Raw genomic sequence first — 53529 nt, forward strand, 5'->3', positions numbered from 1 at the left:
GGGGGGGGGGGGCGTGCCGGGGGGGGGGGGGGGGGGCGGGGGCGGGGGGGGCGGGGGGGGGGGGCCCCCCCCCCCCCCCACCACCCGGTTGACCGGTCAGGCGATGGAGAAGGTCACGACCGACTGGTAGGTGTCCGCGAACATGAACGGCGGGAGCTGGATCATCCCGGCGCCGCCGACGGCGAACTCACCACCGGTCAGCTCGTCCCCGCCGGCCGCCTGGGAGGCGACCTTCATCGGGGTGTCCGTGATCGCGCCGGGGGTTCCGGCGGAGCAGGTGCTCGGGCTGTCCGCGTTGGTCACGGTGCAGGTCGGCTGGATGCCGATCTGGGCCTTGGCCATGGAGTGACCGGTGGTCTGGTTCAGGAACGGCGTACGGGTCGCCGTCACGTCCCAGCCCAGGGTGCCGCCGCGGAAGTCCTGGACGGTCGCGGCGTTGAACATGCCGACCACCGACTGGGCCTTGCCGTTGATGGTGACGGAGCCGAAGCTGACGGCGGGCTGGCCGTCCTTCGGGCCCAGCGCCAGCGGGCCGGGGAGCACCTCGACGTCGACCGGGTTCTTCACGCCCGCCTGGTCCTCCAGGAACACGAACGCCTTGGCCGGGGCGATCGAGCCGTCGATCTTGATCGCGTCGGCCTTCTTGGTGACCGTGATGTTGCAGGTGGCGACGCCCGACGCGTCGGCCGTGCCTGTGCCGGTGTCACCGGTGGCCGCGCCGCCGAGGAGGGCGGAGCAGGTCACGGCGCCCGCGGGGAAGTTGGCGCCGGTGGCGACGACGGCGGTGCCCGCCTTGCCGCTGTTGGGCGTCACCTTCGTGGTGATCGGGTCCTTGGGCAGGGCTTCCACGGCGACCGAGCCGACCGAACCGCTGGGGCGCGGGCCGGGCGTGCAGGTCGTGGTGTACACCGTGCCGCCGAGGTCGGCGTCCGTGATCACCTGGTCGATGGTGATCTGGACGGTGGTGCCCTCGGTGCCGTCCGGGATGGTGATGTTCCCGCTGAACGCCGGCGGGTCGGCCTTCTTGTTGGCCTCCTGGTGGCTGGGCACGGCCGGGCTCGTGACGGTCTGGGCGACCCCGCCCACGAACAGCTTGGCCTTGATGGTGTTGACCGTGTCGATCGTGAACATCGGGATGACCGGGGTCTCGCCCGGGTCGATGGTGATCGGCACGGACTGCCCGGCCTTGGCGCCGTCCGGGAGCGTGATCGTGAAGTCCTGGTTGCCGTTGGCACCCGGCTGCGGCGCGGGGGCGACGCAGTTCATGGCGACCGGCGTGGTCTTGGTCGCTGCCTGAGCCGAACCCGCCAGGCCCACCACGCCACCCGTCAGGGCCAGGGAAAGGGCGCCCGCCCCGGCCAGAACTCTTCGTCGGAACGTTGTCGTACTCACTGGGTCGCGACTCCTTCGTCAAACGAACCCTCCCCCCACCCGCTGTGGGGGAGAGGCCGAGCCGGTGCGGTGGCCGATATTGACGCGTCGCGGTCATGAGAAGTCAATGACTTGCTTTCGCCCGAAGCACTCAGAAATTGATGTCCCATCAGAACGGGGCGGGGAGTGGTCGGGGTACCGACTGGTCGGTGGGGTCGCGGGTGGGGCGGGTGGGGTGTCCCGCGGGTGTTCCGGGTGCGTCCGCACCTAGTCCGACCTGCGGATTCCGTCCCGCGAGGCCGTGACGCCGTACGGCCCTACGGAGCGGGCTGCACGGGCGGGGCGGAGGGCGTCACGGGGGCGGGTGCGGGGGCCGTCACCGGGGCGGTTACCGGGGCGGGCGCGGGCGCCGTTACCGGGGCGGGTGCGGGGGCGGGAGCCGGTACCGGCGCGGGCACGGGCGCGGGTACGGGCGCGGGGGCCGGGGCCGTCACGGGTGTGCGCGGGGTCTGCAGGAGCAGGTTCGGGGTGCGCACCGGCAGGTTCGTGATCTTGTTGACGGCCGCGCTCCCGGTGATCACCGCGGCCACCTGTGCCGGGGTCCCGGCCGTTCCGGCGGCCAGGATCAGCGCGGCGGTACCGGCCACGTGCGGGGCGGACATGGAGGTGCCCGACAGGGTCCGGACGGCGTCGGGAGCGCCCTTCCAGGCCGAGGTGATGCCCAGACCCGGGGCGAGGACGTCCACGCAGCGGCCGTAGTTGGAGAAGGAGGCCCGCCGGTCGGTGGCGTCGGTCGCGCCGACCGTCAGGGCGCTCGAGGTGCTGGCGGGGGAGGAGTAGCAGGCGTTGGCGTTGTCGTTGCCCGCCGCGACGGTGAAGGTGATGCCGGAGGCGACGGCCTTGGCGACGGCCCGGTTCATGCCGAAGCTGTAGCTGCCGCCCATGCTCATGTTGGCGACGGCCGGGCCCCCGCCCGCCCTCCTCGCCTTGAGCGCGTGGCCGATCATCCAGTCGATGCCCCCGATGATGTCGGAGACGCTGCCGCTGCCCTGCTGGTCGGCCACCTTGACCGCGATCAGGCTCACCCCCTTGGCGACCCCGTAGGTGGCGCCGCCCAGGCTCGCCGCCACGTGGCTGCCGTGCCCGTTGAGGTCCTGCGCGGCCTCCGTGGTCTCGTTGGCCCCGAAGACGGCGCGGCCGCCGAACTCCGTGTGGGCGGTGTTGATCCCGGTGTCGAGGACGTACGCCGTCACGCCCGCGCCGGTCCCCGGGTACGCGTACGCCCCGTCGAGCGGGAGCGCGCTCTGGTCGAGGCGGTCCAACTGCCAGGGCGCCCGCGCCTGGGACCCGGGCCCGCCGGTGGTGTCGGAGCCGGTCGTGGTGCCGGTGGTGTGGACGAGGGCGTCGGGCTCGACGGAGGCCACGCGCGGATCGGCGGCGAGTTCGGCCGCGCGGGCCGCCGTGGTCCGTACGGCGAAGCCGCTCAGGGCGGTGTCGTACACCCGGTCGACGGTGTCGCCCGCCCGCGCGGCCTCGGCGGCCAGGGCCCGGGCCGGGGCGCGCGTGGAGGTGTCCTTGAGGACGACGACGTAGGGGGCGGTGTCGTGGCCGCCGCTCGCGCCGGAGTGCGCTTGCAGGGGCAGCGCGGTCGCCGCCAGCAGGGCGGCGGCGGGGAGCAGCGCGGTGATTGCGGTCATGCGGCCGATGCTCGGCGAGGCGGGGAGGGTGCGCGCGGAGGGTGCGCCGAGTGGGCGCACGACACGCCGCCCAAGGGGGGTTCGGTGTGACGGATGTGACGGGTGGGACATGCCCCGGGCGCACCCCGTCGCGTCAGGCCTCCGGAGCCGCGTCCTCGGCGGCGCCGAGGGCCCAGCCGCGCATCGTGAAGACGCCCTCGTCCACGGCGCCGGCCGAGCGGTACGTCGCGAGCGCCGCCTCGTTGTCGGTGTCCACGCCCACCCACATGCCGTAACAGCCGCGCGCCCGGGCCTCGTCCGCGAGCGCGCGGGTCAGGGCGCGGCCGATCCCGCGGCGCCGGTGGCCCTCGTCCACGCTCAGCTCGTACAGGCACATCTCGGTGCCCTTGTCGGGGTGGCTCATCTCGACGCCGGAGACCATGCCCGCCGGTACGCCGTCCACGTAGGCGATGAGCATCAGGTGCCCGGCGGCGGCGAGGAACCGGGCGGCCCGGTCCTCGCGGGCGGGGCCGTCGAAGAGCCCCTCGGCGGCGACGAGTTCGGCAACGCTGCGGGCCCGGCGGATGTCCATGCCGCCAGGCTAGGGCCCGGCGGGCGCGTTCAGGCCGTGGGGCCCGCCTGTACGGCCAGCGCGGCCGCGTAACCGCGGGGGGCCGGGAGGTCGGTCAGGGTCCAGCCCGCGACCGCGGCGGGGGCGGGGGCGGAGCCGACGTACGGGTCGACGAGGCCCAGGGCGAGGCCGGTGCCGGTGGCCTTGAGGTAGGCCTCCTTGCGGCACCAGATCCGGGACAGGGCCGACGGCCGTCCCGACGCGGGCAGCGCCTTCAGCTCGGCGGTCTCGTCGGGGTGCAGGGTGTGCAGTACGTCGCTCACGGCTTCGGGGCTCGGTATCGCCTCCACGTCGACCCCGAGCGGAACCCGGGAGAAGGCGAAGTAGGCCAGGTCACCGCTGTGCGAGAGCGAGAAGTGGATCGCGCCGCCGGCGACGGCGGGGCGGCCGTGCGGGCCACCGCAGCAGGGGCAGACCTCGCGGACGAGCGAGACCCGCTCGGGGGCCAGGCCCAGATATCCGCCGAGCAGGACCCGCAGCCCGACGTGCGAGGCCAGGTAGCGGTGCCGGTCGGCCTGCTGGCGGCGGCGGCCGGCCTGGTCGCGCTCGGCCGGGTCGAGCAGGGACAGCGCCTCGGCGACGCGGTGTCCGCCGACCACGTCCAGCGTGGTGTCCAGGGCCCACAGGGACACGGCGCTGCCCTGGGGCAGCGCGCCGATCCGCGGGGCGCCGCCGCCGAGTTGGTTCACGTACTCGATCACCTGAACGAGGGTAGTCGAGGCCGGGGGCGCGCAACCAGGGCGGTCCGGTCCCGTGCTCCGGCGCACGTCAGCGCGTCGCCGTGGCGCCGGCCATCGTCGCCGTGGGCGGGACCGCGCCCGGGGTCACCGAACCGTTGGTCCAGGCGTAGACCTTCTGTCCGCGCACCACGACGTGGTAGCGGCCCCGGCACTCCGGGCTCGCCCCGCTCCCCGTGTCCTTCGGCCACCACTTCGCCGCGAGCTTGGGGCTGCCGGGCTGCGCCGGGGCGTCCGCGCAGGGGGATCCGCCCATCGGGGTCCGGCCGAGGGTGAAGCGGATCAGCTTCGCGTCGCCCGTCGTGTGGGCCTTGACCCGGACCCGCTTGGCGTCCTGCGGGATCCAGTCGGGCAGGGCGAAGGCGGGGTCGCCCTGCTTCGGCGCGTCCGCCGCGGTGGCGAACGTCTTCTCCTCGTTGTCGAAGAGACGGGCGTTGACCATGTCGGTCACCGGGTTCGGCGGGAGGTTCGGCAGCGCGACGGCGGCGACGGCGAGGACTCCCACGGTGGCGAGGGCGATGACGAAGGGACGCTTCATGTCTTCCAGTGTTGCCGCCGCGATCCCCCGGCGGGTCCGCCCTGCGGACGAACCTCTATTCACCGCAAGTCTGATACGGATATCCGCCCCCGCCCGCCTCTCCCTTTGGACAGAGGAGCCGATCCACCGTGAGGTGCACGCGGGAGACCCCTGCGACCTCGGATAATCCGGGATATGTCTTTTATGGGGCGCACGATGGCCCGCGCCGCGGCCGAAGCGGTCGGCGGCGGACTCCTCATTCTTGCGGCGTACGAGGTGCTCAACCGGATCGGTGGCGCCCTGGGGCTGAACGCGAAGCTCGCGCTGACCCTCGTCGCGCTCGCGGTCTTCGTCGTGCGCCGCCGCTTCCCCGAGGTCGCGCTGGTCCTCATGGGCGCCCTGCTCGGCGCGATGACCGCCCTCGCCCCGCTGGCGGCGGTGACCGCGTACACGGTGACCCGGCGGTTGGCGGGGACCGGGCGGCGGGCCGCGGTGTTGCTCGCGGCCAGCGCGGTGACCGTCCCGACGGCGGGCCTGGCCGTCTACCGGCAGACCGGCGGCACCTGGGACTACGGGCTGACGGTCGGCGCGATCCTGGCCGCCGTCGCCGTCCTCGTGCCGGGCCTGGTCGGCGCCTCCGCCGGCCAACAGCAGCGGCTGCTCGTCGCGCTGCGGGAGCGGACCGCCGCCGCCGAGGAGGCCCGGCGGCTCGCGGACAGCGAATCGCGCATCCACGAACGCTCGCGCATCGCCGCCGAGATGCACGACCTGGTCGGTCACCGGCTCAGCCTGATCTCCCTGCACACCGGCGGCCTGGAGATGGCGCTGCGCGGCCAGCCCCGGGAGCTGCGCGACAGCGCCGCGTTGATCCGGCAGGCGACGCGGGACGCCATGCGGGAACTGCGCGAGGTGCTCGGGGTGCTCGGGCCGCTGGGCCGGGACACCGGTACGGACGCGCTGACCGACGCCACCGGCACCCGGGCCGACATCGAGGCGCTGGTCGCGGAGTCCCGGGCGGGCGGGGTCGCCGTGGACTTCTCCTGGACCGGTCCGGACACCGACCGGCTGGAGGCGCGGGTCCGCCGGGCCGTGCACCGGGTGGTGCGCGAGGCCCTGACGAACGTCCACCGGTACGCGGTGGGGGCCGCCGTGGAGGTGGCCGTCGCGCACACGGCGGCGCTCGTCGAGGTGAGCGTGGTCAACGGCGCCCGCGCCGCGGCCCCCGATCCGCGGGCGGCGCCCGTCGGGTCCGGGCGCGGGCTGTCGGGGCTGCGCGAACGGGTCTCCCTGCTCGGCGGCATGCTCTCCGCCGGCCCCTGGGGCGTCGGCTTCGCCGTCGTCGCCCGGATCCCGGTGGGCCCCGGCCGTGGCGCCGCGGCCGCCGACGCCCGGGACCGTACGCGGGAGGCGGGGAGCGCGGCCGAGGAGGACGAGGGGCGTGCGCACGAGGGGAGCGCGGCCGCGGGGGCGCGGGCCGGGGCCGGGAGCGCGGCCGACCCGGACGCCGGTGACGGCTTCGCCGTGCGGATCGCGGCGGAGGCCGGGCGGCTGCGCCGGGCCCCCCTCCTGGTGCCCCTCGCCCAGGCCGCGTCCGCGCTGCTGGGTCTCGCCGGGATCGTGGCCGTCCTCGCGGCCGGCTTCCAACTGGCGGCGCACGCGCAGCCCTCCCGCTACGTGGCGCCCAAGCCGCCGCGGATCGGCATGGACCGGGACGAGGCGCGGTACGCGGGCGTCGTGGACTTCGGCCTCGCCCGCGCCGCGGCGGCGGGGCACGAACCGCCCCGGCCCGCGGGCGCCTCCGAGTGCGTCTTCCCGTACGTCGGCGACCGCGACGCGGAGGACGCCGACGTCCTGCGGCTCGTCCGCTACTGCTTCCGCGGCGGCATCCTGACCACGATCGACCGATTCGAGGTGCCGATGGCGCCGAGGAGTTCACGATGAACCGGATGAACCAGCAGCCCGGCCCCGACCACGCCCCCGACGGTGCTCCCGACCACGCCCCCGGCCCGGCCTCCGGCGCCGTCGTACGGGTGCTGCTCGCCGACGACGAGCAGATGATCCGGGCCGGGGTGCGGATGATCCTGCGGCACGCGGGAGGCATCGAGGTCGTCGCCGAGGCGGCCGACGGCGCCGCCGCCGTCGAACTCGCCGCCCTGCACCACCCGGACGTGGTGCTCATCGACATCCGGATGCCCGTCCTCGACGGCCTCGCGGCGATCGGCCCGCTGACCGCCCTGGAGCCCCGGCCCCAGGTGGTCATGCTCACCACCTTCGGCGACGACGACAACGTCCTGCGCGCGCTGGCCGCCGGAGCCACCGGCTTCCTGCTCAAGGACGAGGGCCCCGACGAGCTGATCAGCGCCGTACGGTCGGCGGCCGCCGGTGACGCCGTGCTCTCGCCCGGGGTCACCGCGACCGTCATCCGGCGCATGCTGGAGGGCGGCGGCGCCGTGCGACCCGTGCGCGGCCCGGCACCGGGAGCCTCCGACGCCCGGATCGCGGCGCTGACCGAGCGCGAGCGCGAGGTGCTGGGCCTGCTCGGTGCCGGGCTGGCCAACGCGGCCGTCGCGGGGCGGCTCGGGATCGGCATCGGCACGGTCAAGACGCACGTCGGCTCGATCCTGGAGAAGACGGGCTGCACGAGCCGGGTGCAAGCCGCGCTGCTGGCCCACGAGGTGGGCCTCGGCGGCCCGGCGGCCCCGGCGCCCGGAGCCTGACGCCCGAACCGGCCGGGCTACGTCAGGCAGAGCACGGCCAGCGCGGGCAGCCGCCGGGTGATCTCCTCCTCGTCGTCGAAGTCGAAGTCCCACTCCGGGTCGAGGTCGGGGTAGCTGATCGTGAGCGAGCCGTCCGGCAACTCCGTCCCGGTCGCCGCGCGGTAGGCCTGCCAGACGATGTCCAGGGTGTCCTCGCACTCCAGGCCCTCCGCCACGGCCGCGGCGACCGCGGGCAGGCCCGCGAGCGAGTCGGGATCGGCCAGCGCCCGCTCGAACGCTGCCCGGCCCCGGGTGATCAGCCAGCCGCGGAAGTAGTCGAAACCGTCGTCCGAACAACCGCCGTTGATCAGGTAGGCGGCGGCCCACAAGGGGCTCCGGTACGACTGCGCGAGCAGGTCCCACAGGACCTGCTGCGCCCGCGCGATGTCCGCGGGGGGCAGCCGCGCGAGCAGCGCGGACGCCTGGCCCGCGATGTCCTGTGCGGCCGGGTCGGCGCCGGTGCGCGCATCGGCGCCCGCTCGGGTCCGGGCCTCTTCGATCAACTGCCAGAAGCGCTCTTCGTCCATGGGGCGATGGTGGCACCGGGGTCTGACAACGGCGGCCGGTCGACGGGCGCGCGTCGGCGTGCGGGGTGGTTCAGCGGCATGGGGAGATCAGGTCGGGGTCCGGGTCCGGGTCGAGGCCCGGCGCGGATGCGGATGCGGACGCGGATGCGGGCACCGGGTCGGGGGAGGACCGCAGGTGCGGGAACCGTTCGACGTTGGCGATGCGGCGCGCCCAGACCAACGCCGCCGCGTCACCGACGGGGTTCGGTTGCCGGGCCAGCCCGGCCGGTCCGCCGGCCGCGACGGTTTCGCCCCACCGGGCGAAGTGCTCGGCCTCGTCCTCGTCGAGCAGCTCGAACAGCGGCCGGCCGAAGTCCGGCGCCGTTCCGGCAGCCGGCCCGGTGGTCGAGGAGCGCCGGAACGCCTCGACCAGGGAGGTCAGTTCGTGGTCCTCGTCGTCGAGCCACTCCGGCAGCCGCCGGACGTCCAGCCGCCGCAGGTCCGGGCGGCGTACGTCCGGACCCACCGATCCCGGGCTCCGTGAGGCCGTGTCGCGCGAGCCGGGGCTCCATAACTCGGGGCGCCGCGAGTCCGGGCCCCGTAACTCAGACCCCCGTAACTCCGACCTTCGTAACTCCGATCCGCGTAACTCCGGGCCCGGTAACTCCGATCCCCGTAACTCCGGGCCCGGTAAGCAGGGGGCGTGCCGCAGCAGGATCCGGGCGACCCGCGCGTCGGGGGCCAGCCCGGCGTGCCAGTCGGCCAGTTCGCCGAGCAGCGCGGCGTGTTCGCGCTCCAGCCGCAGCACCAGCGCGACGGCGGCGGTCAGACGCCGCCGGTCCCGCTCGCCGTCCGGCGCGTGCTCGGTGAGGGCGAGGTAGTCGACCAGGACCGTACGGGCCCGCGGCTCGTCCCCGGGGTCGTCCGTGCCCAGCAGCAGCGCGTCGGCGCCGAGGGCGCTCATCGCGTAATGCGCGCCCACCACCTCGGGCAGGAACGGCCCGGGCAACCGGGCGAGCGCCAGGTGGAAGGCCGCGTGCAGCAGGGTCAGGGGGCGCGCCTGGGAGCGCCGGAGGAACTCCGGGGCGCCGGGGGCGGGCAGCCGTACGCCGAGTCCGACGAGCGCCGGGCCGCGGCGTCGGGCGCAGCCGGGCAGGAGGAGGGGCGCCCGCTGGCGCAGGACGAGGCGCCGGGTGGCACGGCCCCGCCCGATCAGGTCCCTGAGGAGCGGTTCCAAGGCGCCCCGCTCCGCGCGGACACGGTCGGCGATCGCCTCCCCGTCCGCGTCCGCGTCCGCATTCGCCTCCCCGGTGCCCGGGCCGGGGACCCCGGTGGGCGCGGACAGGAACGCGTCCAGGATCCGGCGCGCGACGAGCGCCGTCGTCGCGCGCCGAGCCCCGCGGGGGTCGGCCGGGCCCTCCTCGACGGGGCCCTGCTCGACGGGGCCCTGCTCGTCCGGGGGCCGCGCACCGCCGCGGTCCTCGTCGTCGAGCAACCACCGGAACACGGCGGCGGGTCCGGCGGCGAGCACCGCGGAGGCCCCCTCCCCGGCGTCCGTATGAGCGTCCATCGGGCCTCAGTCCTCCGTGGTGGTCGGTGCGTCCGCCGTCATCAGTGCGTTGACCTCGGGGTAGGGGAGGGCCTGGGCGCCGAAGCCGAAGGTGCCCCGCGTACGGATCTCCTCGGCGGCGCGGACCACCGCGCCGAGCGCGGCCCGCGACAGCGCGGAGCCGACGCTGATCCGGCGCACGCCGAGCTCCCCGAGCTCCGCCACCGACAGCGCGAGCGCGGGCGAGCCCATCAGGACGTTGACCGGGCGGTCGACGGCGGCGCACACCGCGCGCACGGACCCGGCGTCCGGGAGCCCGGGCGCGTACAGCACGTCGGCGCCGGCGGCCTCGTACGCCCGCAGCCGTCGGATGGTGTCGGGGAGGTCCGGTCGGCCCTGGAAGAAGTTCTCGGCGCGGGCGGTCACGGTGAAGGGGAAATCGAGCGCGCGGGCGGCGGCGACGGCCGCGGCGACCCGCTCCACCGCCTCGTCCAGCGGCCGCACGGGGTCCTCGGCGCGGCCGGTCGAGTCCTCGATCGAGCCGCCGACCAGCCCGGCCGCGGCGGCGAGCCGAATGGTCTCGGCGACCTCGTCCGGCGTCTCGCCGAACCCGCTCTCCAGGTCCGCGGAGACGGGCAGGTGCGTCGCGGAGACGATGACCGCGGCGTTCGCCAGGACGTCGTCCCGGGAGACCCGGTTGGTGCCGTCGGGCAGGCCGAGCCCGTAGGCCAGTCCCGCGCCGGTGGTGGCGAGCGCGGCGAAGCCGAGTCCGCCGAGCAGGCGGGCGGTGCCCGCGTCCCAGGGGTTGGGGACGACGAAGGGGCGCGGCTCCTCGTGGAGCCGGCGGAAGGCGAGGGCGCGGGCGAGCTGGTCCGCGGGGTCGAGCTGGTTCACGGCGGGGCTTCCTTCGGGGTGGAGGGCGTACCGATCGCGTGCGTAGGCGCATTTCGGCCAGCATCGGCCGGAATGCGATGGTCGTCCGTGGGGCCCTCGGCCGCGTGCCGGACGTCAGCCCTTCGGCACCACCGGGCGGGCGGGGCGCCGCCGGGACACGGCGACGCCGCTCAGGCAGACGGCGCCGCCGAGCAGGGTCAGCCAGCCCGGCACCTCGTCCAGGGCGAGCCAGGAGATGAGGATCACCACGGCCGGCACCGCGTAGGTCGTCGCGCCCATCTTTCCGGCGGTGGTCCGCGACAGCGCGTACGCCCAGGTGGTGAAGGCGAGCGCGGTCGGGAAGAGGCCCAGGTAGACGACGTTGAGGGTGGCCGAGGCGGGGGCCCGCGAGAGGTCGGAGACCAACTGCCCGCCGAACGGCAGGCACAGGACCGTGCCGATGACACAGCCGAAGGTCGTCACCTGGAGCGGGGTCGCGTGGTTCAGCGCGGGCTTCTGCAGCACCACCCCCGATGCGTAGGCCACGGCGGCCAGCAGGCACAGCAGCAGGCCCCCGACCGACGAGGAACCGTTTCCGGAGGTCGAGAAGCCGACGATGACCGCGCCCACGAAGGACACGGTCATACCGGCCAGCAGCAGCGGCGGGAACCCCTCCTTGAGGAACCAGCCGCCCAGCAGCGCGATCAGCACCGGGCCGATGTTGACGACCATGGCCGCGGTCCCGGCGTCCACCAACTGCTCGCCCCAGTTCAGGACGACCATGTAGACGCCGAACCAGAGCAGCCCGGATCCCAGGATCCCGGGCCACGCCTGCCGCGGCGGCACCCCGCCGCGCTGCATCACCAGGAGGAGCGCCAGGACCACGGACCCCGTCAGGAGTCGCCCGAGCGCGAGGGCGCCGGGGGTGAAGTGCTCGGCGGACGCGCGGATGGACACGAACGCGGAGGCCCAGAGCAGCACGGTGACGGCCGCGGCGAGCAGCGCGCGCCGGTCCGTCCCGGAGCGTTCGGAGGTGGACGAGGTGGTCATCCCCGCAATCTAGGTACTCCACGGATGCCCGAACAAGATCGGCACACGCGACGTGTCACAACGGCCCGGACGCATCGTGCGATACCGCACCATCGCCCGCGCCCGCGCCTGGATCCGTGCCCGGATCGCCCCCCGGATCGCCCCCCGGACCGACCGCCGGATCGGTGGCGGGGTCCGTGCCCGCCGGGGCCCACCGCCGCCGGACGATCCGGCGGCACCGGCGGGCGCGCTCGGCCACCGCGCCGTCCAGCGAGGACAGTTCGTCCAGGTAGCGGAGCAGGTCGACGACGGGCTCGTGGTACCCCGACCCGTCGAGGAAGACGGCGGTCGCCTCCGCGAGGTCGTCGGGCACGCGATCCCCGTCCGCGCCGGGCTCGTGCGGCGCCGGGAGCAGGACCCGCAGCAGCGCGAACAGCCGGCCGACCTCCGCCGCGAAGGGGCCGGACAGCGGAGCGCGGAGCACGTCGGTCCACTCCTGCGCACAGGCCGCGAACCCCGACTCCCGGGTGTCCAGCAGCACCATCTCCAACCGGTACCCCGGGTCGTCGGGTTCCAGGGCGAGGGCCCGCTCCAGGTCCTCGCGCGCCCCCGTCAGGTCGCCGGCCTGCCGCCGCGTGACGCCCCGCAGGACCATCGCCCAGACGGCGGTGGGGTCGAGGGCCAGCACGCCGGTGAGGTCGGCGAGGGCCGGACCGTGACGGCCGCACTGGCGGTGCAGGTCGCCGCGGGCGGCCAGCACCCAGGTGTTGGTGGCATCGAGCGCGAGGGAGGCGGTGAGGTCGGCCAAGGCCTCCTCGTAGCGGCCGAGTTGGCCGTACGTCTCCCCGCGCGAGCCCAGCACCCAGCAATCGCGGGGATCGAGCGCGAGCACGCCGTCGAAGTCGGCGAGGGCCCGTTCGTGGCGGCCGGCCTGGCGGTGGGCCTCGCCGCGCTGGCCGAACGCCCAGAGGAGGGTGGGATCCTGCGCGAGCGCGGTGTCGAAGTCGGCGACGGCCCGGTCGTAGCGGCCGGCCATGCGGTGGGCCAGGCCGCGCTGGGCGGCGGCCCAGGTGTAGGCGGGGTCGATGTCGAGCGCGCGGGTGAAGTCGGCGACGGCCTCGTCGTAGCGGCCGGCCATGCGGTGGGCTTCGCCGCGGGAGTCGAGCGCCCAGGTGTAGTCCGGGTTGAGCGCGAGCGCGCGGGTGAAGTCGGCGACGGCCTCGTCGTAGCGGCCGGCCATGCGGTGGGCCTCGCCGCGGGAGTCGAGCGCCCAGGTGTAGTCCGGGGTGATCGTGAGCGCCCGGGTGTAGTCCGCGACGGCCTCGTCGTAACGGCCGCTCTCGCGGTGGGTCCGGCCGCGTTGCGTGCGGGCCCAGACGTAGTCGGGGTCGATGTCGAGCGCCCGGGTGAAGTCCGCGAGGGCCGCGTCGAGCCGCCCGCTCTCGCGGTGGGCCTCGCCGCGGGAGGCGAAGGCCCAGTCGCTGTCGGGGTCGGCCTCGATCGCGCGGTCGAGGTCGGCGATGGCCTGCTCGTGGTGTCCGGCCATGCGGTGGGCCTCGCCACGGCGGGAGAGGGACCAGGAGTCGCCGGGGTCCATGCCGAGGGCGATCGTCAGGTCGGCGACGGCCCGTTCGTAGTCGCCCAGACAGCGGTGGGCGTCACCGCGCAGGGCCCAGGGGCGGCCGTTCAGGGGATCGGCCTCGATCGCGCGGTCGAACTCGACGACCGCCTCCGCCTCGCGGTCGTCGACGTAGAGCTGCCGGCCGCGCAGGGTGTGGGCCAGGGCCCGTACGGACTGCGGCAGGTGACCGTGGTTGAGCAGCCGGGTGAGGCAGTCCAGCACGGGCTGGTCGCCCGCCACCGCCTCCTGGAGGCGCTCCGCCCAGCGCGCGAGGTCGGGATCGGAGGTGTCCCGGGCGGCCTGCGCCAGGGCGTCCGTGTACTGCCACAGGGCCGCGGGATCCTCCCCGGCCGCGTGGACCGCCAGCTCCAGCGTCTGCGGCAACGCGGCCGTGGGGTGCGCGCAGAGCCGGTGGTACGCCTCGTCCAGCAGGTGCCCGCGCCACAGGACGTCGCCCCACCGCTTCGCCTCGGGGAGTCCCGCCTCCACGGCGGCCCGCCAGTCGGCGTGCGCATCGGCGAGCCGCAGGTGCGCGTCGGTCCAACGGCGCGGCGAACGGGTGCGCTGCTGGCGCACCATGCTCGCCCGCACCACCGCGTGGTACTGCTTGTGGCCGCCGTGGCCGGTCACGAAGGGCTGCCCGCACCACCACGTCCACAGCTCCAGCGCCCCGGGCGGCACGGCCGCGGCGAAGACGTCCTCGTTGAGCCGCGGGGCCAGCGCGCAGGCCAGGACGGCCTCGCGCTGGAGCAGGTCCGTGCACCACTGCACGAACCGGTCGACCGCCGCGTCCACCACGTCGCCGCCCGAGTCCACGTCCTCCGCGGAGCCGGGCTGGGCCAGCGCGAGGAGTTCCACCAGCAGCGGCAGCCCCATGGACAACTGCCACACCGCCTCCACCACCCCCGGGTCCGTCACCCCCCGCGCGGCCAGCAGCGCCCGCGTCTCGACCTCGGTGAACTCCTCCAGCGGTACGTCGGCCACCTGCGCCCGCAGCGCGGCCCACTCGCGCTCGGCGAGCTCGTCCCGACCGGCCAGCACCACCATGACGTTGACCGCCACCGGCCCGAAGGCGTCGTCGAGCAGGTCCCGCAGCCATTCGTCCAGGGCGCGGCCGGTCTGCTCCCAGGTGTCGAAGAACAGCACCACCCACGGGTACCGGTCGCAGAGCCGCCCCAGTTCGGTGACGAACACCCGGCTCACCCCGGCCGCGTCACCCCCGCGGGCCCGGCGGCCGCGCCCGCGGACACCGGCCCGGAGCCGGTCCAGGCCCTGGGCGGCCGCGTCCGGATTCGTCATCGCCGTCACCACCGAGGCGCCCGGCAGCAGCGAGGCCGTGCCCAGCGCCGCCTGCGTCACGAGCCGACTCGACAGCGAGGCCTGCTCCTGCTGCGCGTCCTCCGCGGGCATCGGCTCGGCCGACGCCTCCAGCTCCCGGCGGTACTGCTCGGCGGCCCGGTCGAACTCCTTGAGCGGACCGGCCTGCTGCGCCAACTGCCGGGCCAGCTCGACCAGGGTCCGCTGGACGCCCTGGACGTCGCCCTCGTCCACCACCGCCGTCACCGCGCCCGCGCGCCGGGCCGCCTCCTGCCACTGCCGCAGCAGCGTGGACTTGCCCACCCCGCCGACCCCGCGCACGTGGAAGAGGAACTCCGCCGGGTCCACGTCGGACTCCGGATCCTTGGCCAGGTTGTCCGCGAACAGCGACAGCTGAGCCCGCCGCCCCACGAACTGCCCCCGCGCCCGCTGCCGGATCAACTCCCCGCGCGAGCGCCCCCGCTGCCCCGCCATCGCCACCCCGTCCCTCGCCGGCGTCCCCGCCCCGACACCCCGCCCGCCGCCCCGGCCGAGCGGCGGCGACCGTCCGTACGGACACTCTCACGCGGTCCCCCCTCCCGTCCCCGGAAAACCCCCGCGGAGCACGGCGGTGATCCGGCCCTTACCGGGGCGCTACGAGTGGCTCGGTAGGGTCCGGGGACCCATGCGAAAGCCCTCCGCGGGGGAGGGCTTCGAGGTGGTGGAGAAAGAGTGCCCCCGGCAGGACTCGAACCTGCGGCCAAGTGCTTAGAAGAGGCTTGCTCAGTGGCCCATTCCGTCGGCTTTGACCTGCGCGGTTGTCGACCGGGGGTGCTTCCGCTGTCGCGCGCTCACCACCTATGCGCCGGATGGAGCGCTTCCGGTGGCGGCCTCGGCGGCGATGCTCAGGGGTGCCGCAGTGGCAAGGCTTTCCCCGCACCGGGGGCTGTGTCTCAAGGCCGAGGCGCGTGAAGCCCTGGTTATCCAACTGCGCACGAGCAGGCGCCCGCCGTAACCTCGTCTAGTTCCAGTCGCGTTGTCGTGAACGACGCGGGCGCGGGAGTCTAGGGGGCGATGTGAATCCGGATGGGTCTATTAGTGTCAAGTGGTGGCTGCCGGACAGCTTGCCAAAAGAGCTGTTGAAAGCACTCAGGTCAAAATTGAATGCTTTCGAAGGGCTGGATTTGACTTGCGGAGCTTGCGAAGTCGCGATCGAGATTCACCACGGGGTTGTTATTTCGGTTCAGTTGATGCGAAGAGATAATGGCCTCGGAATATTTTTGACACACGCTCTCTGCGCTGCGCCCCGCCTGCACGTCGATCCGATGGACATCTCACTTAGCCAAGGTGGGAATACTCGGCAAGTTCACTACCGCGCGGCAATGAAACCTTCAGGAGAGCCGGTACTCCTTCTTGATATTTCATCCGTCGTCCATGGAATGCCAGAGAGGAATCGTAGCGTTCTGTCGGCGACTCGCGCATACGCAGAGGCGCATGGATTTGCGTTGGCTCTGGATGTGAGCTTGGACCCCCTGCCCAAGACTGGCTCTAGCGACACGAAGATAGTGATAGCTGGGAAGCGTGCCTTTATCACCAGCAAGGGGGTGGGCATCACGGATGAGCTAGATATGTCAGCCGCCAGCGAACGCTGGCACGCCGCAGTTGCTCAGGTTGGGCAAGTGGAGGTTTTTGCTGGTGTTGGGCTGCTTAGGGTTGGGTTTCCGGATGTCAGATACAAATTCTCGGCAGTTGCGCATGGACGTGTGCGCGCTACCATAGTGGATGGTCGCGACTATGTGGCGCCCGCAGAAAATCCAGACGACGGAATGTATAAAGTCCTTAACATAGCGCCCGGCGCCCAGCCGACGGTATTCATGTTGGATTCAGACATCGTCGTGTGTGTCGACCGCTGGTTCCATGGTTCGGGCAAGCCGTTCACGCCCACCATGCGCCGTCAACTCGTTGGCCTGCTGACTGCTCGAACCCTCATCGGGCCTATGCACGTCGACTTCACGCTAGGGGTGGCAGAGAATTGCTGGGGCCGATTCTCTGACCAGGTGGATAAACATAGAGCGCGAAAGATTCTGCGGGCCCTGCATACCGTGATGAACCTAGATTCAGAAGCGCTCATGTATCTAATAAATCAGGGCGGGCGGCCGTCAGATTTGGTTCAGTCGGTGGACGGCTTTTCTGTGGGCATGCCCAAGAAGGAGTCGGAACTGCAGACGATGTCTTACGCTTTGGTGTTGAAGCTCCAAGGGGTTTATCGCAAGTCTCGTGGTGCAAACGTCCAGCGAAAATTGCGATTGCTCGAGGAGTATGTCGGAGCTCTTGATAGCGACTTCGGGTTCGTCGGGATGTATGAATTTCAAGTCGCGTGTGATTTCTTGTTTCCTGGTTGCGAATCGAGTGGGTATGCAGAATTGCTCTTGAAGCCAGGCAAAGAGCGTCGACTGCTCGAAAATAGCTGGGGTGCCGCGTGGGATCTCACGCACATGAGGCGAGCGGACCTTGCCCTGAAGGGAATTCATTGGGATGTTCCTGGTGTCGCTGCGCTTGTTTCGGGAGACAAAGCGTTGCAGTTGCTTCGCAATAGACTGACGGTTCATAGGTCTGTTGAAGTTCAAGGGGTTTCGGCTCTTCAAATGAATCTCAGTGCTCCAGAATTCAAGGATGATCGCGATGCTGAGCGGTTTGCGAGGGTCCTAGCCCAGGTTCAGGACATAATCAGTCGAAACCTGCATGTATCGCGAGAGCAGAACGTTGAGAGGGCGCGTGCGTTGATTTCGCAGTTGGAGGCGGAGGTGACCGTGTAGGAATCACCTGTCGAGCTTGGTCGGGTGTATGGCTTGCCGCCATGTGAAGGAGCGGAATGACCTTGAGATCGCGACGGCGTGCCGGCGGTTCTGATCAGCCGCTGCGGCAGGGCGGGTGAGGTCACGTGTGAAGCTGGACGCAGCGAGCCTCGTCACGATGAGGGCATCGAGGTCAGGGGGCAAATGCCGTAGGTCAGCCCACGGGGTGCCTACTTGCAGATCTCGGAGTCTCTGCGCCAGAAGATTGAGAACGGCAAGATCAGTGAGGGGCTTCCATCCGAAGCCGAGCTGATGCGCACCTACGGCGTGGGCCGGACCACCATCGGCCGGGCTCTTAAGGCACTCAGCTGAAGCCCGGCGATCTGCTCTTTCCGGGTGAGAAGGGAGAGATGCTCGCAGGGTCGGTCATCCGGCGGGCATGGCGGTCCGCGCGCCAGGAGGTTCTCACGCCCGAGGAGATCGCGTCACCCCTCGGCAAGCGCGTCTACGACCTGCGGAACACCTGCCTCACGAACTGGCTGAACGACGGCGTTCCCCCTGCACAGGTGGCGGAGTGGGCCGGTAACAGCGTCCCGGTGCTTCTGGCGGTCTACGCCCGCTGCATCGTCGGACACCTGAGCGATCTGAAGAAGCGGATCGAGGCCGGGGGAGACCTGCCCGAGGGCTGAGGGCTGCTCGGAAACGCCACCGTGTATCCACCGTGGGCACCCGTAGAAAGGGGCCTTCAGCCGGTGAGAGCTGGACTGCCGCCGGGGGCTTCCGGGTGGTGGTCCGGCCCTTACCGCGGCGCTACCGCTGTCTCGGTAGGGTGCGCTGACCTGCACGAAAGCCCTCCCTGGAGGGAGGGCTCGCGGTGGTGGAGAAATGGTGCCCCCGGCAGGACTCGAACCTGCGGCCAAGTGCTTAGAAGGCACCTGCTCTATCCACTGAGCTACGGGGGCCGGAAGGTGGCCTTGTGGGGCCTGGAGCCCCGGGGTGGGGGTGGGACTGCGGTCCGTGCCGGGTCAAGGATAGGGCTCCGGCCGCCTTGTCCCGGTTGCTTCCCCCGCGTGCCACGATGTGGAGGTTCGGTGAAGCGGTCCCGATAATCGCAGGCAGGTGCGATTCTCGCATCGCTTTTGCGCCGCGGCGCCCCGGGTGTTGTGCACTCGTTATGCCTGTGCCCCACTCGTCCCGTCTGTCTGTGATGTCTCGGCAGGGGCGCGCCCGCCGTGGGGCGCCGGACCGGCGGCCGTCCGCCGCCCGCCCCCACGGGGGCCGCCCGGAGCCCGTCGGAAGTGGCCGGGATGCCCCACCCGAGTCGCGTTCGCCGCGCAGGAGGCGTATAAGCTTCAAAAAAGGTCACAAATTGGGCATTCTTCACATGTGGTGACCTTGGATGTTCGGCCTCAGCTGCTCGATGCCCTCTCCGCCGTGCGCGACCGGGTAGCCTCCGTGCGTCTACCGCTGCCCCTGCCCGGTGCCCCGCGCGCCCGTCAGACCAGGTCAGAGTTGCTCGCACAGCTCGACGACTACCTCGTGCCCCGGCTCAAAGCCCCCGAAGCCCCGCTCCTCGCCGTCGTCGGCGGGTCCACCGGAGCCGGGAAGTCCACCCTCGTCAACTCTCTGGTGGGCCGCCAGGTGAGTGAAGCCGGAGTGCTCCGGCCCACCACCCGTACGCCCGTCCTCGTCTGCCATCCGGATGACCACCACTGGTTCGCCGGCATGCGCGTGCTCCCCGACCTGATGCGCGTCTGGCTCCCGCAGGGCGAGGAGGAGGCCGTTCCGGTCGGCCCGAAGGGGCTCGGTCGCCGCTCGGCCGCCACGGGCGGCGGGCAGCCGCGCGAGGTGCGCATCGAGACCGTCAGCACCCTGCCGCGCGGTCTGGCCGTCCTCGACGCCCCCGACATCGACTCCCTCGTCGTCGACAACCGGACCCTGGCCGCCGAACTGATCTGCGCCGCCGACGTCTGGGTCATGGTCACCACCGCCTCCCGCTACGCCGATGCCGTCCCCTGGCACCTGCTGCGCACCGCCAAGGAGTACAAGGCGACCCTGGTCACCGTCCTGGACCGGGTGCCGCACCAGGTCCTGGGCGAGGTCTCGCGGCAGTACGCCGCGCTGCTCACCCGGGCCGGGTTGGGCGACGTACCGCGCTTCACCGTCCCGGAGCTGCCCGAGTCGGCCGGTGACGGCGGGCTGCTTCCGGCCAGCGCGGTGGCGCCGCTCTTCGCCTGGCTCAGCCACCACGCGCAGGACCCCGCCGCGCGGCAGCAGGCCGTCGGGCGGACCGCGCTCGGCGTGCTGGACTCGCTCTCGCGCCGGATGCCCGAGCTGGCCTCCGCCGTCGCCGCCCAGCACGCGGCCGCCGTACGCCTGACCTCGGCCGTCGAGGACGCCTACAAGCGGGAGGGCAAGCGGGTCCGCACCCGGCTCGACGGCGGCGCGGTACTCGCCGGGGACGCCCTCACCCGCTGGCGCGGCTACCCCCTCGACACCACCCCCGACGAACTCCTCGACTCCCTCGCCGAGTCGCTCGGCGCGCTGTTGCAGTGCGCCGTGGCCGCCGCGGACGAGCGGATTGCGCAGGCGTGGCGCCGGGAACCGGCCGCGGCCGCCGTCGCGATGCCGGCCCCCGACCAGGAGGCGGCCGAGCGGATCGGGATGGCCGTACGCCGCTGGCGGCGCGTCCTGGAGGAGCTGGCCGAGGAGGAGGTGGCCCAGCTGGAGAAGCAGCCCGGGCCGGATCCGGACGGCGTGGCCGCGCTGCTCGTCGCGGTGCTGCTCGGCGGCAAGCGGGCCCGCGTGGCGGGCGAGAAGCTGGCCGAGCGGGTCGGCGTCCAGGTCGCCCTGCGGCTGCGCGACCGCGGCGGCGAGCTGGTCGGCGCCCACCTCGACCAGGTGCTGCGCGGCGAACGCGACCGCCGCCTCGCGCCCCTCGAAGCACTCGAAGTGACCCCGGAACCCCAGGCGGAACTGATCGCCGCGCTGTCCGTGCTGCAGAAGGAGAGGTGACGCGGTGACCGCCCTGACCGACCGAACCGACGACCGTGATCACGACCACGACGACCGCGACGACCGTGACGACCGTGGCACCCGTGACACCCGCGACGCCCTCGGCGCCCGGGACCCCCGTGACCTGGCCCACGAGCGCGAGCACGAGCACGGGGGCGAGCACGGGCGCGAGCGGGGCGAGGAGGGGCGGCCGCGCTGGGACGACGGGTTCATCGCGCGGTCGCGCCGGACGGACCTGGGCCCGGGCGACGACGACCCCGACGGCGACGGCGGCGCCGACGAGGCCCTCGTACGGGCCGTCTCCGGCGCGGAGAACGACGGCGGCAAGGCCCCCGCCGCGCCGCCGCTCAGCCCCGAGGGCCAGGCGCTGCGCACCCGGCTCGAAGCGCTGCGCCAGCTGGTCGGACTGTCCCGGACCCGGCTCGACGGCAAGACGCTGGCCGAGGCGGGTCGGGTGCTCGACGAGTACGCCGCCCGGCGCGGGCTGTCCGCGCAGCACACGGTCGTCGCGATCGCCGGAGCCACCGGAAGCGGCAAGTCCACGCTCTTCAATTCACTCGCCGGGGTACAGATTTCCGAGACCGGCCTGCGCCGCCCGACCACCGCCGCGCCGATCGCGTGCAGCTGGTCCGACGGGGCGGCCGGGCTCCTGGACCGGCTGGAGATCCCCGGACGGCTGCGCCGGCGCCCGCGCGAGACCTCCGGGGCGGGGGAGCTGCGCGGGATGGTCCTGGTCGACCTGCCCGACCTCGACTCCGCGGTCGGCGCGCACCGCGACCACGTGGACCGGGTGCTGGCGCTGGTGGACGCGGTGGTGTGGGTGGTCGACCCGGAGAAGTACGCCGACGCCGTGCTGCACGAGCGCTACCTGCGCCCGCTGGCCGGGCACGCCGAGGTGACGTTCGTCGTGCTCAACCAGGTGGACCGGCTGCCCGGCGAGGCGGCCGACCTGGTCCTCGACGACCTGCGCCGACTGCTCGACGAGGACGGGATCGCCCTCGGCGAGCACGGCGAACCCGGCGCGACGGTCCTCGGACTCTCCGCGCTCACCGGCGAGGGGCTGGGGGAACTGCGCGAGATGCTCGGACAGTTCACCCAGGAGCGGGGCGCCGCGACCCGGCGGATCGCCGCCGACCTCGACCGGGCGGCCGGTCGACTGCGCCCGCTGTACGTCGCCGACGGGCACCCGGGACCGGAGATCGGCGAGGCCGCGCGGGCCGGGTTCGAGGACCGACTGGCCGAGGCGGTGGGCGCGTACGCGGCCGGGCTGGCCGCCGAGCGGGCCTGGCGGCGCAATGCCGGGAAGGCGTGCGGGACGCCGTGGTTGCGGCTGTGGCGCTGGTACGAGGGTCGGCGCGCCCCGCGCACCTTGGCCGGACTGGCCGCCCTGGCCGCGATCGGAGGGCGCGGTTCCGGGACGGCCCCGGCGCCGGTCGAGCAGGAGGTGACCGCCCGCCAGCGGGTGGAGCAGGCCGTGCGCACGGTCTCCGACGAGGCGGTCAAGGGGCTGCCCGATCCCTGGGCGCAGGCGGTGCGGGAGACCGCGGTGCGCGGTGGCGAGCTGCTGCCGGAGGCGCTGGACGAGCTGACGGCGACGGTCGCGGTGCCCGGCGGGAAGCCGCCGCGGCCCGCCTGGTGGCCCGCCGCGGTGCTGACCCAGGCGGCCATGACGCTGCTCCAGATCTACGGCGGGCTCTGGCTGGTGGGCCAGATCGTCGGAGTGCTGGAGCCGCTGCTGCTGCCGCCGGTGCTGCTGATGGTGACGGGCATCGTGGGCGGACCCCTGGTCGAATGGGCCTGCTCGATCGCGGCCCGCGGCCCGGCCCGGCGGTACGGGCAGGACGCGGAGCAGCGGCTGCGGCAGGCGGCGGCCGGGTGCGGGCGGGCGCGGGTCCTGGAGCCGGTCGCGGCGGAGCTGCTGCGCTACCGGGAGGTGCGCGAGCAGTACGCGACGGTGGCGAGGTTGTCCACAACCCGCCAGTAGTCCACAGGCCGGGGCGGGGTGCGGTCGGTCGGGGTCAGCATGGGTGGGACGTGCTGATCACCGCGACGGCCGGTGGACGAAGGCGAAGGTGAAGGGGAGGGGCGGGGATGAACGACACCCTGGTGACGTTGGTGGGGAATGTGGCGACGGGGATGGACTACCGGGAGTCGCCGAACGGAGCAGTGGTCAGATTCCGGTTCGCGGTGACCCCGCGCTACTGGGACCGGCAGCGGGAGAGCTGGAAGGACGGTTCGACCAGCTTCTACACGGTGTGGGCGAGGCGGGCGCTCGCCGTCAACCTGGCGGGGTCGGTCGCCTCGGGGGAACCGCTGGTGGTGCACGGGCGTCTGCGGGTACGGGACGAGGAGGGGGACGGGGACGGCAAACGGTGGGTCTCGGCGGAGATCGACGCGGTCGCCATCGGGCACGACCTCAATCGCGGGACCTCGGCCTTCCGCCGCATCGTCCGCACGGACGCCGTACTGACGGAAGCTCAGAAGGCGGCGGTGGGTTGAGTGTTCGAGGCCGCTAGGATTTCACGGAACTCACGGGCACCTGGGTCTATGGCCCGGAGGGGAAGACTGTGTCGATCGCCGTTCCCGCATCCTCTGCTGCATCCGCAGAACCTGCCGCATCTCCTGAACCTGCCGCGCCTGCTGAACCAGCTGCGTCTCCTGAACCTCTCGCGTCTGCCATGCCTGCCATGCCTGCCATGTCTGTCGCGTCCGTCGCGTCTGCCGTGTCCGCCTCGTTCACCGCAGCCGACAGGTCCGCCGCGCCGGCCGAATCGGGGGGCGGGCTGCGGGCCGCCGCACGCCGTCCGCTCGCCATGGCGCTGCTGGCCGCCGCGCTCGCCACCGCGCCGGGCACCGCGGTGGCCGCGGGGACGGACGGCGGGGGCGCCAGGCCGCCGGAGGGCGCGAGCGCCGTGCTGGACGGGTTGAAGACCTACGGGCAGGCGGTCCTGCGCACACAGGACGGCGGGGTGCAGCAGATCCCGGCCGGGTTGTACGAGATGCGGGTCGACGGCGGCGGGATGCTCCAGACGTACGGGGTCGGCCTGGCCGGTTTCGCGCAGCCGCAGGCGCACTACACCGAGACCGCCTGGAGCCGCAGTCCGCTCGGCGGGCACGGCGACGCGGGCCGGATCCGCTGGGTGTTGGAACACTCCTACCCCCAGTTGAACGACCTGGCCGGACTGGCCAAGGCCGCCGGGGCCGGATCGCTCACCGCCGAGAGCGCGGCGGCCGGGACCCAGGTGGCGATCTGGCGGCTGGCCGACGGCGCGCAGGTGGAGGCGTCCGACCCGGAGGCCGAGAAGCTGGCCGACTACCTCCAGCGGGTCGCGGGGCAGCTGCCGGAGCCGCCGGCCTCGTTGGGCCTGGATCCCGGCGAGGTGTCCGGGCCGGTGGGCAGCAAGATCGGTCCCGTCACCGTCCGGACCGGCGCCCAGAGCGTGACGGTGACCCCGGACGCGGCGGCCGTGGCGATGGGCGTGCGGGTGGTGGACGCCGACGGGCAGCCCGTCACCGCCGCGGGGAACGGCAGCAAGCTGTTCTTCGAGGTCCCGGCGGGCACCCCCGACGGGGTGGCCTCGGTGACCGTGCAGGGCGCGATGAGGGTCCCGGTGGGCCGGGTCTTCACGAGCGGGGAGCAGACCCAGGCGCTGATCGTCGCGGGGTCGAGCGAGTCCTCGGCCTCGGCCGTGGCCACCGCGGTGTGGCCGACCCGGGTGGTCCGGGTGCCGGCCGACGGCCGGCGTCCGCAGGGCTCGGCCGGGACGTCCGTGGGGCCGCCGACCGGTGCGACCCGGTCCACGACGGGGACCACGGGGACCACCGACGAGGAGCGGCTGGCGGCCAGCGGCAGCTCCGCGGCCACCCCGGTGATCGCCGGGCTGGCGGTGGGCCTGGTGGTGCTGGGCGGCATGGTCGTCCTGCTGCTGCGCAAGCGGCCGCTGGAGGAGGACGGGAGCGGTGCTCCGGCCCGGCCGGAGGACGACGGCGCGTAGGCCCGGAGCGGGATCGGATCGGCCGTACCCCGCCCGCAGCCGGTGCCCGCACCCCCGATCCGGACCGTCGCCCCGTGCGGGGGGGCCGTTCGGTGGGTCAGGCTGGTTCGAAAGGGGTTCGGCGGGTAAGGGCGTGGAATGGTTGATCAGGAACTGACCTGGCAAGGAGCGGTCGCCCGGGGCGACCGCGCGCTGTTCGACGCGGTGGCCCGCAGACACTGGCCCGGGGCCGACCGGGTGTTGCCCCGACTCGGCCGGGCCGCCAACCACGGGGTGCTGTGGGCGGGTGCGGCCTCGGCGCTGGCGGTGTTCGGCTCGGCCCGGGCCCGGCGCGGGGCGGTGCGCGGGATGGCCTCGCTGGCGCTCGCCTCCGCCACCATCAACACCGTCGGCAAGTGGTCGGTCCGCCGGACCAGGCCGCTGCTGGAGGGCGTGCCCGCCGCGCGGCAGCCGGCCCGGCAGCCCCGGACCACCTCCTTCCCCTCCGGGCACTCGGCCTCGGCCTTCGCCTTCGCGGCCGGGCTGGTACTGGAGTCGCCCGGCTGGGGCGCCGTCGCGCTCCCGGTGGCGGCCTCCGTGGCCTTCTCCCGGGTGTACACGGGGGTGCACTACCCGACCGACGTCCTGGCCGGGGCGGTGCTCGGCGTGGCCGCCGGGTGCACCGTCAGGTGGCTGGCCCGGGACATCGAGCGCCAGCGGGTCTCGCCGGGCAACGAGCGTCCGGCGGCCGACGCCCCCGCGCTGGCGGACGGCGAGGGGCTCACGGTGATCGTCAACCAGGGGTCGGGGACCGCCGCCGAGGTCGGGCTCGACCTGGTCCGAGAGCGCCTGCCCAAGGCCGAGCTGATCGAGTGCGAAGGGCCCGACCTGCCCGCCACGCTGGCCGCGGCGGCCGCGCGCAGCGCCGTCCTCGGGGTGTGCGGGGGCGACGGCACGGTGAACGCCGCCGCCACCGCCGCGCTGCGGGCCGGGGTGCCGCTCGCGGTGTTCCCGGGCGGGACCCTGAACCACTTCGCGCTCGACCTCGGGCTCGCCGGGACCGAGGACACCTGCCGCGCGGTGGCCGCGGGCCACGCCGTCAAGGTGGGCGTGGGCCGCTTCACGCCCGGTCCGGCCCGGGCGGAGCCGACCGACGACCCGAGCGCCGCCCCGGTGCCCGTGCCCGGTGCGACCGGCCGGGAGGAGTTCGGGTACTTCCTGAACAACTTCAGCATCGGCGCCTACCCGGAGCTGCTCGGGCACCGGCTGCGGTGGGGACCCCGGATCGGTGGCGGGCCCGCCGCGCTGCTGGCCTCCTGGAAGGTGCTGCGCGCCGAGCGCCCCGTACGCATGCGCCTGGCCGGGCGGAGCCGGGCCGTCTGGCTGCTCTTCGCGGGCAACGGGACCTACCAGGGCAGCGGCCCGACCCCGCGGCACCGGATGAGCCTGGGCGAAGGGCTGCTCGACGTACGCCTCGTCTTCGGCGGCGGGCGTCCCGGTCCGCGGCTGCTGGCCGCCGCCCTCGCGGGCCCGCTCACGCGCTCGCCCGTCCACACGGCGACCCGGCTGCGCAGCCTGCGGGTCTCGCAGGTCCCCGAGGGCACCCCGCTGGCCTACGACGGCGAGTACGCGCTGGCCCCCGGAGCCTTCGTCCTGGACGAGCTCCCCGACGCCCTCACCGTCTACCGCCCGCGGTGACGCCCGCACCGGGGCCGCGGGCGCGTCACGCCCCCGTCGGCCCCGGGCCCACCGCGCCCGCGCCCGGCGCACCGACCGGCGGCGCCGGGTCCGCGCCCAGGCCGGTCCGCATCGCCGTGCGGATGGTGTCCCACTGGCCCCGCAGGCCCAGTAGCTCCGCGTGGACGCCCTCGAAGGAGACGGCGGGCTCCTGCGAGCTCAGGCGCAGCACCCGGCTGTAGATCCCGGCCAGGACGTCCGTCAGCCGGTCCAGCTCCTCGAGGACCTCCCCGGAGGCGATCATCTGGGCCTCGGCGAAGGCGGCGTGGTGCCCCTGCCGGGCCTCGTCCAGCGCCGTCCGGTCCGCCGGGGTGACCCCGTCGTCCCGCACCAGCCACAGGAAGGTCATCAGGGATATCCGGTAGCGGCGGTAGGCGGCGCCCGCCGCGATGTAGCAGTCCCGCCGCAGACCCAGCTCCGCGACCTCCCGCTCGCGCAGCCACTGCGCGTGTGCGGCCCGCTGCTGCCGCTCGAACTGGTCCGACTGCACCCGGGCCAGCATCCGCTGCGAGAGGGCGGTGGCCAGCAGGGTGCCGGCCACCCCCACGACCGCCGCGGCCAGTGCGACCAGTCCGTTGTCCACGCCGATTCCCCCGCCGTCCCCACCGCCGCCCCGCGGTCCCGTACCGATGGCGGCGCCCGGTAGCGGGCGCCGACCATCGGACCGTACCGGGCGGGGTCAGTGGATGACGCTGAAACTGTGCCAGGGGGAGGAGTCCGGGGCCGTCACGTTCGACATCGTGGTCGCGACGTAGATGCCGTCGGCCCGGTCGGTCTTCTCGCAGCCCGCCGTCCGGTACAGGACGATGTCGACCAGCGTGTTGTTCACGACGTGCGTGGCGCCCTTGGGGATGGCGATCTCGTGGCAGCCCTTGACCGGGGTGTTCGAGTAGCTCAGCTCGACCGGCGAATCCGCACCGCGGAAGCTGAGCATGCCGACGGTACTCCGGTCCAGGCCCGAGCAGGCGGTGGCGGTCAGCAGCAGTGCTGCGGCCCCGGTGATGACGCCGATACGCCGGCTGTGGGACATGGCGCGGTCCTCGTCTGTGAGGTGATGGGGTCCTTGTCACCAGACTGCTCCCGCACGCGCCGGTCGGCACCCGGTGATCCCCTGGCCGGATGAACGGGCCCCGCCGCGCCCCGCCGCGCCCCTCCCCCGGGCGGCCCCGGAGCGGGTGCGCGCCGCCCCGCGGCCCGGGTGGGGAAGGGTGTCCAGGTCAGGGGGGTCTGACCTACCCATTCGCCCCGGGGTATGGACGACTGGCAAGATGGGGTGTATCTGCCCACCATCGATCTGCCGGACGGTTTCTCTTGGCTGAGTTCATCTACACCATGCGCAAGACGCGCAAGGCGCACGGCGACAAGGTGATTCTTGATGACGTCACCCTGAACTTCCTGCCCGGCGCGAAGATCGGTGTGGTCGGCCCGAACGGTGCCGGTAAGTCCACCGTCCTGAAGATCATGGCGGGCCTGGAGCAGCCGTCCAACGGCGACGCGTTCCTGTCGCCCGGCTTCACCGTCGGCATCCTCATGCAGGAGCCCAAGCTCGACGAGTCGAAGACCGTCCTGGAGAACGTCCAGGACGGCGCCGCCGAGATCATGGCCAAGCTGAAGCGCTTCAACGAGGTCGCCGAGGAAATGGCGACCGACTACACCGACGCGCTCATGGACGAGATGGGCAAGCTCCAGGAGGACCTGGACCACGCCAACGCCTGGGACCTCGACGCCCAGCTGGAGCAGGCCATGGACGCCCTGGGCTGCCCGCCCGGCGACTGGCCCGTCACCAACCTCTCCGGTGGCGAGAAGCGCCGCGTCGCGCTCTGCAAGCTGCTGATCGAGGCCCCGGACCTGCTCCTCCTCGACGAGCCCACCAACCACCTCGACGCCGAGTCGGTGAACTGGCTGGAGCAGCACCTCTCGCAGTACAAGGGCTGCGTCATCGCGGTCACCCACGACCGGTACTTCCTGAACAACGTCGCCGAGTGGATCCTCGAGCTCGACCGCGGCCGCGCCATCGCCTACGAGGGCAACTACTCCACGTACCTGGAGAAGAAGGCCACCCGCCTCAAGGTCGAGGGCCGCAAGGACGAGAAGCGCCAGAAGCGCCTCAAGGAAGAGCTGGAGTGGGTCCGCTCCAACGCCAAGGGCCGCCAGACCAAGTCCAAGGCCCGTCTCGCCCGCTACGAGGAGATGGCGGCCGAAGCGGACAAGATGCGCAAGCTCGACTTCGAGGAGATCCAGATCCCGCCGGGCCCGCGTCTGGGTTCGATCGTGGTCGAGGTCAACAACCTCTCCAAGGCGTTCGGTGACAAGGTCCTCATCGACGACCTGTCCTTCACGCTGCCGCGCAACGGCATCGTCGGCATCATCGGTCCGAACGGCGCGGGCAAGACCACGCTGTTCAAGATGATCCAGGGCCTGGAGACGCCGGACTCCGGCGCCATCAAGGTCGGCGACACGGTCAAGATCTCCTACGTCGACCAGAGCCGCGCCAACATCGACCCCAAGAAGACCCTCTGGGCCGTCGTGTCGGACGAGCTGGACTACATCAACGTCGGCCAGGTCGAGATGCCGTCCCGCGCGTACGTCAGCGCCTTCGGCTTCAAGGGCCCGGACCAGCAGAAGCCGGCCGGCGTCCTCTCCGGTGGTGAGCGCAACCGCCTCAACCTGGCGCTGACGCTCAAGGAGGGCGGCAACCTGCTGCTCCTCGACGAGCCCACCAACGACCTCGACGTCGAGACCCTGTCGTCGCTGGAGAACGCGCTCCTGGAGTTCCCGGGTGCGGCCGTGGTCATCTCCCACGACCGCTGGTTCCTGGACCGGGTCGCGACGCACATCCTCGCCTACGAGGGCGAGTCCAAGTGGTACTGGTTCGAGGGCAACTTCGAGTCGTACGAGAAGAACAAGGTCGAGCGGCTCGGCGCGGACGCGACCCGTCCGCACCGCGCCACGTACAAGAAGCTCACCCGCGGCTGAGACTGAGGCTGAGACAAGCATGGCCAGACACCTCTACCGGTGCCCCTTGCGCTGGTCGGACATGGACTCCTTCGGGCACGTGAACAACGTGGTCTTCCTCCGCTACCTGGAGGAAGCCCGGATCGACTTCATGTTCCGGCTGGCGCCGGGGGAGGGCAGCGAGTCCTTCACGGGCGGTTCCGTCGTGGCCCGCCACGAGATCGACTACAAGCTGCCCCTCGTGCACCGTCACGAGCCGGTCCTCATCGAGTCCTGGGTGACCCGGATAGGCGCCGCGTCCCTGACCATCGGCTACGAGGTCAAGGACGTGGCGGAGGGCGACCGGCCCGAGCAGGTCTACGTACGGGCCTCGACCGTGGTCGTGCCCTACAACCTCGCCGAGGGGCGGCCCCGCCGCATCACGGCCGAGGAGAAGCACTTCCTGCAGAAGTACCTCGACGAGCCCACGGGCCCGGAAGGGGCCGTCGCGGCATGAGCGAACGGCTGTGCCTCGCCGATTCCGGGGAGGCGGCGGACCTCGCCGCCTTCCTGGGCCGGCTCGTGCACTACGACCGGGCCGCCGCGGTCCGCCTCCAGGTGGGCGGCGGCGCGCTCGCCGTCTTCGGCCGCCCGCCGTCCTTCGAGGTACTGGCGATCCGCACGGCCCGGCTCGCGGAGCCGCCGGCCGCCGCGCTGGACCGGACCGTCTCCGCCGGGGAGCTCCTGGAGGCGATCGACGAGGCCTCGGGCAGCGCGATCGTGCCCGCGGCCGTCACCGGGCCGCCCTGGACGGGCGTACTGCCGCCCCGCGGCGGTTGGCAGCAGGTACCGGGGCTGCCCGGCGCCGACGCGATGCGCGCGGCCGTGGCCGCGGCCGTCGCCGAGTTCCGCGCCCGCGACGAGGCCCTGCCCGCCGCGCACCGGACCCGCGCCGAGCGCGACCGGATCGGCCGCGAGATCTGGTCCCGCACCCTGGGCGAGACCACCCTGCCGCTGCGCGCCGTGCACGCCGCGCAGTCCCTGGGCTTCCTGCGGCCGGTACGGTCCACCGTGCCCCCGCAGCCCGCCGTGCCCGACGCCCCGGCGCCCGTGGCGCTGCTGGCCTGCGGGAGCTGGCTGCGGCTGCGCACCCCGTACGGCTCCGTGGTCACCCGCCGCCCGGGCGAGGGCGGCCTGGGCGCGCTCCAGGTCCGCCCCGTCTAGCGTCGGGTTCAGCCCTCGGTGTTGATCATCGAGGCGGCGGCGTACGTCACGTAGCGCCACAGCTGGGCCTCGTGCTCCGGTGCCAGGCCCAGCTCGTCGATGGCGTCCCGCATGTGCCGCAGCCACGCGTCGTGCGCCGCCCGGTCCACCTGGAACGGGGCGTGCCGCATCCGCAGGCGCGGGTGGCCGCGGTCGTCGCTGTAGGTGGTCGGACCGCCCCAGTACTGCATCAGGAACAGCGCGAAGCGCTCCTCGGCGGGGCCCAGGTCGGCCTCCGGGTACATCGGACGCAGCAGCGGGTCCTCGGCGACCCCCTGGTAGAAGCGCCGGACCAGGCGGCGGAAGGTCTCCTCGCCGCCGACCTGCTCGTAGAAGGTCTGCTCCTGAAGGGTGCTCCGCGGAATCTCGTTCACCCGACCATCGTCTCAGACGCCCGGACGGAGGACCCCGGTCCTAGGACCACCGGATGCCCACCGGGCGCCCGGTGGATGCCCGGCCGACGGGCGGCGCCGCGGCGTCGGCAGCACAGTGGAACCATGGGCGGCACGGAGACCGGAGCGACCCGCGACCTGCGGGAGACGGCCCACTCGGCGCAGGTGCGGGAGCTGACCGCGGCCGGGGCGCTGACCGACCCCGCCTGGCTGGCGGCCTTCGCCGCCGTGCCCCGGCACGTCTTCGTCCCCTTCTTCTGGACCGGCCGCGGCGCGGGCCACGAGCGGCTCTGGGCCGAGGACCCCGATCCCGAGCGCCGGGCCCGCTGGCTGCGCGGGGTCTACACGGACGCCCCGCTCGCGACCCGGCTGCGCGACGGCGAGCTGGTCTCCTCCAGCAGCCAGCCGTCCCTCATGGCGCGGATGCTGGACGCGCTGGAGGTCCGGGACGGGGACAACGTGCTGGAGATCGGCGCCGGCACCGGTTACAACGCCGCGCTGCTGTGCCACCGGCTCGGCGAGGGCCTGGTCACCACGGTCGACCTGGACGAGGAGATCACCGAATCCGCCCGGGCCCACCTCGCGCAGCTCGGCTACCACCCGGCCGTGGTCACCGGGGACGGGGCGCGCGGATGCCCGGCCCGGGGCCCCTTCGACCGGATCATCGTCACCTGCACCCTGCCGCTGGTCCCGGCCGCCTGGCTGCCCCAGTGCCGCCCGGGCGCGCGCGTGCTGGCGCCGCTGTCGACGGGGCTGATCGCCCTGCGGGTGCGGGACGCGGGCTTCGCGGAGGGGCGGTTCCTGCACACCTCGGCGTACTTCGTCCCGCTGCGCGGAGCAGGGGCCTCGCCCCCGTGGGTGGCGGGCGGGCTCCCGTACGAGCTGCTGGAGAACGAGCGCTTCCAGTTCATGCTGATCCTCACGGCGGGCGTGCTGCATCCCCGCGAGGCCCTGGACCTGTGGCGCCGCGAGGACCGGCCGCCGCGCGAGCGCTTCGGCGTGACGGTCACCGACGAGGGCCAGTGGTCCTGGCTGGACGACCCCCAGGGACCGTACGTCTGGCCCCTGGGAGACGCGGCGGAGCCTAGCCCCGGCGGACGGTGACCGTGGTCCAGGCGCCGACGTGGACGCGGTCGCCGTCGCGCAGCGGGACCGGCACGTAGGGCTGGATCGGGTCCTCGCCGCCGTTGATGTAGGTGCCGTTGGTGGAGTTCTGGTCCACCACGGCCCAGCTGCCGTCGGGTTGCTGGACCAGGACCGCGTGGGCGTGCGAGACGCCCGGGTCCTCCGGGGGCACCGACAGGTCGACGTCCGGGGACTCGCCCGTGGAGGCGCGGCGGCGGCCGATGGTGATCTGGCCGCCGGACAGCGGGAGGTGCTGCTCCGGTGAGTACGCGGGCAGGTTGAGCCCCGCGGCCTCGGGGCCGCTGCGCTGCATCATGGCCATGAAGTACGACCGGTCGGGGCCGATCGTCGCGGTCCAGGCGCCGCCCTGGGGCGGGATCGGGACCTGCTCCGGCTGCTGGTACGTCGGGCGGTACTCGGCCTGCGGCGGCTGCTCCTGCACCGGCGGCGGCAGCACCCAGTCGTCCTCGCGCTGCAAGGACTCGGCGGGCCGGTTGACCTGCGAGGGCCGCGAATCGCGGTACTCGTAGGGGTCCTGGGCGTACGAGGCCTCCGCGGTCGGCAGCGGCTGCGCACCCGTGGTCCCGGGGCCGCGGACCGGGGCGGGCCCGGGGGTGGTCGCCGGGTTCGGCGCTATCGGCGTGTACGAGGTCGCCGTCCGGGTCAGGAAGTTGAAGCGGCACTCCTCGCAGTACGGGGCCATCGCCTCGCGCGGGGTCCGGCACTGCGGACACAGCTCCGCCTGCGCGGTGGGCTCGCCCCCGGCCATCGGGAAGCTGCCGTAGTCGTAGGAGGGCGGCGCGGGAGGCTCGTGGCCCGCCGCGGGGGCCATGCGGTGACCGCATACTTCGCACCAGTCGTCGGAGACCGATTGGTGCCCGTTCGGGCAGGTCGGCATGTCGGCCGTTCCCCCTTCTCCCTGCGTCGGGACGTCAGTTTCGCTTCACTCGAACGGTCTGTGTCGACCGCGTTTCGAGGGTCATCTCGTCGGCGTCGGCGACCTTCGCCTTCAGCCGCACAGTACCCGCAGCGACATCCACGACATCCACCACCTTTGCCAGCAGTTTCGCAGTGTCCTCGTTCCCGGACACACCGGCCAGCTGCACGGCACGGCCGAGTTTGGCGGTGGCGCCGTCGATATCACCCAGTTTGCGTGCTTCCAGGCCCTGCTGGATGACCTCGGCCAGCTCGGCCTGGCCGGTGTAGTGGGCCACCTGCGCGTTGATCGCGGTGGAGGCGGCCAGGTCGTCCGTCCACACCGCGCGGACCAGCCCCTGGGACTCGGAGAGCATCGTGGCCGCCTCGCCCTCCCGGCCCGGCAGGACCAGGGAGACCCGGGAGGCGAGCATCTCCTGGCCGATGGAGGCGCCGGGCACCCGGACGCAGACGTGGTACTCGCGGGACTCGTCGCCCCAGGAACCCGTCGGGTAGTCACCGGCGCGCGGGCCCGCCGCGGTCCGCCGGTCGGTCAGGTCCTGCACGGCGGGCGCGACCTGCTTGACGTACTGGATCTCCGCGCCGACCGGGCTCCACAGCCGCAGCGCGACGTCGGCGACCTCCTTGCCCATGACGTTCTCCATCATGAGCGTGAAGTCCTCGGCCAGGTGGGCCGGATCGGCCACGATGTCGGCGGTGCCGAGCAGCGCGCTCGCGATGCCGGTCACCTCCTTGACCTCCCAGTCGGTGCCCACCCCGCGGGCGTCGCAGGTGAACCGCCCGGCGCAGGCGTCGAGGGTGGTGCGCAGCAGCTCCGGGCTCTCGTGCTCGTTGCGGCCGTCGGTCAGCAGGATGCCGTGCCGGATGGTCGCGGGGGACTGGCGCAGCAGGCCGTCGGCCAGGCGCAGCCAGGTGCCGATCGCGGTGCCGCCGCCGGGGGTGAGCGCGTCGAGGGCGCCCTTGGCCTGGGCGCGCGTGACCGGGTCCGCGACCGCGAGGCGGCCCTGGCCGGGGTAGACCTCGCGGGCCACGTGGGTGCCGGAGATCACGGCGAACGAGGTCCCGTCGTGCAGGGTGTCGATCGCGGCCGCCGTGGCCTCCCGGGCGCCGGTCATCTTGGCGGGCGGGTACGCCATGGACCCCGAACAGTCGACCATGATCACGACAGCCGCGCCGCTGCCCGGGGTCGCGACGCGGGTCGCGGCCGCGCCGCCGGTGGACGTGACCGTCACGATGGCGTGCACGTCCTGCCCGCCCACCGGGAGGAACTCGTTCTGGTACACCTCCACGGTGAAGCGCGGTGCGCTCGGCTTGGCGAAGTTCGCCATCAGGACGGTCTCCTCGGGTGTGCGACGGGCTGGTTGGCGGGCGGTCAGGCGGCGGGTGCGGCGGCCGCCTCGGGGACGGCGAAGGGCACGACGGCCACGGTCACGTTGTCGTGGCCGCCGCCGTCCAGGGCGTGGCCGACCAGCACCTGCGCGCTGTGCAGCGGTCGGGCGGCGGCGTCGGTGGGCAGGACCCGGGCCATGTCCTGGGCGGATTCGGCGTAGTTCCACAGTCCGTCGGTGCAGACGACCACGACGCCGGGCCGGTCGGGCTTGAAGGCGACGGTGTGCGGCTCCAGTTCGTACGCGTCGGCGCCGAGCCAGCCGGTGATGGCGTGGGCGCGGACGTCGGCGTAGGCCTCGGCCTCGTTCATCAGCCCCGCCGCGACCATCTGGGCCGCCCAGGAGTCGTCCTCGGTGAGGCGGGCGGGCGGGGCGGAGCGGTCGTCGGGCACCCAGTACGCGCGGCTGTCGCCGACCCAGCCGATGATCAGCAGCCCGCCCGCGGTGACCGCGCCGACGAGGGTGCAGGCGGGGGCGTTCTGCGCGCCGGGGACCTCCGGGGCCAGGGCGTTGACGGCGGTGGAGGCGGCCAGGATCGCCTCGTGCATGGCCTGTTGGGGCAGCGCGCCGCGCGGCAGCGCGTCCAGCAGGGCCTCGTTGGCGGCGACGGCCGCGGCGGCGGAGGCCTCGTCGGGGCGGCTGGCCGAGGACACGCCGTCGCAGACGATGGCGACGGTCGCCGCGCTGCCGTCGGGCAGCGCGGTGGCCGCGACCGCGAAGGAGTCCTCGTTGCGGTGGTGGCGCAGGCCCCGGTCGCTGACGGCGGCGACGCTGCCGAGCTCCTCTTCGAGGTGGTCCCGCTCGCGGGGCTGGGCGTGGCCGCAGTGCTCGCAGTAGCCGTCGGTGTCGACGCGGCCCGCGCGGCAGGCGACGCAGGTCTTGCCGGTCGACTCGCCGCCGGGGCCGGTCGCCGCCACGGGCGCGGGCGCACCCGCGGCCGCACCGATTCCGGGGTGGTCGGTGGTCGCTCCCTCGGGCGCGGCGACGCCCCACCCGGCGGGTTCGTCGACGAGGGTCGGCACGGGCGCGGCGGCCCCGGCCGTGGCCGACCATCCCGCGCCGTACCCGGCGCTCCCCGCGGTCGCCTCGGCCCGCGCGGCGGAAGCAGAACCGGAAGCAGAACCGGAAGCGGAACCGGAAGGCGAACCGGAACCGGGAGCGGCGGCGGAGGCGGCCGTCCGCCCGGGCGGGTACGGCGCCGGAGCCGGCGCGGGCGCCGGGCCCGCGACGTGCGACGCGTCGGACCAGCCCGCGGGGCCCGAGGGCTCCGGCGTACCGGCCGACGGCGGGAAGTCGGGCCGGGCGGACGCCCGACCGGGGGGCGTCAGGGCGACCGTCGGGTGGTCGTCCGGGGGCGGCGGATCCGCGGACAGGGCGTATCCGCAGACCCCGCAGAAGAGGTCACCCTCTTCCAGCGGTTCCGCACAGCTGGGGCAGCCCGACGGCCGATGCATCGACATCACTCACACCCACGTCCGTGGACGGAAACGGTTTGCCCGTTCCACCAGTTCGATCCTCTCCTCGCCCCGCTGCGCCAGACGGGCCAGGACCCGGTAGGAGCGTTCCAGGCCGAAGCGCAGCCCCCGCTCGTCCAGTTGGCTGCCGAGCAGCGAGGTCCGGCCGGGGTCAGGACCCCGGCTACCCGACAGTACCCAGTCGAGCGCCGAGCCCAGAACCTCCGCCGTCAGCACCTCGTAGCGCACGGCGTCCAGACCGAACCGCCGCAGCGCCTCCACCTGCCCGGAGGCCGCCCGCAGATCGTCCAGGAGCGGCTCCTCGGGGGAGCGGTCGCGCAAGCGTGCCCGTACGGCCGCCACCCGCGCGGCCGTGTGGTGGATGGACGACTCCGGTACGGATTCCAGCGTCCGCACGGCCGCGACCCGGTCCCCGGCGGCCAGCTGCACCCGGGCCAGCCCGAAGGCCGCGCTCACGAAGCCCGGGTCGGTGACCCAGACCAGGCTGTAGTACTCGGCGGCATTGTCCAACTGGCCCAGGACCTCCGCGCACAGGCCCAGCGCCAGCTTCGGCGCGGGCTCGCCGGGGAAGGCGTCGTAGATCGCGTCGAAGGACAGCGCCGCTATTTCGTCGTCCCCGGTGGCCAGGGAGGCGATCCCGCGCGCCCACACCACCCGCCAGTCGTCGGGGTGGTGGACCTCCAGCTCGGTCAGGGTCTCGCCCGCCACGGCGAGTTCGCCCAGCTCCAGGTGGGCCCGCAGCGCGCGCAGCCGCAGCTCGGCGGAGTCGGCGGGCGCCGCCCCCAGCGCCCCCAGCAGATCGGCGGGCGCCGACGCCAGCAGCGCGGCCAGGAAACCGGCGTTGGGGTCGGCCGGATCCACCAGCGGCACCGGCAGGGCCAGCGCGGTGCCCCGGGCGTCCAGCCCGGCGAGCGCCGCGGAACCGGGCACCCCGGCGGGGTACGCCCGTACGGCGGGCGGGGCCACGAGCGGGGCGGCCCGTGGCGCCGGAACGGACGCCACCGCCGGGTCCGGTCGCGCGGCGAGGCTCCCCGGTCCGCCCGTCATGTGCGTGGCCGTCGTCGCCAGCGCGGGCACCGGGGTGGCGCCCGCGACGGGCACCACGGAGCCCACGACGGACACGGCAGCCGGAGCGGTCGCCGTCACCGCGGACACCGCGCCGTGGCCGCCCCCCGCGGCCACGGCCGGGGAGGGCGCCGGGCGGCGCCGACCGAACGGTCCGCCGCGCCGCGCCGTCACGTCCCGCGCGCCCAGCCGGGACACCTCGGCCCCGGCCTCCTCGGAGAACAGCAGGGTGTCGGTGACCTGCACCTCCGGCCCGAACAGGGTGGACAGCTGCGGTCGCGGCCTGCCCGTCTGGAGCGCGACCACCTCCCGCAGCACGCCCGTCAGCTGGTCGGCCATCTCCTGCGCCGAGGCGAACCGCCGCCCCGGATCCGGGTCGGTGGCCCGCACCAGCAGCCGGTAGAAGGACTCGTAGCGCCGGAAGACCTCGATGTGGTCGGGGTCCGGCAGGCTGTCCACGAAGATGTTCGTGTAGCCCTGGAAGTCGAAGGTCAGTACCGCCAGCGTGCGCGCGACGGTGTAGAGGTCGGAGGCCACCGAGGGCCCCAGCTCGGCGACTTCGGGCGCCTGGTAGCCGACCGTGCCGTAGATCGCCGATTCCTCGTCGTCCATCCGGCGGACCGCGCCCATGTCGATCAGCTTGAGCTGGTCGGCCTGCTGGATCGCGTTGTCGACCTTGAAGTCGCAGTACAGGAGATTGCGGCTGTGCAGGTGGCCGAGGGCCTCCAGCGCCTCGATGCCGTACGCGCAGGCCTGCTCGACCGGCAGCGGGTCGCGCCGCCCGTCCGACCGGCGCCGCTCGTTGGCGATCTCCTTGAGGGACTTGCCGCCGACGTACTCCATGACGATGTAGCCGTCGAGCGAGCCGGTCCGCTGGTCGAGGTGCTCGACGAAGTTGTAGATCCGCACGATGTTGGAGTGCTCGATCTCCGCGAGGAAGCGCCGCTCCGAGATGGCCGCGGCCATCGCGTCCTGGTCCCCGGTGTCGAGCAGGCCCTTGAGGACCACCCAGCGGTCCGAGACCGCCCGGTCCACGGCGAGGTACACCCAGCCGAGGCCGCCGTGCGCCAGGCAGCCCGCCACCTCGTACTGGCCGTGCACCACGTCGCCCGAGGCCAGCTTGGGCACGAAGGAGTAGGGGTGGCCGCACTTGGTGCAGAACCCCTCGGTCCGGCCCGGCCGGTCGCCGCGCGCGCGACCCACCGGGGCCCCGCAGTCCGACTTCGAGCAGAACCGCTTGCGCTCCGGGACCTCCGGGTTCTCCAGCACCGCGGCCGAGGGATCGGGGCGCGGCACCTCCGGTACGGACACCAGCCCGGCGCCGAGCCGTCCGCGGCCCGAAGGCCCGGACGCCGAGCCCGAACTGCGCACCGACACCGAGCGGCTGGACGCGGCGGTCCCGGACAGGGCGCGCGAGAGCCGCCCCGAGACCGAACGCCGCGAGGACGAGGAACGCGAGGACCGCGCGGAGCGGGCCGAGCCGGAACCGCGCGCCGAGGGCTGCGAGCCCTGGGAACCGCGTGCTCCGGCGCCCCGCGCCGCGCTGGTCATCCCGGTGGGCGGCGACACCAGCTCGCCGGCTCCGGCCGAGGTGGCTCCGGTCGCCGCGCCTCCGGCCGAGGTGGCTCCGGCCGAAGCGGCCCCGGCGGCGGGCGCGGCACTCGGCAGCGGCGCCAGTCCGCAGGTGTCGCAGTACAGCTCCCCGCCGCCCATGTCCTCGTACGTGCCCGGGCAGCCGGGCCGGCCGCACGGAGTCCCGATCAGGCTCATGCGTCTTCCTTCCCCGGCCCGACGGGCCGGTCCTGCTGCGCCGCCAAGGACTCGGCGGCCGCCTGCTGGTAGCGCAGGACCGCCTGTTCGGCGGCCCGTAGGTCGCAGGGAGCGCTCCACAGCATCCGCCGTGCCGCGTCGTACCGCTCAACGAGCAAGGGGTCTCCCGCCGTTCCGTGCCGGGTCATCTTCGCCCGGTACGCGTCCAGCCTGCCCCGGAGTTCGGCCCGCACCGCCAACGGCGCGGTCACGGCCGTCAAGGACGCCCGGGCCCGCAGCAGTTCCTCCTCGGCCCGGGCCTCCAGGGACTCCAGCAGGGGGGACAGCCGGTGCCACTGGGACTGGCGCCGGTAGTCGGCGGCCGCCGCGAGCTGCTCCTGGAGCACGGTCGGCGGTCCGCTGACCGCCGGTACCTCGGAGGCCGCGATCTTCGCCAGCACCTCGCCGCGCGCGGTCCGCGCCTCCGACAGCGTCCGGTCGGCCCGTGACAGCACGTCGCGCAGGCTGATCAGCCGCTGCTCGGCGTCCTGCCGCACGGTCAGCACCGCCTCCACCTCGCGGCGCACGTCCTCCAGCGCGCGCGCCGCCCGGTCGTAGCGGGCGGTGTCCGGCCGCCCGCCGCCCGGCGCCGAACTGCCCTGGGTGGGCGTCCAGAAGGCCAGCGGATCCTCGATGACCCGGGCGCGCAGCTCCGCCAGCTCGGCGGTGATCGCTTCCAGGTCGTCGCCCGAGGGGTGTGCGCCCGGGCGGACGCCCACGGAGTGCGCCAGCGAGCGCGTGCGGTGCAGTTCGGCGGAGAGCAGGTCTATCCGGGCGGGCAGCGCCGACCACACCGCGTCGGCGGCCACCACCATGTCCAGCGACGACGCGTACAGCTCGTTCATCCGGGCGACCAGCTCGGCGAGCGAGTAGCGCTCGGCCAGCTGGGCGCCCTCCACGGCGCCGCCCGCGATCATCACCCCGGCGCCGCGCAGCCGCTCGGTCAGCTCGACCAGGTCCTCGCGGCTCGGCCAGCGGCGTCTCTCGCGCAGCTCCCGGGCAGCGTTGAGCGCCCCGCTGTAGGCGTCGAAGTAGGTCCACAGGCGGGTGATGGCGGCGTCGGCGGCGGCCCACCGCTCGCGGGTGATCCCGACCAGGGCGGCGCCCTCCAGCAGGCGGCGCCCGGCGTGGTCCTGGAGGGCGAGCAGCGAGGTCTCGACGGCCTCGTGCTCCGCGTCGAGCCGGGTCAGCGCGCGGTCGACGTCGTCCCGGTCCATCACCCCGGGCCCGGCTCCTTCTGTTCCCGCCACGGCGCTCAGCCGTCCCGGTACTTGGGCGTCGGCGGGCCGGGGATGCCGGGCAGGACGGATTCCAGGTGGGTGCGGTAGGCCTTGACCCACTGGCTGCCGTCACCGCCCGCCCGGTAGTTCTCCAGCACCTTGTTGATGCGGCGCACCAGATCGGTCGCGTCCTTGTTCATCGCGACGCCGTAGAACTCCTTGGTGAAGGGCGATCCGACCAGCTTGACCGTCGGGTCCTGCGCGGCCTGGCCGGCCGCGAGCGCGTTGTCCGTGATGATGCCGTCCACCTCGCCCAGCTGGAGCCGCACCAGGCAGTCCAGCTGGTTGGGGACCGTGACCGACACCGAGCCGAAGCCGTTCTCCTTGAGCTTGCTCTCGGCGATGGAACCGGCCGCCGTGCAGATCTTGCGGCCCTTGAGGGAGCCGTCGTAGCCCGTGATGGGCGAGCCCTTGGGCGCCAGCACCTGCTGGCCCGCTTCGAAGTACGCCGTGGAGAAGGCGACGTCCTTGAGCCGGGCGCAGTTGATCGTCATGGTCCGCACGACGATGTCGACCCGGCCCTCCACCAGCGCGGGTATGCGCTGACTGGTCGGGATCGCCCGGTATATGACCGCGTTCTCGTCGCCCAGGATGTCCTTCGCTATCGCCTTCACCAGGGCGATGTCGAAGCCGTCGAGCTTGCCGTCGACCGGATTGCGGTAGCCCCAGCGGAAGCTGTTCTGGTCGACACCGGCGACGAGCTTGCCCGCTGCCTTGATCCGGGCGATGGACGCTCCGTCCACCCCCGCCGGCCGCAGGCTGGCCTCCGGGTCCTGGCAGGTCTCGTCCACGGCGGGGGCGGCCGGCGCCACCGCGGGCGCGGCGACGCCCCGGTCGGCCGAGCCGGTGCGCCCCGGCTCCGGGGCCGACAGGGCCAGCGGCAGCAGGACGGCGGCCGCCGTCACCGCGCAGGCGGCGGCCATCGCGCTCACCCCGCCCCAGCCGCGCAGCCGCCGCGGGACCTGCCCGCCGCCGTCGCCTCGCTCCACCCGCAGCCCTCGCATCCGCATCACCTGTACTCCGAAAGCCTGCGCCCGATGCCGAGCAGCGCGGCCGCCGCTCCGAGGACCGCCAGGGCCGCCCCGCCCGTGACCAGACCGCCCAGGGCGCCGAGCCCGGCGCGCGCGGCCCGGGTGAACTCCTGCTGTTCGTGTGCGACGGCCTGCTCCAGCGAGGCGTCCACCGTGTCGAAGGACGCCCCGCTGCTGTCCTTGCCCCCGATGACCTGGGGCAGCGCGAGGTCGTAGTCGCCCTTGTTGTCGGTCTCCCGGGCGGCCGCGTGCCGCTGCTTCCACTGGGTGACGCCCTCGACGGCGTGCGCGACGGGCGTGCGGCCGCTCGTGTCGTCGGCGAGCCGCGCGGCCTTGGCGAGGCCCGCGTCGAGGTCCTTCATGTTCTTGGTGAAGTCGACGTCGTACTTGTCGGACTTCTTGTCGTCGGCGAGGACGGCGCCCCGCGCGATCAGCGTGAGGTTCTCATTGGCCCGCGCCTGGAGCGAGGAGATCCGGGCGTCATTGAGCACCTTGAGCGACTCCTGCCCGCCCGAGCGGGCCTCGCTCAGCTCGGCCCGGGCCACCGTGTGCCCCACGGCCAGCCACAGGAGGACCACCGTGGACGCGGCGGTCGCCGCCAGCAGCCCGTGGTTGAAGACGCGGTGCGTGCGCCGGTAGTTGCGCCGCTGGGCCCAGACCAGGGCCCCGAGGGCGAGCAGGCCCGTACCGAAGGAGCCCACGGGGAACGCGCGGGCGTCGTCGTAGTCCTGGTAGAGCCGGTCGGTCTCCGCCCGGTAGAGCCGCTGCGCGGCGGGCAGCAGCTGGGTGCTCATCTGCTCGTTGGCGTAGCGCAGGTAGGCCCCGCCGAGCGGCAGCCCCTGCCGGTTGGTGGCCCGGGCCTGCTCTATCAGGCCGGTGTAGCGGGGCAGCTGCTCGCCGAGCAGCGAGATCTCCTTGCGGGACTCCTCGTCGCCGCCGGTGTTCGCCGCCGCGTTGACCAGCAGCCGCGAGGCGTTGGCGATGTCCTTCTCGTAGCGCTCGCGGACCTCGCGCGGCTCCTGACCGCCGGCGAGGAACCCGCTGGAGCTCGCCGTGTCCGCATCGGCCAGCGAGCGGTAGATGCTCGCCGCGTCCGCGCTGAGCGGCTGGCTGCGGCCGACCACGTCGTCGGCGGCGCCCGACCGGTCGGAGATCTCCCAGACCGTGACCACGCCGAAGAGGAGCACCAGCGCGGCCAGGGCCGCCCCGATGATCCGCAGCCGCCCGGGCTCGGTGGTCGCCGCGTCCCGCAGCCGCTCCACGCCCTCCGCCCAGGCGCTGCGCCGCCCCGGCAGCGCCGGGACGCCGCCGGCGGGCCCGACGGGGCCGGGCGCGGTCGTGGGCGCGGACGCGGGTGCGCGCGATGTGATGGCCACCGTGACCTCCCCCTCGGTCGTGGACTGCTCGGGAGCAGTATGGCCGTACTGACGGCTCAGCACAGCACCCGGTGCTGGATCTTGAAGTGATGTGCCCCCCGGCACTCCTTCACCGTCAATACGTTCCTACGGCCGCCACAGTTCCAGACATGACCCGGCTCGGGGCGGGTTCACCCGAAATGGGCACGGAGTTTTCCGTACGCGGCAGCCGGCGCACCGATCGCGTCCAGCCCCAGCAGCCCCGCGCCCAGCACCGGCGGCGCGGTCACCACCGACACCCGGGCCAGCGGGGCCCGTTCGGCGAGACCCGCCCCGACCCGGTCGTTGAGCCGGGCGTGCCCGGCGGCCAGGACGCTGCCGCCCAGCAGTACGGGCGCCTCCTCCTCCAGCAGGTCGAGCCGCTCCAGCGCCACCGCGGCCAGGGCCACGACCTCGTCCGCCTGCCGCTCCACCAGGGCGCGCGCCACCGCGTCACCGGCCCCGGCCACGGCGAAGAGCACCGGGACCAGCTCGTGCGCGCGCTCCGGCGCGATCGCGCCCAGGTGCACGGCCTCGATCAGCTCGGTCATCGACGCCAACCCGAAGTGCGCCGGCAGGGCCGCGGTCAGCGCGGTCGGACCGCCCCGCCCGTCCTCGTCCCGGGCCGCCCACCACATCGCCTCGGCGGCGAGGCCGCCCCCGCCGCCCCAGTCGCCGGAGAGCTGGCCCAGTGCCGGGAAGCGGGCGGTGCGCCCGTCGGGGCGCATACCCACGCAGTTGATCCCGGCGCCGCAGACCACGGCGACCCCCAGCGGGGGCCCGCTGCCCACGAGACCGGCCCGCAGGATGGCGAAGGTGTCGTTGCGGACCTCGACGGTGCGCCCCCACCCCCGTGCCCGCAGGCCCTCGGTCAGCGCCTCCTCCTCGACCGGGAGGTCCGCGCCCGCCAGACAGGCCGACACGTGGGCGATCCCGCCGACGGAGTCGGAGTCGGAGCCCGAAGCGGAACCGGAACCGGGGTCCGCCAGGTGGGCCGAACCCACCGGCAGGCCGAGGGCCCGGGCCTTCGCCCGGGCCTCCTCCAGGGCCGGGGCGATCGCGTCGAAGGCCGCCGCGACGCCGACCGCCTGCGGGCGGAAGCCGGGCCCGCGGGCGGTGACGAGCACCGACCCGTCCGCGTCGACCAGGGCGAGGTCTGTCTTGCTGTTGCCCGCGTCGACGGCCAGCAGCACGGTGCCCCTCACGCCCATGCCAGGTGCTCCTTGTTGTGCGCGAGGAGCCGGTCGGTCAGCTGCTCGGCCTGGTCGAACTGCCCGACCAGCGGGTGCGCGAGGAGCGCCTTGGCCACGCGCTCGCGACCGCCGCGCAGCGCGGCGTCCAGCGCGAGGTCCTCGTACGCCGTGACGTGCGCGATCAGCCCCGCGTAGAGCGGGTCCAGCCGGGGCACGGCCAGCGGCACCGGGCCGGAGCGGTCGACCCGCGCCTGCACCTCGATGACGGCGTCGTCCGCGAGGAACGGCAGGGTGCCGTTGTTCAGCGTGTTGACCACCTGCACGGGGCTGCCGCCGTCGCCGAGCAGCGCCGCCGCCAGGTCCACCGCGGCCTCCGAGTAGAAGGCGCCGCCCCGCTTCGCCAGCAGTGCCGGCTTCTCGTCGAGCGCGGGATCGCCGTACATCGCCAGCAGTTCCCGCTCCATCGCGGCCACCTCGGCGGCCCGCGAAGGCTTCTCGCCCAGCTCCCGGACCACCTCGTCGTGCGTGTAGAAGTACTTCAGGTAGTACGAGGGCACGACGCCGAGCCGGTCCAGGACCGCCCGCGGCAGCCGCAGGTCGGCGGCGACCGCGTCCCCGTGCTCCGCCAGCAGCCGCGGCAGCAGGTCCTCCCCGCCGGGGCCGCCGCGGCGCACCCCGAGCTCCCAGGTGAGGTGGTTCAGGCCGACGTGGTCCAGGTGCAGCTCACCGGGGGGCACGTCGAGCAGCGAGGCGAACTGCCGCTGGAGGGTGATCGCGACGTTGCACAGGCCGACCGCCTTGTGCCCGGCCCGGAGCAGGGCGCGGGTGACGATCCCGACGGGGTTGGTGAAGTCGATGATCCAGGCGTTCGGGTTGGTGCGCCGGACCCGCTCGGCGATGTCGAGGACGACCGGAACGGTGCGCAGCGCCTTGGCGAGCCCGCCCGCGCCGGTGGTCTCCTGGCCCACGCAGCCGCACTCCAGCGGCCAGGTCTCGTCCTGCTGCCGGGCGGCCTGTCCGCCCACGCGCAGCTGGAGCAGGACGGCGTCGGCGTCCGCGACCCCGGCGTCCAGGTCGGAGGTCGTGGTGATCGACCCGGGGTGGCCCTGGCGGGCGAAGATCCGCCGCGCCAGCCCGCCGACGAGCTCCAGCCGGTCGGCCGCGGGGTCGATCAGCACCAGCTCGCTGATCGGCAGGGTGTCGCGCAACCGGGCGAAGCCGTCGATCAGTTCGGGGGTGTAAGTGGAACCGCCACCCACTACTGCGAGTTTCATGTTTCCTAGCCTTTCACTCCGGTCAGGGTGACGCCCTCGACGAACGCCTTCTGGGCGAAGAAGAAGAGGACGATCACCGGGGCCATGACCAGCACGGTCGCGGCCATGGTCAGGTTCCAGTTGGTGTGGTGCGCGCCCTTGAAGGACTCCAGTCCGTAACTGAGGGTCCAGGCGGCCGGGTTGTCGGAGGCGTAGATCTGCGGGCCGAAGTAGTCGTTCCAAGCGGCGAAGAACTGGAACAGCGCGACGGCGGCGATGCCGGGCTTGGCCATGGGCAGTACGACCCGCAGCAGCGTCCGCAGCTCCCCGCAGCCGTCGACCCGCGCCGCGTCCAGGTACTCGTCCGGGATGGTCAGCAGGAACTGGCGGAGCAGGAAGATGGAGAAGGCGTCCCCGAAGGCCATCGGGATGATCAGCGGCCACAACGTCCCGGACAGGTCGAGCTGCTTGGCCCAGAACAGGTACATCGGGATGACCACCACCTGCGGCGGCAGCATCATCATCGAGATCACCAGCAGCAGCGAGAGCCGCCGGCCGCGGAAGCGGAACTTGGCGAGGGCGTAGGCGACGGGCACCGAGGACACCACGGTCAGCAGCGTTCCGAGCCCGGCGTAGAGCAGGGTGTTGCGCCACCACAGGAGGAACCCGGGGGTGTGCCACACCTTCGCGTAGTTGCCCCACTCCCAGGTGTGCGGCCACAGGTCGCGGGTGAGCGCCTGCTGGTTGCTCATCACCGAGGTGAGGAAGAGGAAGACGAAGGGGAGGACGAAGAAGAGCGCGGCGGCCACCCCGAGGGAGTGGACCGCGACCCAGTGCAGCACCTCGTTGCGGCGGTGGCGGGCCGTCGCCTGACCGGTCGGCGCGGCGGGCGGGGCCGTCTTCGGGGGCACGGTCGTGCCGGTGGTCACGGCCATCTCAGTCACCGCTTCCGATCAGTCCGCCACGGCGCCGCATCAGGAGCGCGGTGAAGGCCATGGACAGGGCGAAGAGGACGAGCGCGATCACACAGGCGGTGCCGTAGTCGAAGCGCTGGAATCCGAGGTTGTAGACGAGCTGGGGCAGGGTCAGCGTGGACTTCTCCGGGTAGCCGGGCTCGAACTGCTGGCCCGAGCCGCCGATCACGCCGGCCGCCACCTTCCCCGCGATCAGCGGCTGCGTGTAGTACTGCATGGCCTGGATGACCCCGGTGACCACCGCGAACAGGATGATCGGGGAGATGTTCGGCAGGGTGATGTGCCGGAACCGCGCCCAGGACCCGGCCCCGTCCAGCTCCGCGGCCTCGTACTGCTCCCTCGGTACGTCGAGCAGCGCGGCCATGAAGATCACCATCAGGTCGCCCACCCCCCACAGCGCCAGCGCGGTCAGCGCGGGCTTGGACCAGTCGGCGTCGGTGAACCAGCCCGGCCCGGGCAGCCCGATGGCCTCCAGCACCGTGTTGACCGGCCCGGTGCCGGGGTTGAGCAGGAAGACGAAGCCGAGGGTCGCGGCGACCGGCGGGGCCAGGTAGGGCAGGTAGAAGAGGGTGCGGAAGACCCCGGTCCCCGTCTTGATCTTCGTGATGAGCAGGCCGACGCCGAGTCCGAAGGCCACCCGGCAGGTCACCATGATCACGACCAGCCACAGCGTGTTGCGCATCGCCGGCCAGAACATCGGGGACTTGGTGAAGACGTACGACCAGTTGGCCAGGCCGTTGAAGACCGGCGGGCGGAAGCCGTCGTACTGCATGAAGGAGAAGTACACGGTGGACAGCAGCGGGTAGGCGAAGAAGACCGCGAACCCGATCAGCCACGGGGACATGAAGGCCGCGGTCCGCAGCGCGGAGCGGCGCCGCTTCGCGCGCAGGGTGAAGGTCGTCATGGACTACTCGGCCTTCGCGATGTCCGTGTCGATCTGCTGGTCGGTCTTGGCGAGCCCGGCCTGGAGGTCGGGCACGGAGCCCTTCTCGACCCCGTACGCGAAGTCCGCGAAGGTCAGCTGGTAGGTGCCGCCGTCGGCTTGGGCCGGGGTGGTGTTCGACTTCGCGTGCTTGGCGATGTCGATGAAGGTCTTGAACTCCGGCGTGATCTGGAGCTTCGGCGAGTCCAGGGCGGCCAGTGTGGAGGGGATGTTGTGGATGTCGTTGGAGAAGGCCACCACCGCGTCGGTGTCGGTGGTCATGAACTTCACCAGCTCCCAGGCGGCGGTCTGCTTGGGGCTCTTGGCGGCGATGCCCATGACGGTGCCGGACAGGTAGCCCTTGCCGTAGTCGGCCAGCTGGTCGTCCGGCACGGGCAGCGGCGCGGTGGCGATCTCGAACTTCGCCCCGGCCGCCTTCGCCATCGCGGCCCGCCACTCGCCGTCGATCTGCATGGCGACCAGCCCCTTGTGGAAGGGGTGTTCGGGGCTCCACTCGTCACCGAAGGTCGTGCGGAACTTCTCCAGCTTGTCGTAGCCGCCCAACTTGGCGACCAGGTCCTTCTGCGCGTTCAGCATCTTCGTGAAGGCGGGGTCCTTGGCCAGGTTCGACTTGCCGTCGGCGCCGAAGTACGTCGGGCTCCACTGCGCGGCCAGCCGCATCGGGGTGGTCTCGTACCCGTGGAAGGTGGGCATCAGGCCGAGCTGTTCGTAGCTGTCGCCGCTCTGCTTGGTGAGCGTCTGCGCGTCCGCGACGAACTGGCTCCAGGTCTTGGGGGGTTCGGTGATCCCGGCGGCGGTGAAGGCGGTCTTGTTGTACACGAGGCCGTAGGCGTCGTTGAGCAGCGGCAGCGTGCACTGGTTGCCCTTGAACTGGGTGTACTCCAGCAGGGTCTTGGGGAAGATCTTGGTCTTGTCGAGGCCCGACTTGGCGAGGAAGGGGTTCAGGTCCGCGAAGGCGTGCGAGGTGCAGAACTTGCCGACGCTGTCGGTGCTGAAGGACGAGACGACGTCCGGGGCCTTGCTGCCGCCCGCGCGCAGCGCCTGGTTGATCTTCTCGTCGGTCATGTTGCCGGTGACCTTGACCTTGATCTTGGGGTGCGCCTTCTCGAACCGCTCGATGTTGGCCTCGATGGCCTTGACCTCGCGGGGCTCCACCCAGCCGTGCCAGAAGTTGAGGGTGACCTCCTTGTTCGGGTCGTCGGAGGAGGAGGCGCCGCTCTGCCCGGTACACCCGGTGGCGAGGGCGGATATCGCGGCGAGTGCGGCCGCGAGGGTGGTGAGGCGGCGGGTGCGTCCGGGCATGGCGGTGTCTCTCTCTGCGCGGGGAACGTCCGGTCGGGGTCCAGCGGGAGAAGCGGGAGGAGCGGGAGGAGCGGGAGGAACTGGCGGTGCGGCAGGTGGTGCTGGTGATGCGGCAGGTGGGGCAGGTAGCGCTGGTGGTGCGGCAGGTGGAGCGGGTGGAGCCGTTGGTCTGCGGGGCGCGGCGGGGCGCGGTCGGGCGGGGTGGGGCGGGGCGGGCGGCTCAGCGGGAGGTGTCGAACACCTCGTCGCGGGTGGCGGCGAGCGCGCTCTCCAGCGCGCCGCGCAGCACGGGCCGCGTGCGCACCTCGCCGGTGACCAGCCGGGGCCGGGACGGGGCGAGGTCGGCGAGCTCGGTCTCGATCAGTTCGCGCAGCCGGTCCCCGCCCGCGGTGGTCACGGCGCCGGAGAGCACCACGATCTCGGGGTCCAGTACGGAGACCAGCGAGGCGAGACCGGTGGCGAGCGCCGTGGCGTACGCCTCCAGCAGCCGCAGGTGGGCTCCGACGGGCTCGGCGGCGGCCCGCTCCAGCAGCGCCACCGCGCTCGCCACCTCGGCGGCGTGCCCCGGAGTGCCCGGCGCGAGCGGCTCCGTCCACGGCATCTCCAGGCCCAGCCCGGCGGCCAGCGCGGGCAGCACCTCCACGCCGGCCAGCTCCTGGTAGCCCCCGGAGTTCTCCCGGGTCACGTGGCGCACCAGGGGCCGTCCGGGCACCGGGAGGAAGCCGACCTCGCCCGCGCCGCCGGTCCAGCCGCGGTGCAGCCGTCCGGCGATCACCAGGGCGGCGCCGAGGCCCTCCTCGTTCCACAGCAGGACGAAGTCCTCGTGGCCGCGGGCCGCGCCCAGTCGCTGCTCGGCGATGGCGGCGAGGTTGACGTCGTTCTCGTACTCGACGGGCATGGGCAGCGCCGCCGCCAGCTCCTCCAGGAGGGTGGGGGAGTGCCAGCCGGGCAGGTGGTCGGCGTAGCGCAGGACCCCCGTGCGCGGGTCGAAGGAGCCGGGGGAGGCGATGACCAGGCGGTGGACGTCGCCGCGCTGGAGCCCGGCGGCCTTGACGGCGTCGCCGAGCGCCTGGGTGACCTGGTCCACCACGGGGGTGCCGGGGCCCGGGTTGGGCAGCTCGCAGCTGCCCACGACCTCACCGGTGAGGTCGGCGACGGCGGCGACGATGCGGCCCGGGGTGACGTCCAGCCCGGCGGCGTAGGCCGCTCGCGCGTTGATCGCGTACAGCTGGGCGTTGGGTCCGGGGCGTCCGGTGGCGGTGCCGGTGGCCACGACCAGCCCCCGGGCTTCCAGCCGGGCCAGCAACTGGGAGGCGGTGGGCTTGGAGAGGCCGGTGAGCCGGCCGATCCGGGTCCGCGACAGGGGGCCGTGGGCCAGCAGCAGGTCCAGTGCGGCGCGGTCGTTCATCGCGCGCAGCAGGCTGGGGGTTCCGGGGGTGGTGCTGGCCATGGGGTGTTCTCTCCCTGACGCAGGTGTGAACTGTTAGGTAAGTTTCCTATCAGCTGTCGGCCCATGTCAATGGCGGTGCGAGAACGACGCCGCCCCCGCGGGGAACGACCTGCGGGGGCGGCGGTGGGCGCGGCGCCGGGAAGGCCGCGCGAGCCGCGCGGACCGGCGCGCCTACTTGGTGATGCGGGGCATGCCCGGCCCGATGGGCGGCGGGATGGGGGTGGTGGCCATGGACTGCGGCGAGGCCGGGTTCGCCAGCGCGGACGGTGCGGCGACGGCGGCCGACGGGTCCACCGCCTCCTCCTCGTCCGCCGCGGGCAGTCCGCCGACGATCCCGATGCCCGCGTCGTCGAAGGCTTCCTTGATCCGCCAGCGCAGCTCGCGCTCCACCGAGAACTGCTGGCCGGGCATGGTCTTCGCGGAGACCTTGACGGTCATCGACGCGAGGAGCACCTCGTCCAGCCCCAGCACCTCCACCGGGCCCCAGAGCCGCTCGTCCCACGGCGTCTCCTTCGCCATGGACTCCGCGACCGCCTGGATCGCCTCGCGGATGCGGCCCATGCTCTCGGACGGCTTGACCTGGACGGCCACGGCCGCCGTCGACCAGCCCTGGCTGAGGTTGCCGATGCGCTTGATCTCGCCGTTGCGGACGTACCAGATCTCTCCGTTGTCCCCGCGCAGCTTGGTGACCCGCAGGCCCACCTCGACGACCTCGCCGGAGGCCACGCCCGCGTCGATCTTGTCCCCGACGCCGTACTGGTCCTCAAGGATCATGAAGACGCCGGACAGGAAGTCCGTCACCAGGTTCCGGGCGCCGAAACCGATCGCCACACCGGCCACACCGGCGCTGGCCAGCAGCGGGCCGAGGTTGATGTCGAGGGCGCCGAGCACCATCAGCCCGGCCGTGCCCAGGATCAGGAAGGACGCCACCGAGCGCAGCACCGACCCGATCGCCTCGGAGCGCTGGCGCCGGCGCTCGGCGTTGACCAGCAGCCCGCCCAGGGCCGTGCCCTCGACGGCCTCCGCGCCGCGGTTCATCCGGCCTATGAGCTTGGTCAGCGACTTGCGGACCACCGAGCGCAGCGCCGCCGCTATCACGATGATCAGCAGGATCTTCAGGCCGAGGAACAACCAGTCGGCCCAGTTGTCCTGGATGAAACCGGCGGCGTTGTTGACGCTCTGGGTTGCTTCCTCGGTGTTGCGGGGCACGACGGGTACGTCGTCGGCCGGCGTGTACGGGGCGGCGGGCCAGGGCACGGCAGGAACCTCCAGGCGTAGCGGTCCGCCCGGCGAGGACACCCCCGGACGGGGTCCGGGGCGGATGCGCGGGCAGACCAACCACACTAACGGGGCAATCCCCGTGTCCCCGTTGCCGTGTTCCGGGGAGAGAGGGGACTCACGTCGCGACGGTGTCCCCGTACGGCCGGTGTGCCGCCGGTGCGTCGCCGGTGTGCCGCCGATGTGGGCGAAAACACCTCCGACCCGTTACGGGCGCGTGGTGGCGCTTCGACCAGCGGTGAGGAGAGACTGGAAGGCAGATCGTCCCGGCGCGAGCCACGCGCCGCCGGCGTACAAGGAGGCAGTCCGTGCCGCACGTCCTGGTCCTCAATGCGTCGTACGAGCCCCTCGGCGTCGTACCGCTCCGCCGTGCGCTGGTCCTCGTCCTGGAGAACAAAGCGGTCTCCCTGGAGGAATCCGGCGCCTTCCTGCACAGCTCGACGAGGGCCGTCCCCGCGCCCAGCGTGGTCAGGCTCAAGCGATTTGTGCGGGTCCCCTACCGGGGGCCCGTTCCCCTCACCCGGCGCGCGCTCTTCGCCCGTGACGGCGGGCGCTGCATGTACTGCGGTGCCGTCGCCACCAGCGTCGACCACGTCATCCCGCGCAGCCGGGGCGGTCAGCACGCCTGGGACAACGTCGTCGCCGCGTGCCGCCGCTGCAACCACGTCAAGGCCGACCGGCACCTGCTGGAACTGGGCTGGCGGCTGCGCCACCAGCCCGCCCCGCCGTCGGGACTGGCCTGGCGGATCATCGGCACCGGGCACCGGGACCCGTGCTGGATGCCCTACCTCCAGCCGTACGGGGCCGCCGACGCGCTCGACCGCATCGGCGTGGCCGCCTCCGACCCGGCCCGCATCGGCGCGGCGGTGTCCTGAGACCCGGCGGTTGGTGCGATCCCGGGGGCGTGCGGTGCGGTCCGCGCGCCCGTCCGGGCTCCAGTGCGCCGTGCCGCGGGAGCGGGGCGCAGGGCCCCGCCCGGCCGGCCGCGGGGCGGAGGCTCGGGTTCCGCCGGAGGCGGGCGTTCTGACCGGAACCGCCGGGAATGCGGCACCGCCGGATGGGTAGGGCTGCGGTGTTCCCCGTAACGGGTCCCGCCCGCGCGTCGTCAGCCATGCGAGGAGTCGCCGTGAACGCCCGCCCCGCCCACCAGCCCGCCCGCCCCGCCCGCTCCAGACCGGCCCCCGCCGTGGCCGCCGTACCCCTGCTCGCCCACCTGCCCCGGCGGCTCTCCGTGATCGAGGGCGCCGCCGCCGGCCCGCTGACCAGCGAGTCCCCGCTCGCCGACACCGCGCACGCGCCGCTCACCAGCGAACCGCCGCTCACCGACGAGGCTCCGCTGACCAGCGAGCCGACCACCCCCGCCGCCGCCGCGGGTTAGCCGAGGGATACGCATGGACCTGGCCCGGCTCGCCGCCCACCACGGGGTCGCCACCTCCTACCACCCCTCCGAGGGCGTCACGGTCCAGGTGCCGGAGCGGACGGTCGTGGCCGTGCTCGGGCTGCTGGGCGTCGACGCCGGAACCCCGCAGGCGGTACGGGCCGCGCTCGCGCGCGCCGAGCGGGAGGCGGCCGAGCGCCTGCTGCCGGTCACCCTGGTGCACTGGGCGGGCGCCGAGCCCCCCGCCGCCCTCGTCGCGCTGCCGCCGGGCACCGAGGTCCGGCTGGTGCCGGAGGCGGAGGAGGGGAGTGCGGGCGAACCGCTGGTCTGGGAGACCGGTCCGCGGGGGCCGCTCCCGGCCGCCGGGCTGCCGCTGGGGGTGCACCGGATCAGCGTGACCCGGCCCGACGGGCGGACCGGCGCGGCCACCTTGATCGTGGCCCCGGACCGGGCGCCGGCCGCGCCGGAGCGCGCCCACGGGCTGCTCGTGCAGCTCTATTCGCTGCTGTCCGAGGACTCCTGGGGCATGGGCGACCTCGGGGACCTCGCGCGGCTCGCGCGCTGGGCCGCGCGCACCCACGGCGCCGGCTTCGTCCAGGTCAACCCGCTGCACGCGGCGGTCCCCGGCACGCCGACCGACCCCTCGCCCTACCGCCCCTCCTCGCGCCGCTTCCCCGACCCGGTGCACCTGCGGATCGAGGACCTCCCCGAGTACGCCGCCTGCCCGGACCGGGTGGCCCTGGCCGAGCTGGCCGCACGCGGCGCGCGGCTGCGCCGCCTGGTGCTGGAGAAGGACGCCCTGATCGACCGGGACGCGGTGTGGGCCCTCAAGCGGGCCGCCCTGGAGCTGTTGTACGCCGTCCCGCGCGGGGCGGACCGCGAAGCCGCCCTGGAGCGCTTCCGCGCGGAGGGCGGGCCCGCGCTGGCCGGGCACGCCGAGTGGTGCGCACTGGCGGAGCGGTACGGGGCCGACCCCTCGGCCTGGCCCGCGGACGCCTCGGCCGGGCCCGCGGAGCTGGCCTTCCACGGCTGGCTGGCCTGGCTGACCGACGCGCAGCTCGCCGCCGCCCAGCACGGGGCGCGGGAGGCGGGGATGTCGGTGGGCATCGTCCACGACCTCGCGGTCGGGGCGCACCCCGAGGGCGCCGACGTGCGGGCCGCGCCCGGTACGTACGCCACCGGGGCCTGCGTCGGGGCCCCGCCCGACGCGTTCAACGCGCGCGGGCAGGACTGGGGGCTGCCGCCGTGGCGCCCCGACCGGCTCGCCGCCTCGGGCTACGCGCCCCTGCGGGACCTGCTGCGCGGGGTGTTCCGCTATGCCGGGGCGTTGCGGATCGACCACGTCATGGGCCTGTTCCGGCTCTGGTGGATCCCCCGGGGCACCCCGCCCGCGGAGGGCACGTACGTCTCGTACGACGGCGAGGCCATGCTCGCGGTCCTGGTGCTGGAGGCCCACCGGGCCGGGGCGCCGGTCGTCGGCGAGGACCTCGGGACCGTGGCACCGGGGGTCCGCGAGGCCCTCGCCCGGCGCGGGGTGCTCGGCACCTCGGTGCTGTGGTTCGAGCGCGACTGGGCGGGCGGCG

44 protein-coding genes and 1 tRNA gene are annotated in these 53529 nt (G+C 73.6%); 17 read left to right on the forward strand and 28 right to left on the reverse strand.

Features of this window, described 5'->3' with window-relative positions; genetic code table 11:
* Positions 1–96: 96 nt before the first annotated feature.
* The 5 genes from ACFWAR_RS04045 to ACFWAR_RS04065 all read right to left on the reverse strand — a co-directional run bounded on the left by ACFWAR_RS04045 (position 97) and on the right by ACFWAR_RS04065 (position 4953).
* The gene (locus ACFWAR_RS04045; protein ID WP_385772765.1) at positions 97–1392 is read right to left on the reverse strand and encodes a hypothetical protein; all 1296 of its coding nucleotides are present in this window, start codon (positions 1390–1392) and stop codon (positions 97–99) included.
* 296 nt (positions 1393–1688) lie between these two features.
* A complete protein-coding gene (locus ACFWAR_RS04050; RefSeq protein ID WP_385772767.1) occupies positions 1689–3068 on the reverse strand; it encodes a S8 family peptidase in 1380 nt (459 codons plus the stop codon).
* Positions 3069–3201: 133 nt separating this feature from the next.
* A complete protein-coding gene (locus tag ACFWAR_RS04055) occupies positions 3202–3639 on the reverse strand; it encodes a GNAT family N-acetyltransferase (RefSeq protein ID WP_385772769.1) in 438 nt (145 codons plus the stop codon).
* Positions 3640–3668: 29 nt separating this feature from the next.
* Positions 3669–4379, reverse strand: coding sequence for a 4'-phosphopantetheinyl transferase family protein (locus ACFWAR_RS04060; protein ID WP_385772771.1), 711 nt, complete (start codon positions 4377–4379; stop codon positions 3669–3671).
* A gap of 67 nt (positions 4380–4446) precedes the next feature.
* Positions 4447–4953, reverse strand: a complete 507-nt coding sequence (locus tag ACFWAR_RS04065; RefSeq protein ID WP_385772773.1) for a hypothetical protein — start codon at positions 4951–4953, stop codon at positions 4447–4449.
* Positions 4954–5127: 174 nt separating this feature from the next.
* Between ACFWAR_RS04065 and ACFWAR_RS04070 the strand changes: the two genes are divergently transcribed.
* A complete protein-coding gene (locus ACFWAR_RS04070) occupies positions 5128–6873 on the forward strand; it encodes a sensor histidine kinase (protein ID WP_385772775.1) in 1746 nt (581 codons plus the stop codon).
* Positions 6870–7649, forward strand: a complete 780-nt coding sequence (locus ACFWAR_RS04075) for a response regulator (protein ID WP_385772777.1) — start codon at positions 6870–6872, stop codon at positions 7647–7649. The genes ACFWAR_RS04070 and ACFWAR_RS04075 overlap by 4 nt, the downstream gene beginning before the upstream one ends.
* A 17-nt stretch (positions 7650–7666) precedes the next feature.
* Here ACFWAR_RS04075 and ACFWAR_RS04080 read toward each other — a convergent pair whose 3' ends face one another.
* From ACFWAR_RS04080 to ACFWAR_RS04100, 5 genes are all read right to left on the reverse strand, one after another.
* The gene (locus ACFWAR_RS04080; RefSeq protein WP_385772779.1) at positions 7667–8215 is read right to left on the reverse strand and encodes a DUF4240 domain-containing protein; all 549 of its coding nucleotides are present in this window, start codon (positions 8213–8215) and stop codon (positions 7667–7669) included.
* 70 nt (positions 8216–8285) lie between these two features.
* Positions 8286–9764: a hypothetical protein gene (locus ACFWAR_RS04085; RefSeq protein ID WP_385772781.1), complete on the reverse strand. Its 1479-nt coding sequence runs from the start codon at positions 9762–9764 to the stop codon at positions 8286–8288.
* A 6-nt stretch (positions 9765–9770) separates the two neighbouring features.
* Entirely contained in the window at positions 9771–10637 is an 867-nt protein-coding gene (locus ACFWAR_RS04090; protein WP_385772783.1) for an oxaloacetate decarboxylase, read from the reverse strand.
* Between the two features lie 114 nt (positions 10638–10751).
* A complete protein-coding gene (locus tag ACFWAR_RS04095) occupies positions 10752–11666 on the reverse strand; it encodes a DMT family transporter (RefSeq protein WP_385772785.1) in 915 nt (304 codons plus the stop codon).
* A gap of 55 nt (positions 11667–11721) precedes the next feature.
* Positions 11722–15057 (reverse strand): tetratricopeptide repeat protein, encoded by a 3336-nt coding sequence (locus ACFWAR_RS04100; protein WP_385772787.1) that lies wholly within the window; start codon positions 15055–15057, stop codon positions 11722–11724.
* 581 nt (positions 15058–15638) lie between these two features.
* Between ACFWAR_RS04100 and ACFWAR_RS04105 the strand changes: the two genes are divergently transcribed.
* The 3 genes from ACFWAR_RS04105 (at position 15639) to ACFWAR_RS04115 (ending at position 18046) form a co-directional block, all read left to right on the forward strand.
* Positions 15639–17378, forward strand: a complete 1740-nt coding sequence (locus ACFWAR_RS04105) for a hypothetical protein (RefSeq protein ID WP_385772789.1) — start codon at positions 15639–15641, stop codon at positions 17376–17378.
* A 213-nt stretch (positions 17379–17591) separates the two neighbouring features.
* Complete coding sequence (locus tag ACFWAR_RS04110; protein WP_385772791.1) at positions 17592–17729, forward strand: GntR family transcriptional regulator; 138 nt, start codon at positions 17592–17594, stop codon at positions 17727–17729.
* A 38-nt stretch (positions 17730–17767) separates the two neighbouring features.
* A complete protein-coding gene (locus ACFWAR_RS04115; RefSeq protein ID WP_385772793.1) occupies positions 17768–18046 on the forward strand; it encodes a hypothetical protein in 279 nt (92 codons plus the stop codon).
* A gap of 197 nt (positions 18047–18243) precedes the next feature.
* On the opposite strand, the gene ACFWAR_RS04120 is transcribed toward ACFWAR_RS04115, so the two are convergent.
* Positions 18244–18319: transfer RNA gene (locus ACFWAR_RS04120), tRNA-Arg, on the reverse strand.
* Between the two features lie 433 nt (positions 18320–18752).
* On the opposite strand from ACFWAR_RS04120, the gene ACFWAR_RS04125 reads away from it, so the two are divergent.
* The 5 genes from ACFWAR_RS04125 to ACFWAR_RS04145 all read left to right on the forward strand — a co-directional run bounded on the left by ACFWAR_RS04125 (position 18753) and on the right by ACFWAR_RS04145 (position 26044).
* Positions 18753–20372 (forward strand): dynamin family protein, encoded by a 1620-nt coding sequence (locus tag ACFWAR_RS04125; RefSeq protein WP_385772795.1) that lies wholly within the window; start codon positions 18753–18755, stop codon positions 20370–20372.
* Positions 20373–20376: 4 nt separating this feature from the next.
* A complete protein-coding gene (locus ACFWAR_RS04130; RefSeq protein ID WP_385772797.1) occupies positions 20377–22356 on the forward strand; it encodes a GTPase in 1980 nt (659 codons plus the stop codon).
* A 107-nt stretch (positions 22357–22463) separates the two neighbouring features.
* Positions 22464–22871: a single-stranded DNA-binding protein gene (locus ACFWAR_RS04135; protein ID WP_385772799.1), complete on the forward strand. Its 408-nt coding sequence runs from the start codon at positions 22464–22466 to the stop codon at positions 22869–22871.
* A gap of 197 nt (positions 22872–23068) precedes the next feature.
* A complete protein-coding gene (locus ACFWAR_RS04140) occupies positions 23069–24367 on the forward strand; it encodes a TQXA domain-containing protein (RefSeq protein ID WP_385772867.1) in 1299 nt (432 codons plus the stop codon).
* Between the two features lie 138 nt (positions 24368–24505).
* Positions 24506–26044 (forward strand): bifunctional phosphatase PAP2/diacylglycerol kinase family protein, encoded by a 1539-nt coding sequence (locus ACFWAR_RS04145; protein ID WP_385772801.1) that lies wholly within the window; start codon positions 24506–24508, stop codon positions 26042–26044.
* 25 nt (positions 26045–26069) lie between these two features.
* Here the strand turns inward: ACFWAR_RS04145 and ACFWAR_RS04150 are convergent, their stop codons facing one another.
* Together ACFWAR_RS04150 and ACFWAR_RS04155 are read right to left on the reverse strand one after the other, a co-directional pair.
* A complete protein-coding gene (locus ACFWAR_RS04150; RefSeq protein ID WP_385772803.1) occupies positions 26070–26666 on the reverse strand; it encodes a hypothetical protein in 597 nt (198 codons plus the stop codon).
* Between the two features lie 96 nt (positions 26667–26762).
* Positions 26763–27113, reverse strand: a complete 351-nt coding sequence (locus tag ACFWAR_RS04155; RefSeq protein WP_385772805.1) for a hypothetical protein — start codon at positions 27111–27113, stop codon at positions 26763–26765.
* Between the two features lie 281 nt (positions 27114–27394).
* Here ACFWAR_RS04155 and ettA point away from each other — a divergent pair, with 281 nt between their 5' ends.
* The 3 genes from ettA to ACFWAR_RS04170 are packed head-to-tail and all read left to right on the forward strand — an operon-like array spanning position 27395 to position 30241.
* Positions 27395–29059, forward strand: a complete 1665-nt coding sequence (ettA, locus tag ACFWAR_RS04160; protein WP_385772807.1) for an energy-dependent translational throttle protein EttA — start codon at positions 27395–27397, stop codon at positions 29057–29059.
* Between the two features lie 19 nt (positions 29060–29078).
* Positions 29079–29534, forward strand: coding sequence for a thioesterase family protein (locus ACFWAR_RS04165; RefSeq protein WP_354380305.1), 456 nt, complete (start codon positions 29079–29081; stop codon positions 29532–29534).
* Positions 29531–30241: a hypothetical protein gene (locus tag ACFWAR_RS04170; RefSeq protein ID WP_385772809.1), complete on the forward strand. Its 711-nt coding sequence runs from the start codon at positions 29531–29533 to the stop codon at positions 30239–30241. The genes ACFWAR_RS04165 and ACFWAR_RS04170 overlap by 4 nt, the downstream gene beginning before the upstream one ends.
* Before the next feature lie 8 nt (positions 30242–30249).
* On the opposite strand, the gene ACFWAR_RS04175 is transcribed toward ACFWAR_RS04170, so the two are convergent.
* Complete coding sequence (locus ACFWAR_RS04175; RefSeq protein WP_385772811.1) at positions 30250–30654, reverse strand: globin; 405 nt, start codon at positions 30652–30654, stop codon at positions 30250–30252.
* 123 nt (positions 30655–30777) lie between these two features.
* On the opposite strand from ACFWAR_RS04175, the gene ACFWAR_RS04180 reads away from it, so the two are divergent.
* A complete protein-coding gene (locus tag ACFWAR_RS04180) occupies positions 30778–31776 on the forward strand; it encodes a methyltransferase domain-containing protein (RefSeq protein ID WP_385772813.1) in 999 nt (332 codons plus the stop codon).
* Here the strand turns inward: ACFWAR_RS04180 and ACFWAR_RS04185 are convergent.
* The 14 genes from ACFWAR_RS04185 to ACFWAR_RS04250 all read right to left on the reverse strand — a co-directional run bounded on the left by ACFWAR_RS04185 (position 31757) and on the right by ACFWAR_RS04250 (position 50499).
* On the reverse strand, positions 31757–32695 hold the full coding sequence (locus ACFWAR_RS04185; protein WP_385772815.1) for an FHA domain-containing protein: 939 nt from the start codon (positions 32693–32695) through the stop codon (positions 31757–31759). The two genes, ACFWAR_RS04180 and ACFWAR_RS04185, sit on opposite strands and share 20 nt — an antisense overlap.
* Before the next feature lie 34 nt (positions 32696–32729).
* Positions 32730–34061 (reverse strand): VWA domain-containing protein, encoded by a 1332-nt coding sequence (locus tag ACFWAR_RS04190; RefSeq protein ID WP_385772817.1) that lies wholly within the window; start codon positions 34059–34061, stop codon positions 32730–32732.
* Positions 34062–34105: 44 nt separating this feature from the next.
* Complete coding sequence (locus ACFWAR_RS04195) at positions 34106–35581, reverse strand: PP2C family protein-serine/threonine phosphatase (RefSeq protein WP_385772819.1); 1476 nt, start codon at positions 35579–35581, stop codon at positions 34106–34108.
* Between the two features lie 3 nt (positions 35582–35584).
* Positions 35585–38431: a tetratricopeptide repeat protein gene (locus tag ACFWAR_RS04200; RefSeq protein WP_385772821.1), complete on the reverse strand. Its 2847-nt coding sequence runs from the start codon at positions 38429–38431 to the stop codon at positions 35585–35587.
* A complete protein-coding gene (locus tag ACFWAR_RS04205; RefSeq protein WP_385772823.1) occupies positions 38428–39687 on the reverse strand; it encodes a hypothetical protein in 1260 nt (419 codons plus the stop codon). Before ACFWAR_RS04205 ends, ACFWAR_RS04200 begins: the two co-directional genes overlap by 4 nt.
* Before the next feature lie 38 nt (positions 39688–39725).
* Complete coding sequence (locus tag ACFWAR_RS04210; protein ID WP_385772869.1) at positions 39726–40760, reverse strand: glutamate ABC transporter substrate-binding protein; 1035 nt, start codon at positions 40758–40760, stop codon at positions 39726–39728.
* Positions 40760–42157: a hypothetical protein gene (locus ACFWAR_RS04215; protein WP_385772825.1), complete on the reverse strand. Its 1398-nt coding sequence runs from the start codon at positions 42155–42157 to the stop codon at positions 40760–40762. Before ACFWAR_RS04215 ends, ACFWAR_RS04210 begins: the two co-directional genes overlap by 1 nt.
* A 170-nt stretch (positions 42158–42327) precedes the next feature.
* Positions 42328–43386, reverse strand: coding sequence for an N-acetylglucosamine kinase (locus ACFWAR_RS04220; RefSeq protein ID WP_385772827.1), 1059 nt, complete (start codon positions 43384–43386; stop codon positions 42328–42330).
* Positions 43377–44642, reverse strand: coding sequence for a 6-phospho-beta-glucosidase (locus tag ACFWAR_RS04225; RefSeq protein ID WP_385772829.1), 1266 nt, complete (start codon positions 44640–44642; stop codon positions 43377–43379). Before ACFWAR_RS04225 ends, ACFWAR_RS04220 begins: the two co-directional genes overlap by 10 nt.
* A 5-nt stretch (positions 44643–44647) precedes the next feature.
* Positions 44648–45565, reverse strand: a complete 918-nt coding sequence (locus ACFWAR_RS04230; protein ID WP_385772831.1) for a carbohydrate ABC transporter permease — start codon at positions 45563–45565, stop codon at positions 44648–44650.
* A complete protein-coding gene (locus ACFWAR_RS04235; RefSeq protein WP_385772833.1) occupies positions 45558–46499 on the reverse strand; it encodes a carbohydrate ABC transporter permease in 942 nt (313 codons plus the stop codon). Before ACFWAR_RS04235 ends, ACFWAR_RS04230 begins: the two co-directional genes overlap by 8 nt.
* Before the next feature lie 3 nt (positions 46500–46502).
* A complete protein-coding gene (locus tag ACFWAR_RS04240; protein ID WP_385772835.1) occupies positions 46503–47840 on the reverse strand; it encodes an extracellular solute-binding protein in 1338 nt (445 codons plus the stop codon).
* A 220-nt stretch (positions 47841–48060) separates the two neighbouring features.
* A complete protein-coding gene (locus ACFWAR_RS04245) occupies positions 48061–49290 on the reverse strand; it encodes an ROK family transcriptional regulator (protein WP_385772837.1) in 1230 nt (409 codons plus the stop codon).
* A gap of 171 nt (positions 49291–49461) precedes the next feature.
* Entirely contained in the window at positions 49462–50499 is a 1038-nt protein-coding gene (locus tag ACFWAR_RS04250; RefSeq protein WP_385772871.1) for a mechanosensitive ion channel family protein, read from the reverse strand.
* 377 nt (positions 50500–50876) lie between these two features.
* Between ACFWAR_RS04250 and ACFWAR_RS04255 the strand changes: the two genes are divergently transcribed.
* From ACFWAR_RS04255 to ACFWAR_RS04265, 3 genes are all read left to right on the forward strand, one after another.
* A complete protein-coding gene (locus ACFWAR_RS04255; RefSeq protein WP_385772839.1) occupies positions 50877–51443 on the forward strand; it encodes an HNH endonuclease in 567 nt (188 codons plus the stop codon).
* A 251-nt stretch (positions 51444–51694) separates the two neighbouring features.
* Positions 51695–51946 (forward strand): hypothetical protein, encoded by a 252-nt coding sequence (locus tag ACFWAR_RS04260; RefSeq protein ID WP_385772841.1) that lies wholly within the window; start codon positions 51695–51697, stop codon positions 51944–51946.
* Between the two features lie 13 nt (positions 51947–51959).
* On the forward strand, positions 51960–53529 hold a 1570-nt coding region (locus ACFWAR_RS04265; protein ID WP_385772843.1), incomplete at its 3' end, for a 4-alpha-glucanotransferase.

Source organism: Streptomyces sp. NPDC059917 (assembly GCF_042730635.1).
In the GTDB taxonomy this organism is placed as follows: Bacteria; Actinomycetota; Actinomycetes; order Streptomycetales; family Streptomycetaceae; genus Streptomyces.

What these genes read in the sequence shown, in the direction of transcription:
- ACFWAR_RS04050 (WP_385772767.1), bottom strand. Translation starts at nt 3,068, where the DNA reads ATGACCGCAATCACCGCGCTGCTCCCCGCCGCCGCCCTGCTGGCGGCG.
- ACFWAR_RS04055 (WP_385772769.1), bottom strand. Translation starts at nt 3,639, where the DNA reads ATGGACATCCGCCGGGCCCGCAGCGTTGCCGAACTCGTCGCCGCCGAG.
- ACFWAR_RS04065 (WP_385772773.1), bottom strand. Translation starts at nt 4,953, where the DNA reads ATGAAGCGTCCCTTCGTCATCGCCCTCGCCACCGTGGGAGTCCTCGCC.
- ACFWAR_RS04070 (WP_385772775.1), top strand. Translation starts at nt 5,128, where the DNA reads ATGTCTTTTATGGGGCGCACGATGGCCCGCGCCGCGGCCGAAGCGGTC.
- ACFWAR_RS04075 (WP_385772777.1), top strand. Translation starts at nt 6,870, where the DNA reads ATGAACCGGATGAACCAGCAGCCCGGCCCCGACCACGCCCCCGACGGT.
- ACFWAR_RS04080 (WP_385772779.1), bottom strand. Translation starts at nt 8,215, where the DNA reads ATGGACGAAGAGCGCTTCTGGCAGTTGATCGAAGAGGCCCGGACCCGA.
- ACFWAR_RS04085 (WP_385772781.1), bottom strand. Translation starts at nt 9,764, where the DNA reads ATGGACGCTCATACGGACGCCGGGGAGGGGGCCTCCGCGGTGCTCGCC.
- ACFWAR_RS04095 (WP_385772785.1), bottom strand. Translation starts at nt 11,666, where the DNA reads ATGACCACCTCGTCCACCTCCGAACGCTCCGGGACGGACCGGCGCGCG.
- ACFWAR_RS04100 (WP_385772787.1), bottom strand. Translation starts at nt 15,057, where the DNA reads ATGGCGGGGCAGCGGGGGCGCTCGCGCGGGGAGTTGATCCGGCAGCGG.
- ACFWAR_RS04115 (WP_385772793.1), top strand. Translation starts at nt 17,768, where the DNA reads ATGCTCGCAGGGTCGGTCATCCGGCGGGCATGGCGGTCCGCGCGCCAG.
- ACFWAR_RS04135 (WP_385772799.1), top strand. Translation starts at nt 22,464, where the DNA reads ATGAACGACACCCTGGTGACGTTGGTGGGGAATGTGGCGACGGGGATG.
- ACFWAR_RS04140 (WP_385772867.1), top strand. Translation starts at nt 23,069, where the DNA reads ATGTCTGTCGCGTCCGTCGCGTCTGCCGTGTCCGCCTCGTTCACCGCA.
- ACFWAR_RS04145 (WP_385772801.1), top strand. Translation starts at nt 24,506, where the DNA reads ATGGTTGATCAGGAACTGACCTGGCAAGGAGCGGTCGCCCGGGGCGAC.
- ACFWAR_RS04155 (WP_385772805.1), bottom strand. Translation starts at nt 27,113, where the DNA reads ATGTCCCACAGCCGGCGTATCGGCGTCATCACCGGGGCCGCAGCACTG.
- ACFWAR_RS04165 (WP_354380305.1), top strand. Translation starts at nt 29,079, where the DNA reads ATGGCCAGACACCTCTACCGGTGCCCCTTGCGCTGGTCGGACATGGAC.
- ACFWAR_RS04170 (WP_385772809.1), top strand. Translation starts at nt 29,531, where the DNA reads ATGAGCGAACGGCTGTGCCTCGCCGATTCCGGGGAGGCGGCGGACCTC.
- ACFWAR_RS04180 (WP_385772813.1), top strand. Translation starts at nt 30,778, where the DNA reads ATGGGCGGCACGGAGACCGGAGCGACCCGCGACCTGCGGGAGACGGCC.
- ACFWAR_RS04185 (WP_385772815.1), bottom strand. Translation starts at nt 32,695, where the DNA reads ATGCCGACCTGCCCGAACGGGCACCAATCGGTCTCCGACGACTGGTGC.
- ACFWAR_RS04190 (WP_385772817.1), bottom strand. Translation starts at nt 34,061, where the DNA reads ATGGCGAACTTCGCCAAGCCGAGCGCACCGCGCTTCACCGTGGAGGTG.
- ACFWAR_RS04195 (WP_385772819.1), bottom strand. Translation starts at nt 35,581, where the DNA reads ATGTCGATGCATCGGCCGTCGGGCTGCCCCAGCTGTGCGGAACCGCTG.
- ACFWAR_RS04200 (WP_385772821.1), bottom strand. Translation starts at nt 38,431, where the DNA reads ATGAGCCTGATCGGGACTCCGTGCGGCCGGCCCGGCTGCCCGGGCACG.
- ACFWAR_RS04205 (WP_385772823.1), bottom strand. Translation starts at nt 39,687, where the DNA reads ATGGACCGGGACGACGTCGACCGCGCGCTGACCCGGCTCGACGCGGAG.
- ACFWAR_RS04210 (WP_385772869.1), bottom strand. Translation starts at nt 40,760, where the DNA reads ATGCGGATGCGAGGGCTGCGGGTGGAGCGAGGCGACGGCGGCGGGCAG.
- ACFWAR_RS04220 (WP_385772827.1), bottom strand. Translation starts at nt 43,386, where the DNA reads ATGGGCGTGAGGGGCACCGTGCTGCTGGCCGTCGACGCGGGCAACAGC.
- ACFWAR_RS04225 (WP_385772829.1), bottom strand. Translation starts at nt 44,642, where the DNA reads ATGAAACTCGCAGTAGTGGGTGGCGGTTCCACTTACACCCCCGAACTG.
- ACFWAR_RS04235 (WP_385772833.1), bottom strand. Translation starts at nt 46,499, where the DNA reads ATGACGACCTTCACCCTGCGCGCGAAGCGGCGCCGCTCCGCGCTGCGG.
- ACFWAR_RS04240 (WP_385772835.1), bottom strand. Translation starts at nt 47,840, where the DNA reads ATGCCCGGACGCACCCGCCGCCTCACCACCCTCGCGGCCGCACTCGCC.
- ACFWAR_RS04245 (WP_385772837.1), bottom strand. Translation starts at nt 49,290, where the DNA reads ATGGCCAGCACCACCCCCGGAACCCCCAGCCTGCTGCGCGCGATGAAC.